This is a genomic window from Micromonospora sp. NPDC048871 (assembly GCF_043198155.1).
Lineage (GTDB): Bacteria > Actinomycetota > Actinomycetes > Mycobacteriales > Micromonosporaceae > Micromonospora.
This window is the reverse complement of sequence record NZ_JBICUM010000004.1, coordinates 345,927-403,597: the sequence shown is the minus strand read 5'-3', so window position 1 is coordinate 403,597 and position 57,671 is coordinate 345,927. Positions and strand designations below refer to the sequence as shown.

Sequence of the window (57,671 nt, the reverse complement as noted above, 5' to 3'; positions counted from 1 at the left end):
CGCCGTGCGGGGCGAAAACCCGGTGCCCGGGGGTGCCGGCGGGCACTAGGGTGGCGCCCCATGAGCCCTGCGGAGATTCGGCCCTTGACCGCCGCTGACCTGACGGCCTGCGGCGAACTGCTGGCCCAGCGACACCGTCGGCACCGCGCCGCACAGCCGTTGCTCTCCGCGCGCTTTGAGACGCCCGAGGCCGCCGTCGCCGAGGTGCGGGCCGCCTTTGAGACCCCGGAAGCCTCCGGCGCGGTGGCGATCCGGGCCGGGGCACCGGTCGGCTTCGTGCTCGGTGCCCCGAAGACCTCGCCGCTGTGGGGGCCGAACATCTGGGTCGAAGCGGCCGGGCAGGCGAGCACCGACCCCGAGGTGATGCGCGACCTGTACGCCGCCGCCGCGACCCGCTGGGTCGACGAGGGCCGCACCGCCCACTATGTCGTCGTACCGGCCCATGACGAGGATCTGGTCCGGGCCTGGTTCCGGCTGGGCTTCGGCCAGCAGCACGCCCACGCCGTCCGACCGGCCACCAGGCCGGCGGCGGCACCCTGGCCGGAAGGGCTGTCGGTGCGCCGGGCCACCCGGGCCGACATCCCGGACCTGGCCCGGCTCGACCTGGAACTACCGGTGCACCAGGGACTGTCCCCGACCTTCTCGGCCGGGCAGGTCGGCACCGTCGAGGAGAGCCTGGAGGACTGGGCCGAGGAGATCGACGACCCGGAGTACGTCACCTTCGTCGCCGTCCGCGACGGCAAGGTGGTCGGCTCCGCGATCGGCTGCGCCTTGGAGAAGTCGAGCGCTCACCTGGGCCCGGCCCGCCCGGACAACGCCGGGTTCCTCGGCTTCGCCGCGGTGTTCCCCGCCGCCCGGGGGGCCGGTGCCGGTCGGGCCCTCGGCACCGCCGTCCTCAACTGGGCGGTCGACAGCGGTTTCGACTGCGTGGTCACCGACTGGCGGGTGACCAACCTGCTGTCGTCGCGCACCTGGCCCCGGCTCGGCTTCACGGAGACCTTCCTGCGCCTGCACCGCACGATCGGCTACTGACCGGGGGCCCCGGGCCGGTCCGGGTGGGCTCCGAAGATCCGGCGCAGGGGGTTGGGGGCCGGTCCTCGCTTGCTCCACTCCCGGGGATAGCCGAGCGAGACCTCCTCGAACCGTACCCCGTCGTAGTGGGTCGTGCGGGGGATGTGCAGGTGACCGTAGACCACCGCGGCGGCCCGGAACCGGACATGCCAGTCCGCGGTGAGCACGGTCCCGCACCACTGGGCGAACTCCGGGTACCACAGCACCTCGGTGGGCTGACGCACCAGCGGCCAGTGGTTGACCAGCAGGGTCGGCAGGGCCGGGTCGGTGGCGGCCAGGCGACGTTCGGACTCGGCCACCCGGGCGTGACACCAGGACTCCCGGTCCGGATAGGGGTCCGGATGCAGCAGCATCTCGTCGGTGCAGACCACCCCGGTGGCGTACGCCTGCCGTAGCGCCTCCTCCTTGGTGGCCGCCCCCGGCGGCCGGAAGGTGTAGTCGTAGAGCAGGAACAGCGGCGCGATCGTCACCGGCCCGCCCGGCCCGTGCCAGACGGCGTAGTCGTCCTCCGGGGTGAGGACCCCGATGTCCCGACACATCCGGACCAGCTCCCGGTACCGGTGCTCGCCGCGCAGGCGTACCGGATCGGCGGTGTGGGTCCACAGCTCGTGGTTGCCGGGGGCCCAGATGACCTGGGCGAACCGGCTGCGCAGCAGGCGCAGGGTGGCCTCGATGTCCGCGAAGCGTTCGCCGACGTCACCGGCGACGATCAGCCAGTCGTCCGCCGACTCCGGCTCGATCCGGTCGACGATCCGTCGGTTGTCCGGGTACGCGACATGCAGGTCGCTGGTAGCGAAGAGTGATCCGGTCATCCCCCCGATCATGCCAGCCCGCCGGCCGTCCGACAGCCCTCGAAAGTGCCGTCGTGCCGCGCACTTGACCCTCGACCGTCAGGTGGCGTGCCTGAGCAGGTGATGCAGGAGGCTGACGACCTCCTCGGGCGTGAACTCCATGGCGTTCTCCCCGACGGTCACCTCGAACGAGCACCGGTCGGGGTCCGGCGCCGACCGGGTACGGCCGAACAGCTCCACCCCGGTGTCGGCGAGCAGGGTCTCGGCCGCCCGCTCGGCGGCGGCCGGGCCGACCGGCAGGTGCACATGGAACAGCGGCGTCTGCGGTGGGTTCGGCACCACCCGGGCCACCCCGTCGGCCGTGATGGCCGCCGCGATCGCCACCGCATGGTCGCGGTATGCCGCCAGCCGGGGCAGGTGGGTGTCCAGGCCGTGCAGGGCGGCGAGCGCGATGGGCCAGGCGTCGTAGACGTCGCCACCGAGCCGACGCCGCCAGAGCCGGGCCTCCGCTAGGAGGTCACGCGGCCCGGCGAGCACCGCCCCGCCGGTGCCCTGAAGCCCCTTGTAGAGCGAGACGTACGCGGTGTCGAACAATCCGGCGATCTCCGCGAACGGCCGGGCGTAGTACGTCTGGGCCTCCCACAGGCGCGCACCGTCGAGGTGGATCGCCGCACCCCGTTCGCGCATCGCCGAGGTCTGGGCGACCAGGTCCTCCCACTCCGGCAGCAGCCCGCCGATGTCGCGCTGCGGGAGTTCCCAGAGCACCGCCGCCAGCGGTTCGCCGAGGGCGGCCAGGTCGGTAAGGCGCATCAGCCGGTGCCGGTCGCCGACCGGGTGACACCGCAGACCGTGCACGACGGCGTACCCCTGATGCTCCCAGACCTCCAGGTGGCTCTGCGGATGGGCGGCGAACGCCCGACGCCCCCGGCGGTCGGCGTGAATGCGCAGGGTGACCTGCTGCGCCATCGTCCCGGACGGGAAGAACAGCGCCTCCTCCTTGCCGAGCAGCGAGGCGATCCGCCGTTCCAGGACGGCCACCGGACCGTCCGGGCCGTTGGGCGGTGTGTCGGCGTCGACCTGCGACAGCATCGCGCGCAGCAGCTCCTGCGGGCGGCGACGCAGGGCGGAGTGCAGGAACAGGGACCGTCGTACGGCCCGGGCCGGCGCGGGCTCCTGGGGCTGGCCGGCGTCCTGCGACGGAGAGGGCTCGGGGCTCATGCCGAGCAGCCTAGCTTGTTGCAAACTATTTGCAATAGCCAAGATCATGTGATCGGGCGGGGCTCCCGACGAGAACGAGCGGGTCCGCCACCGCAGTACCGGTGGCGGACCCGTGGGTCGTACGTGGTGGGCTACCGGCTCAGAAGACGAGGGCCTTCTTGCCGCCGACCACCGGCAGGCGCAGCTCACTGTGCTTGGGTGCGACCCGCAACTCGGTGCCGCCCAGCGGCAGCAGGGTGTACGCCTGGTCGGTGGAGAAGACCACCACACCGATGCGGTGACCCGCCGGGAAGACGTAGTCCTTCGGCTCCAGGGTCCACGTGAAGTCGTACAGCTTGCCCTGCTTCAGCGGCTCGCTGCGCGAGGCGCTCTTGCGGTTCTGCGGGTCCATCCATCCCCGGGTCACCACGGTCGGTGCAGCGGTCGAGCCCTCCGGGCCGTAGTTGACCAGGTACGCGGTCAGGTTGGCGTTCGGCTTGTTCTCGATCGCCATCCGCAGCCGCATCTCGGCCCGCCCGGAGATCCGTACCTCCTCGGTCAGCGCCGGGGTGCGGTAGACCAGCCGGTTGGGGTTGGCCACGTCCGGGGCGGCGACCAGCGAGTTCGGCGTCAGGGTGCGGCCGTTGTCGACGAAGCTCTGCTCGGTGGTGGCGTCCTTGGGCCGCTTGCCGGCGGTCAGGGTGCCCGGGCCGGTCGGGTCGGTGGCGCCGAGCTGGAGCTTCACCTCCCGGGTGGCCGGGTCCGGCCAGTTGGCGTACGTGGCGTTGACCCGGTTCTCACGCTGCACCACCGCGGTGGGCTCGTTCATGATGCCGTTGGGCACGTTCCACAGCCAGAAGTCGAACCAGCGGTTCTCGGTCTGCTTGTAGGTCCAGGTCTGACCGTCCGGCAGGGTAACCGCGGCGGTGTTGCCGGGGGAGCTGTGCCCACCCTGGTGCAGCCAGATCTTGCGCGGCACCTTGTGCTCGGCCAGCTCGTCCCACCAGCCGGCGAACTGCTCGGTGCGCACGTTCCAGTCGTTGAGGCCGTGCACCACGAAGACGCTGGCCTTGACCTTCTTGGCGTCGAGGTAGTCCCGGTCGGCCCAGAACTTCGAGTAGTCGCCGGTGACCCGGTCCTGCTCCTCGGTCAGCTGCGCCATCTCGTCGGCGCAGTGGCCCTCGGAGCGGGCCCGGCCGGCGGTGTACTTGGCCAGGATGTCGGCGTCCTCGCCCTGGTAGCCGCCGGGGGCGACGACCAGGCCGTTGGCCCGGTAGTAGTCGTACCAGCTGCTGATCGCCGCGACCGGGACGATGGTCTTGAGACCCTTGACTCCGGTGGTGGCGACCTGGTTGGGCAGGGTGCCGTTGTAGGAGGCGCCGGTCATGCCGACCGCACCGGTGCTCCAGTCGGCCTTGGCCGGCGCGCCGGCGGCGTCGTAGCCCTCGGCCCGGCCGTTGAGCCAGTCGATGACCGCCTTGGTGCCGAGGGTCTCGGCCTGGTCACCGCTGGTCGGGCAGCCGTCCGAGTCGCCGGTGCCGACGCTCTGGCCCAGCACCACCGCGTACCCGCGCGGCACGTAGTAGTCGTCCAGCTGGCCGGGCAGGTTGGGCTTGGTCACCGCGCCCTGGTCCTCGACGTCGGCGGACAGCGAGGCGGACCGACGGGTCAGGCCGTTCTGCGGCAGGTCGTCGACCAGCACGCTGTGGTAGGGCACGCTGCCCCAGGTGCCCTTGCGGTACGGGCTGTGCTCGAAGATGACCGGCACCTTGAAGCCTTCGGTGGCGGTCTCCCGGGGACGGGAGATGTCGATCGCCACCCGGTCACGACGGCCGTCGCTGTCGGTGTCCAGCGGGGTCTCGACGTACACCCGCTCGACGACCGCGTCGGCGAAGGAGAAGACCGGCTGGGTCATGCCGTCGGCTACCACGATGCCGGGGGTGGCGGCGGGCGCGGGTTTCGCGGAGACCGGGCTGGCGCTGAGCACCAGGGCACCGGTCACACCCACGCCCACCAGGGCTAGATGGGGGGTTCGACGCACGTAAGTTCCCTTCACTCGGCTGTTGGCCGAAGTCAACAAGGGGGTTGGGGGTTGATGATCCACATGCTAGACCTGGTCACCGGGCCGGCGGCACCCCCACTCACTCCCCTGACGTGCGAAAGTCTGAATGGGAGGCCGATGCCGTCTGTTCGGTCCACCCTGGGGGGTCAGGCGGCCGCCGCCTGACCCACCGACCTGGACCCTCGCAGGGTCCCCGCCAGGGCGCCCAGCACCTCCACGGTGGAGCCGAGGGCGAAGACGAAACGGTCCGGTCGCAGCAGCACCGCCTCGCAGCGGTGCCGCCGTAGCCAGGGGATGATCACGTTGTCGAGGTCGATGACATGTACCCGCTCATCGGCGGGCTCGGCCCCGGGTGACGCCGGGCCGGCGGCGTCGCCGGGGTGCACCACGATCGCGCGGACCGGCGGACGAGCCGGTCCGCCGGCCGGTACAGAGGTGCCCAGCACCGCGAAACCGGCACCCAGCACCTCGTCCAGCAGGACCGGGACCCCCGACCCGAGCAGGGCCACCCGCGGCTGCGGGAACATCGTGCCCACCGCCCCGTAACGCCGCCCACCGGCGAACAACCCCTGGTCGTACGCCGGAAGGGGCTTGAACTCGAAACGTCGCACGAACCGGCGGACCCGGGGCAGGGTCTGCGCGGCCCGTAGCGCGGTGTCCCGCAGCCAGGCCGCGCGACGGTCGCGGGCCAGGAACACCCGCCCCAGCCGGACACTGGTGGCGGCCATCGCGGCGGTGTGTGGACGCCGCTCGGTCTCGTAGCTGTCCAACAGGGCCGGGTCCGCCTCCCCGTCCAGCACCAGGGCGAGTTTCCAGGTCAGGTTCGCCGCGTCACGCAGCCCGCTGCACAGCCCCTGACCGAGGAAGGGGGGCATCTGATGAGCGGCGTCGCCCAGCAGGAACACCCGACGCTCCCGCCACCGCCGGGCGATGAGCTGGTGGAAGGTGTAGATCACCGCCCGGGTGACGGTGAACCGGGCCGGATCGACATACGGCTCGATCAGGGCGGCGATCCGATCCGGTCGGGTCATCTCGGCCTCGGTCTCGCCCGGCCGGAGCATGAACTCGGCCCGGTAGCTACCCCGGGCACCGGGGGAGACGAAGGCCGGGCGCCGCCAGTCGCAGACGAAGGTGGTGTGCGCCCGGCGGATCCCCTCCGGCGGCACCTCACCGGAGACGGCCAGCCACGGTTCGGCGTAACTGGCCCCGGCCAGGGGGATGTGCACGGCCGCCCGGGTGGTGCTGCGGGCACCGTCGCAGCCCAGCACGTACCGGGCCCGCACCGGGTACGACTGGTCGGTGTGCAGGTCGCGCAGCACCAGGTGCACCCGCTGGTCGTCCTGGTACAGGCTGACCAGTTCGGTGCCCAGCCGCAGTTCCACCTGGTCGTAGCGGTCCAGCCCGGCACGCAGTACCCCCTCCAGCCGAGGCTGGTCGAAGAAGTTCAGCGGGGCGTGGCCGAAGCCGAAGTCGACCTGGGAGAAGTCGATGGTGGCGAAGGTACGGCCGGCGGCGTTGAGATAGTCGGCCCGGGTCGGCTGGTGCAGGTCGGCACCGATGGAGTCCAGCAGGCCGACCTGCTGGTAGATCCGCAGCGCCTCGTCGTCGCAGGAGAAGGCCCGGGGCTGACCGTGCGGTGTCGTGCTGCGCTCCACCACCAGGGTGCTGACCCCGCGCAGACCGAGCAGGTTGGCGGTCAACGCCCCGACCGGGCCGCATCCGACCACCACGACGTCGACCTCTGCGGCTGCTGGCTGAGCGGGCTTCATGACTGTTCCTCCCACGGGACCGCCCGACGCTCCGGGCGTGGATCTGACCGGGTCAGCACAGCAACCGGGGGTGGAAGGCCCGTGGAGATGATGTGGAGGTGGTCAGGGACCGGCCGTGGAGAAACCGTTGAGCGGCGGTGGGAAGCGGGCGAGCAGCAGGCCGGCGCCCTGCTCTGCGGCGAGCCGGGCGCCGGTGGCCAGCGCGGCCGGATCCTCGCGGGCCAGACCGCGTACCCGGTGCAGTTCGGCGGCGAACACGGTCTCACCGAGCCGGTCGGCCACGGTCAGGCCCTCCCGCGCCAGCTCCGCCGCGGTGTCGCGGTCACCGGCGGCCAGGTACGCCTCCGCCATCCCGCCGTAGGTGACCGTGCGGGTGGCGCGCAGCCCGGGACGGTAGATGCCCTCCGCGGCGGCCCGCATCGCGGCCAGCCGCTCGGGGGCGCCGTCGCGGGCGGCGGCCCACTCCAGGAAGAACTCACCGGTGGCCACGAAGTGCGGCATACCGTGGGCCGCGCCGATCTCCCGGCATCGGTCGGCGGCGGCCCGCACGGTCGGCACCTCCCGCTCCTGAAGCCCCATCCAGGCGGCGAACAAGGCGGCGTTGGCCCGGCCGTACAGGTCGTCCGTCTGCTCGGCTAGCAGCTCGGCGTCGCGGATGTCCCGGCGGGCGGCCACCGGGTCACCGCGCAGGGACCGGACCAGGGCCCGGAAGTTGTGGGCGGCCAGCACCGGCAGCCGACCCACCTGCCGGCCGAGCTGCCGGGTGTCGACCCCCCGAAGCCGGTCGATAGCGGCGGTGAGCCGATCCTCGGCCACCTCCAGCCGCCCGGTGAAGTAGCCGACCACACCGAGCAGGTACTCACCGGCCGCGACCGTCAGCTCCGTACCGTCGCCCTCGGCCAGCCGCTCGGCCAGCTCGGCGGCACCGGCGTAGTCGGCCTGGTTGGCGGCCAGCTCACCCAGCGCCCACAGGGCCGGCCGCACATCGGTCTGCGGGTCGACCAGGGCCAGCAGGTCACGAGCCCGGGCACAGACCTGGTCGACGGCGTCGGCACCCACACCCACCGTCATCTGGAGCAGGGCGGCCCGGTGCAGTTGCACCTCGAGTTCGGTGCGGGCCGCCGCCGGGGAGGCGGCGACCCGGGCCAGCCGCTGCGCCGCCCGGTCCAGATGACCCAGGGCGTCCTCGTAGGCGAACCGGCGGGTGGCGTCGTCGGCCGCGGCCAGGGTCCACCGCAGATGCTCCTCCTCGTGACCGAGACCGACCGCCCGCCCGTAGTGGTGTGCCAGCTCGGCCGGGCCGACGACCCCGCAGCGCTCGTACGCCTGCGCCAACCGGGCGTGCAGGGTGGCCCGCCGGGGCGGGGGCAACTGCCCGTAGGCGACCTCGGCGAACAGGGGGTGCCGGAACCACACCGCGCCGGGCTCGGCCTCGGTCACCAACTCGGCGGTGTAGGCCGCGCTCAGCGCCTCGGTGATCTCCTCGGCCGGCCTCCCGAGGACCTCGGCCATCGTGGTGGCATCCAGATCGCGCCCGGCCACCCCCAGCAGGGCCAGGCAGTCGCGGGCCGGGGCGGGCAGCCGGCCCAGGCGCAGCCGGACGGTGTCCCGGATGCTCGGTGGCAGGTCCGTGCCGGCCGGGTCGGCCCGCAGCAGTTCGGTGATGAAGAAGGGGTTGCCGCCGGTCCGGTTGACCAGCCGCGCCAGCACCGGCTCGGCCGGTGCGGCCCCGGTGCGCTGCCGCACCAGGTCGGCCACCGCCTCCGCCGCCAGCCCGGTCAGCCGCAGTTGGTCGAATCCCGGTCCGCGGGCCAGTTCCGCCACCGTGGCCACCAGCGCCGGGTCATGGTCGTACGGCCGCAGGGTGGCCAGGACCAGCGCGCGGGCACCGGCCAGGGCCGGGACGAGGAACCGCAGCAGCAGCAGGGAATCCGGGTCGGCGGCGTGCAGGTCGTCCAGCACCACGAGCAGCCCGGCCGGCTCGGCCGCCGCGCGGACCAGTTCCGCCACCGCCTCGTACGCCTGGAACCGGGCCGCCGGATCGGGGGACACCTGGCGGGTCGGATCGTGGGCCGGCCCGACGGCGAACCCCTCCAGGCCGGGTACCGATCCGCTGGTCCCGACCTGCGGCATGGCCACCAGGGCCCGCACCACCTGCCGCCACAGCCAGAACGGCGGCGCCTGCCCGAGATCGGGACAGCGCCCCCACACCACCGCCACCCCCTCGGCCTGGGCCAGGGCGGTGACCCTGGTGGCCAGGCTGGTCTTGCCGATGCCCGGCTCGCCGACCAGCACGGCGGTGCGGCCATGCTCGCGGGTAGCCGCGGTCAGCGCCGCCACCAACCGGGTCAGCTCCGCGCCCCGACCCACCAGCGGCCCCACAGGGTCACCGGGGGCCCTCGGCCCGAGGTGGGTGTCGGGGGTCCTGGGCGCGAGGTGGGCCCCGGGGGTCTCCGGCAGGTGGTGTGCGCCGGAGGTCCTCGGCAGGTGGTGGGCGTCGGGGGTGTCCGAGGCGGACAGCGCGGCAGTCTGATCGCCGGTGCCGGTGCCGGTGCCGGTGCCGGTGCGGGGGAGGACCGGTCGGCCGGCGGCCGGCTCGACCGCCTGGTCCAGGATCGCGGCGTGCAGCTCACGTAGCTGCACCCCCGGATCGATGCCGTACTCCTCGGCCAGGATCCGACGCCCCTCGTCGTAGGCGGCCAGCGCCTCGGTCTGCCGCCCGGCCCGGTACAGCGCCAGCATCAACTGGGCGCGGGCGGCTTCGCGTACCGGGTGGTCGGCCACGAACTGGCGCAGCTCGGCGAGGACGGCGCCGTGCCGACCGGCGGCGACGGCCGCGGTGAACCGGCCCTCCTCGGCGATGAGCCGCAGCTCGGTCAGCCGCGCCGCCTCGGGACGCACCACGGTCAACTCGGCGACCCCGGTCATCGGCTCGCCCCGCCACAGCCGCAGGGCGTCGAGGTAGTCGCGTTCGGCGACCGCGGGTGCCCCGGCGCTCAGCCGGTCGGCCGCCCGGTCCACCAGTCGTCGGAACCGGACGGCGTCGATGTCGTCCGGTTCCACCCGCAGCTGGTAGCCCTTCGGCTGGCTACACAGGACCCGGGCCGCCTCGCCGGGGGAGCGGTGCGGCTCCACCGCCCGCCGCAGTCCGGCTACGTGGGTGCGTAGGGTGATCTCGGCACTGGGCGGGGGCCGGCCGTCCCACAGGGCGTCGACCAGCCAGTCGGTGGCGACGAACCGGTTCGGCCGAAGCAGCAGCAGCACCAGCAACGCCCGCTGTTTCGGCCCACCGAGCGGCACCACCTGCCCGTCCCGGACCACCTCCGGCGGCCCCAGCACCCGGAACTGCACCCCACCACCATCTTCGGCCCGACCTGGCCCGGCCGAGTATGCCAGGCGATGATCCGCCGGACCTGTCATCGCTCAACCGGTGTCCTGATCGGAATCCGACAGTCGTCGCGCTGGCAGAGGATCAGCCCATGGTCTTGGCGCCGTCGATGGCCTCGCGGATGATGTCGGCGTGACCGGCGTGCTGGGCGGTCTCGGCGATGAGGTGCAGCAGCACCCGACGGGCGGACCAGCGGGCCCCGGGGGTGAACCACGGCGCATCGGGCAGCGGCTGGCTGAAATCCAGATCCGGCAGGGTGCGGATCAGGTCGTCGGTCTGCTTGGCGGCCTCGTCGTAGGTCGCGAGCACGCCGGCCAGGGTCTCGCCCGGCGACATCTGGAACATCTTCGCGTACTGCTCGAGACTGGCCGGGTCACCGGCGTCAGGCAACGCGGTCGGCCCGGCCTGGATGAAGTTCACCCAGTTCCGCTCGGTGCCGGCGACATGCTTGATCAGCCCGCCCAGGCACAACTCGCTGACGGTGCTGCGCAGGCCGATCTGCTCGTCGGTCAGGTCACGCGTGGTGTTCCGCAGGAAGAACCGGTGCAGTTGCAGGGTCTCCAGCAGGTCGGCGCGCTCGGCGGACAGGGTGGGCTCGGCCATCACAGGCCCCTCTCGTCGGTGTCAGCCGCACGCTATCGGCCACCCCCGACACCTTCACCGATCCCGACGAGCGCGACCGGTGCGGCACGGAGGGTCAGCTGCCCGCCAGTGCCTCGCGCATCCGGTTGATCTCGACGTTCTGCTCCACGATCACGCTGCTGGCCAGCTCGTTGACGAGGCGATCGGAGCCGAGCACGAGCACCTCCTCGGCCATCTTGATCGCGCCCTCGTGATGCTCGGTCATCATGGTCACGAACATCCGGTCGAACTCCGCCCCGCGAGCGGCGGTCAGACGGTTCAGCGCCTCCGCCGTCTGCATGCCGGACATGGTGTGGCGGTGGTCGCCGCCGGAGTTGCGGTTCAGACCGCGTTCGGCCAGCCAGGTCTCCATGTACTTGATCTCGGGTTCCTGGGCCGCCAGCATCCGTTCCGCCATGCGCTCGAGCTTCTCGTTCTCGGCCCGTTCGGCGACCAGTCGGGCCATCACCAGGGCCTGCTCGTGGTGCGGGATCATCATCGTCATGAATCGGACGTCGGCGTTGTTGTGCGGGTCCCGGGGCAGGGCCGACACCTCGTTCGCCGGCGCCGTCCGGGCCGCCTCACCGGGACGGCCGGGCATCAACACCGGTGCGGTGGAGTCCGGCAGGCCGGGGGACTCGGTCGACTGCGAGGGGCTGGCGGTCGCCGCCGGCTCCGACCTGTCGTCCGGCAGCAGGAACAGCACCGCCGCCCCGACGACGGCCACCGCCAGTACCGCCAGTTCGATGAGGACGACCGCCCGCGACTGGCGGAGAACCTTGCCTATCCGTACGCCTTGCACGACTTGCCTCCCGCGGTGGACCTAGCCTGGCCGGGATCGTAACGCGACCTGCGGATATGACAGCAGGGGTTGGTGGCGAGAAAAAGGCGTCATTAGTCGTTCCTGCGGTTGTTCGTGCTCCCGGTGTTGCCTAATCGTGATCATGGTGTCCGGTCTACTGTGGCCCAAATCACAAAAATTCTCGGTGCCGCAGGTTATCGTCCCGCTACCCCCAATTTCACCCACGACGAAGGGTGTAACTACATGTCACAACCGACTGCGCGAGGGAAGCGGAGGGCCGTCCTCGGCCTCGCCGCCACTGGCGCCCTCCTCCTCAGCACGGTCGCGGCGGCGCCGGCAAGCGCCGCCGCGAACGTGATCCCGGGCGTTGACGAGATCGTCAGCAGCGCCAACCTCACCCAGATCGCCAACGTGCCGAAGTTCGGCGGCCTCGCCGCCGAGTCCTCGTACAACAGCGACCTGGCCTTCCAGGGCGACCACGTGTTCGCCGGCAACTACAACGGGTTCAACGTCTACGACGTCAGCAACCCGGCTTCGCCGCAGGTGGTCAGCCAGGTCATCTGCCCCGGCGGCCAGGGTGACCCGTCGGTCTTCGGTAACCTGCTGTTCTTCGCGGTCGACTCGGCCCGCAGCGACGACTCGTGCAACAGCGGTGCCGGCTCGGTGGCCAACCCGGACCACTGGGAAGGTGTGCGGATCTTCGACGTCAGCGACAAGGCGAACCCGCGGTACATCAAGTCGGTCCGCACCGACTGCGGTTCGCACACGCTGACGCTGGTCCCCGGCAAGGACAAGGTCGTCGGCAAGGGCAAGAAGGCCAAGACGGTCAAGGCGACGGACCTCTACGTCTACGTCCAGTCGTACAGCCCGTCGGCGACGGCGGCGTACTGCAAGACGCCGCACGACAAGATCTCGATCATCAAGGTTCCGCTGGCGAACCCGACCAGCGCCTCCGTGGTGTCCACTCCGGTGCTCTTCCCGGACGGCGGCGGCGCCCGCACCAGCGGTTGCCACGACATCACCGCCTACCCGGAGCTGGACCTCGCGGCCGGCGCCTGCATGGGTGACGGTGTGCTGATGGACATCTCCGACCGGGAGAACCCGGTGGTGCTGAGCCAGGTCCAGGACACGAACTTCGCGTTCTGGCACTCGGCCACCTTCAACAACGCCGGCACCAAGGTGATGTTCACCGACGAGCTCGGCGGCGGCAGCGGCGCGATCTGCACCTCGGCCTACCGGACCAACCAGGGCGCGAACGCGTTCTACGACATCGTCGGCTCCGGCGCCGACCGTCGCCTGGTCTTCGCGAGCTACTTCAAGATCCCGCGGGAGAACAGCAACACCGAGAACTGCGTGGCCCACAACGGCTCGCTGATCCCGGTGATGGGCCGCGACGTCATGGTCCAGGCCTGGTACCAGGGCGGCATCTCGGTGATCGACTTCACCGACTCCGCCAACCCGGTCGAGCTCGCCTACTGGGAGCGGGGCCCGCTGTCGGACACCACTCGCATCCTGGGTGGCTCCTGGTCGGCGTACTGGCACAACGGCTACATCTACTCGAACGACATCCAGAAGGGCTTCGACGTCCTCAAGTTGGACGACCCGCGTACCAACAACGCGCGGGCGATCGCCTTCGAGGAGCTCAACGTCCAGACCCAGCCCAGCTACCCGGCCTGCACCAAGGTGCTGACCGGTAAGCAGAAGAAGGGCAAGCTGGAGGTCAAGTCCGGCATCACCTGCATGGACGGGGCGAGCGTGAACGGCTCGATCAAGGTCAAGGAAGGCGCTGGCCTGATCATCTTCAACTCGACGGTGAACGGTTCCATCGACGCGAAGAAGGCCTCGGTGGTGTCGATCGTGGAGAGCACCGTCAAGGGCAAGGTCAAGACCGAGGACATGGACCACAAGCACTGCCACGTCCACAAGAGCAAGGTCACCGGCGGCGTGCACAAGCGCTGACCCGGTACCTGTCAACAGCACCACAAGCTCCGGCCCGGCGGTCTCCCCGCCGGGCCGGAGCCCTTGGTGGTCCGGGTCAGTCCCGACACAGGGGTACGTCCGGCTCCACGACTGTGCGGTTGATGATGTCCTTGCTGATCAGGGTCGCCTCCTTCGGGATCGGCACCCCCAGCACGATCTCGATCGCCTTGGCCAGGGGTTGGGAGACGTTCAGGCCCTCACCGGCCCGGGCGGTCACCACCAGGGTGGTACCCCGACACTTCACCGCCGGCCCGGCCAGGGGCAGACCCACCCGCCCGGCCGCCGAACCGTTGGTCAACCCCAGGGAGGCCACCACGCCGACGAAGGGGCCCGCGCCGGCCACCGGCAGGCCGAGCATCAGACCGAAGCGGAACTCCGCGGCCACCACGATCGCCTCGACACCCACCGACACCCCGCGCAGGGACTGCATGATGCTCTCCTGCACGGAGAAGGTCGGGGTCAGCACCGAGCCCCCCTCGTACCCGATCGGGCCGGTCAGTCCCCACCGGCCGGTACCCGAGATGTTGCCGTTCTTGGCGGTGAAGGCCGTCTGGACCAGGAACTTGAAGGTCTGCTTGAGGGTGGCCGGGAAGCCACCGATGATGATCGGCTGGCTCAGCTCGATCGGCAGCTCGATCCGCGCCTTCTTGTTGTCGCTCAACCCGCCCTGGGCCCCGGCCGCGATCGTGATGGCCAGGCCCTGCACCCCGTCGATGCGGAACCGGGGGTGGGGGATCACCCCGTTGGTCACCTTCACCTTGCCGGACAGCCGCAGGTTGTCGAGCAGCAACTGGATGTCGAAGTCGACCTTGAGGCCGGAGGCCGCCGTACTGTGCTGAGCGGTCAGGCCCACCTTGGTCCGGCCCGCGTACGCGGTGACCCCCCACCCGCCGATCTTCCGTTCCATGCTGTGGGCCGCACCCGCCCCGCCCGGGGCCCGCGCCGGCCCGAGGACGATCGGGGGTACGGCCAGGTGCAGGTCGGACAGTCCGGCGGGGTCCGCGCCCAGGCCGCTAGCGCCGCTCCCTGAGCCGAGTGCGCTCCCGCCTGGGCCGATGGTGTTCCCGCCCAGGCCGATGGCGTTCCCGCCCAGGCCGATGGCGTTCCCGCCCAGGCCGATGGCGTTGCCGCCCAGGCCGATGGCGTTGCCGCCCAGGCCGGTGGCCTGCGCCGGGTCGGGCAGCACGGGGGTGGCCGGTGCCTCCTGCTCGACCACCTCACCGAGCAGGTCGGGTAGCGCACTGAACTGCTGCGTGGTCAGATCCAGCGGTTGGTCGATGGTGAGGTCCGCGTCCCGGATCACCTCGGTCAACTGCACCGGAGCCAGGGTGACCGCCCGGTCCCCGCCGGACTTCTGGACCCGTACCACCCGGCCGACCGCCTGACTGGTGGCAAACATGATCTTGCCGGGCTCCAGGTCCTCCGCTCCCGGCGCGTCCCCGTCGATGACATAGGTGAACCCGTCGTCGCTGACCGAGCGGATGACCTTGCCACCGCCCTCGACGAGCACCACGTCCGGCTGGTAGACCACGGAGTCGTCCGGCTTCGGGGCGTACCCGTACCGGTCGTCGGCCGCCCCGCCGCCACCCGGCAGCTTGACCCCGCTGCATCCGGCGGTCAGCACGACGGCACAGATCAGGGCCAGTGCACCGGCTGATCCACGACGGATGACGGCCGCGTCGACCCGGCCGGCGAACGGATTGCTCAGCATCTTGTGACGCTATGCCGGAGCAGGCCCGCGCCGAATCCGGTGTTTCCCTACGAATCACAGCTGACGCTTGTGTGGCCCTCTCCCGGTCGAGGCGTCGACTGTCGATATGTTTGGCCCCGCCGGGCCGGGGCATGTCTGCCCCGAGAGGACAACGTCCCAGGTCGCGGGAGGAAGCGATGCCAGCAGGATCGAGTCCCAAGCGGGAACGGCAGTACGAACACATCAAGGCCAGCGCCAAGAAGCGCGGGGTGGGGGAGCGCCGCGCCGAGGAGATCGCCGCGCGTACGGTCAACAAGGAACGGGCCCGCGCCGGCGAGTCGCGTACCGTCAGCCGATCGTCGCTCGACGACGTCTCCTCCGGCCACCGGGGCGGCAAGCGGTCGCACCGCGGGGCGCAGGGGCGCACCAGGGAACAGCTCTACAACGAGGCCCGCCAACGCGGCATCCGAGGCCGCTCCCAGATGTCGAAGGCCCAGCTGGAGAAGGCCCTGTCGGCTCGGTGAGGCCCGCCGCCATGACGCCGAAACGGCGGGGTGGGCAGCGGCGGGAAACCGCCGTTTCGGCGTAACGGAGTCGATCAGCCCGCGACCGGCGTCGGGATGTCCGACCCGCCCACTAGCCTGGGCGGTATGCAGCAGGCAGTGTCCGGTGGCGGCCCCCATGGCTGACGCCGAGGACGTACGGCGACTGGCGCTGGCGTTGCCCCAGGTGGTGGAGATCGAGAGCAAGGGCTTCGACTTCCGGGTGGCCGACAAGGGCTTCGTCTGGTCGTATCCCGAGCGTCGACCCGGCAAGCCCCGCGTCATCCGCACCGACATCGCCGTGCTGTACGTCGGCGACGAGGCCGAGAAGCAGGCGCTGCTGCTGGGGGAACCGGACAAGTTCTTCACCACCGGCGGCTACGAGGGGTTACCCCTGGTCATGCTGCGACTGGCGCGGGTGGACGCCGACCGCCTCGCCGAACTGGTCACGGACGCCTGGCGGATGCGCGCCCCGGAATCCCTCCTAGCCGAGATCGAGGAGCGCACCGGCTGACCCACGCCTCCGTCCAGACCAGGCCACCGCCTGCCCCGTTGAGGCTGCCGCCTGCGCCCTGACGTTGCTCCCGCTCAGTCGCGGTGCCCGCGCCGTTGAACCTGGCCTCGGGGGTGTCCGGGCAGCCACCCACCGGACCCGCATTTTGGATCTTGGTGGTTCGGCTGTGGCATGGTGACGGAATGGAACCGCAGGTGGCAGCCGGACAGGCCCGACCCGAGACCGTTCGGCTCGGCCTGCGGTTGCTGCGGGACTACCACCGGCCGACCCTCGCCCGGATGCGGGCGCTGCTGCGCAGCATGACGACCTCGTTCGTGGTGCTCAGCGCGACATTCTGGCTGTTGCCCGGGGTGAACACCACCGGCCTGGTGGGCCTGCTGTGGCTGGTCGGTCTGGTCACCGCGGTCGGCGCGGTGCTACGACCCCTGCTGCTGGCGCTGGCCACCGCCCTCGGTGGACTGGGTGCCCTGGGCATCGGGGTGGGGGTGCAGGCCGTCGTGATGTACGTGGCGCTGCGGCTGGCCCCGGAGGCCCAGGTGGCCGGGTTCCCGGTGGCCTTCGCCGCCGCCTGGCTGGCGGTGGCGCTCGCCGCGCTGGTGAACTGGCTGGCCGACGCCGGCACGGACGACTCGTTCGTCAGTGAGATGCTGCGGTTGATGGGTCGGGTCCGCCGAAGCGCGGACGGCCGCCCGCACTGGCGACGGTGGCGCCGGCGTACGGTCGCGACCACCGGAACCACCGAGGTGGCCGAACCGGCCGAGGGGTTGTTGATCATCCAGCTCGACGGGGTGGCCACCCCGGTGGTGCAGTGGGCGGTGCGCGCGGGCAACCTGCCCACCATCGGCCGCTGGCTGCGTTCGGGCAGTCACCGGATGACCCGCTGGCACACCGGGCTGCCGGCCACCACCCCGGCCGCCCAGGCCGGCCTGCTGTACGGCGAGGTCAACCAGGTGCCGGCCTACCGCTGGTACGAGAAGGCCGGCGCCGACGGCGCACCGGGTCGGCTCGTGGTCACCAGCCGTCCCCGGGACGCGGCCGAGGTCGAGCGGCGGGTCTCCACCGGTCGGGGTCTGCTGCGCGACGGCGGGGTCAGCATCAGCACCGCCTTCTCCGGTGACGCTCCCACCAGCCTGTTCACCATCAGCCGCGCCGGGCTGCCGGGGCGCTCCACCCCGGGCTATGCGGCCTTCATGACCAGCCCGTACGGCTTCGCCCGGGCCTTGGTGCTCGGTGCCGGTCAGGTGTTGCGGGATGTGCACGGGGCCCGACGGCGGCGGGTGCGGGGGGTGCAGCCCAGGGCCGACCGGCGGGGGGCCTATCTGGCCCTGCGGCCCCTGGCCAATCTGCTCAACGACCTCAACGTGGCGCTCATCGCCGAGCAGATGGCCCGCGGTGCCCCCGTGGTCTTCTGCGACTTCGTCGACTACGACGAGGTGGCCCACCATGCCGGGCCGGCCCGGCCGGAGGCGATGGCGGCCCTGGAGGCGCTGGATCACACCCTGGGCATCCTGCAACGACTGGCCGCCGACGGGTCCCGGCGCTACCACGTCGTGGTGCTCAGTGACCACGGGCAGAGTCAGGGTGCCACCTTCCGCCAGCGCTACGGCGAGTCGCTGACCCAGTTGGTCCGGCGACTGACCGCCACCCAGGCGGTCCTGCCGGAGCCCACCGACGAGGAGCAGGCGGGACGCCCCGAGACGTGGGAGCGGGTAGACCGGCTGCTGACCGAGGTGACCGGCCGCAGCGGGATGACCGCCACGGCGACCCGGGTGGCGGTCTGGTCGGCGGCCGAACGCACCGAGCCGATGCGGGCGGCAGGGCGCACCGAGCCGATGCGGGCGGCCGAACGCACCGAGCCGGTGCCGGCGGCAGGGCGCACCGAACCCGTGCCGGCGGTGGAGGATTCCGAGCCGGAGACCGTGGTGGTGGCCTCCGGCAACCTGGCGATGATCTACCTGGCCCGTCATCCGGGGCGGCTGACCCGCGACCGGGTCGACACCCTGGCCCCCGGGCTGATCGACGGCCTGGCCGCACACCCCGGCATCGGGCTGGTCGTGGTCGACTCGGCCGCCGGTCCGTTGGCCATCGGGGCGCGGGGGGTGCACCGGCTGCGCGACGGCCAGGTCGAGGGGGAGGACCCGCTGGCACCGTACGGGCCGCGAGCCCGCCAGGACCTGCTGCGCCACCAGCGGATGGCGCACGTCGGTGACCTGGTGGTGATCAGCGCCGTGGAGCCCGGTCTGGAGGAGGTGCCGGCCTTCGAGGAACTGGTCGGCAGCCATGGCGGGCTGGGCGGATGGCAGAACGAGGCGCTGCTCATCCATCCCGCCGACTGGCCGCAGGAGGGTGACCTGGCCGGGCCGGAGGCGGTGCACCACCAACTGCTGCGGTGGCTGCACCGCCTGGACCTGCGTGCTCCGGACCCGGCCGAGCCGTCGGAGGAACTGGCCACCCCGGGTTCCGCCGACCGGGTGCACCGGCCGAGGCGGGTGCCGGCTACGGCGTCGCCGGTGGCTGCACCGGCATCGGCCGACGCCGTCCCCACCAGCCCAGTACCTGGCTGACCAGCAGCACGAGCACGATCGCGGCGATCACGCTCTGCCAGGGTTCCGGGAAGACGGCCCGGCCCAGCACCCCGATGGCGGCGTACAGGGCCGACCACAGCAGACTGGCCGGCAGGTTGAGCACGGCGAAACGACGCCAGGTCACTCCGGAGACCGCCGCGGCCAGCAGCACCGGCAACCGGCCGCCGGGGATCAGCCGGGACACCAGGAACAGTGATACCCCGGCCTCGCGTACCCGGGCGGAGACCCGGTCCAGTCGCTGCGGGCCGCGCAGCCAGCGCAGCCGCCGGGCGATGCGCTCCCCGCCCCAGCACAGGGCCAGGTAGACCGCCAGGTCACCGAGGTAGGCCCCGATCGCCCCGGCCAGCACCACGAGCAGCACGATCAGCGGATCCTGGTACGCGGCCAGGGCGGCGGCACCGCTGACCGCCGCGCCGGTCGGCACCACCGGGACGACGGCCCCGAACAGCACCACCACCGCCAGCCAGGCCAGCGCGCCGAGGGTGGCGGTCATCGCTGCGGCACGGTGACGGACTGACCCGGGTGCAGCACCCGCACCCGGGTGCCGGGGGCGATGGTCGAGGTGTGCCGGGCGAAGTCCTCCCCGGGATCGAAGAACCGGTCCGGACGGATCCGTTCACACCCGACGGGCCAGAAGGTGCCGTAGTGGATGGGCACCGCCCAGGCCGCGGCGGCCCGGCGTACCGCCTCGGCCGCGCCCTGCGGGTCCAGGTGGCCGGGCCCGAGGGTGGGACCCCAGCCGCCGACCGGAATCAACGCCAGGTCGACCGGCCCCAGGTCGGCCATCTGGTCGTGCAGGCCGGTGTCCCCGGCGAACCAGGTGCGGGTCCCGCCCTCGACCAGGTAGCCGATGGCGGGTGCCTGCTGCCGGGACCAGGGGCCCCGACCGGCGGGGTGGACCGCCGGTACGGCGTGGACGGTGACCGGGCCGATGGTGGTCTGCCGGCCGGGGGCCAGTTCGATGCAGTCGCCCGCGGCCGGGCCCAGCCTGCGGCGGACCAGGGGTGCGGCGCCGGCCGGCACCACCAGCGGGGTCCGGGTGGGCAGCCGGCGTAGCGAGGCGAAGTCCAGGTGGTCGGCGTGCAGGTGCGACACGAGTACGGCGTCCGGGGTCCCGGACAGTCGGGGGGTGGGGCCGCGTCTGCGCCGCAGGTGGGCCAGCCGGTCCCGCAGCAGGGGGTCGGTGAGCAGCCGCACGCCGGAATCCTCCAGCCACACCGTGCTGTGCCCGTGCCAGGTCAGATGGGCCACACCGACACCCGTACCGCCGCCATGCCTGCCACCGTATCCGCCCGGGTGACCGGCGCCCTCACCCGCCACCCACCGGGGACCGCGGGCCAGCCTTGCAGGAATCGATGAACTTCTTGTTGTGTGATCGCTCACATGTTAGCGTCACAAGCGGCTAGTGGGAGCCGAGAAGCACTTGATGTTGGCGCTAACATCTACCAATCCCGATGGCCTTAGCGGTTCCCGGCCACCGCGGTCCCGTCCCGGACCGGCCAGGTGAACCCGAAGCCCACCACCACCCTCAGGAGCCCATGGTGAAACCCGTACCCTCGCTGCTGCCCGGCGCAAGAGGTCGGCGTCGGCTCGCCTGGCTGGCCGTACCCCTGATGCTCGTGACCTTCTTCGCCGCCCCGGCGAAGGCGGACAACCCCATCGTCCAGCACGTCTACACCGCCGACCCGGCACCCCTGGTGCACAACGGTCGGCTCTACGTCTACACCGGCCGCGACGAGGACGCCTCGACCTACTTCACCATGCGGGAGTGGCGGGTCTTCTCCACCACGGACATGTCGAACTGGACCGACCACGGGGTGCCGATGAGCCTGAGCACCTTCGCCTGGGCGGACGCAAACGCCTGGGCCGGGCACGTCATCGAACGCAACGGCCAGTTCTACTGGTACGTGCCGGTGCGGCAACGGTCGAACGGGCAGATGGTCATCGGGGTGGGGGTGTCGAACTCACCCACCGGGCCGTTCCGGGACGCCCTGGGCCGTCCGCTCACCGGCAACGGGGAGATCGACCCGCACGCCTTCATCGACGACAACGGGCAGGCCTACCTCTACTGGGGCAACCCGAACCTGTGGTACGTCCGGCTCAACCAGGACATGATCTCCTTCTCCGGCAGCCCGACCCAGATCCCCCTGACCACGGCCGGGTTCGGCACCCGCACCGGCAACTCCAGCCGCCCCACCCTGTACGAGGAGGGTCCCTGGGTCTACAAGCGCAACGGGGTCTACTACAACATCTTCGCGGCCGAGTGTTGCAGCGAGTTCATCGCCTACTCCACCGCACCCGGCCCCACCGGACCCTGGACCTACCGGGGGACGGTCATGCCCCGGCAGGGGGCCAGCTTCACCAACCACCCGGGGATCATCGACTACGCCGGAAATTCGTACTTCTTCTACCACAACGGTGCCCTGCCCGGCGGCAGCGGCTACACCCGCTCGGTGGCGGTGGAACGCTTCACCTACAACGCCGACGGGTCGATCCCGCTGATGAACATGACCACCGGTGGTGCGCCGCAGATCGGCACCCTGAACCCGTACGTCACCCAGGAGGCCGAGACCATCAACTGGGGCAACGGCATCGAGACCGAGGCCTCCAGCGAGGGCGGGGTGAACGTCGGCTGGATCGAGAACGGCGACTGGATCCGGGTCCGGGGTGTCGCCTTCGGCACCGGGGCCTCCTCCTTCACCGCCCGGGTGGCCTCCGGGTCCAGCGGCGGCAACATCGAACTGCGCCTGGACAGCGCCACCGGCCCCCTGGTCGGCACCTGCGCGGTCCCCGGCACCGGCGGCTGGCAGACCTGGACCAACACCTCGTGCGCCGTCAGCGGTGCCACCGGCACCCGTGACCTGTACCTGCGGTTCACCGGCGGCAGCGGCTACCTGTTGAACATCAACAACTGGCGGTTCACCGGCGGCTCGGCCACCGGTGGAAACCTGCTGACCAACGGCACCATGGAGAACGGCACGACCGGCTGGTCGGTGTTCGGCAGCGGCACCCTGTCGTCGGCCACCAACGTCGTCCGGAGTGGGTCGCGGTCCCTGCTGCACAGCGGGCGCACCGGCTCCTGGAACGGCCCCAGCCAGGAGGTGACCTCGGCGCTGACCAACGGGCGGACGTACACCACGACCGTCTGGGTGCGTTCGCAGAGCGGCACCCCCTCGGTCCGGCCCACCCTGGCGTTGACCGCCAACGGCACCACGAACTACGTGCAGCTGACCCCGGCGGCGACAGTCAACGCCAACGGCTGGACCCAGCTCACCGGTACGGCCACCGTGTCGTGGAGCGGCACCCTGACCCAGGCCCGCTTCTATGTCGAGACGGCCTCCGGCACCGAGGGCTTCTACCTGGACGACGTCTCCCTGCAATGACCCGCACCACCCCGACGGGCCCGGCCACCGGTCGGGCCCGTCGGTCGGTCACCGCCGCACGGCAGGGACCCCGATCAGCTCGGCCGATGCATGCGGGCCGCCTCTCGGATGCCCGCCCACAACTCCTCGTCGGTCACCACCAGGTAGACCAGCGGGCAGTCCTGTGGGCCGGTGACCTCCAACTGGCACAAAGTGCACGGCTGATCGGGGCGAAGCGGACACCTGGCGTCCGGTCTGCGGCCCGTCATGCCCTCATGGTCTCCGCCCCGCACCCCCGCTGACCAGGCCGTTCGGCCCTTGTCCCCAGGCCGGGCTACGACCCGGGCCCCGGCGGGATCGCCGGGGCCCGGATCGCTCAACTCACGGTTGGGCGGCCCACAGCAGAGCCCGACCCAGCTGCGGGTGCAGCCCCTTAGGGTGCAGCCGGAAGGTCGGGTTGGTGCCGAAGAGCACCACCCCGTTGCCGCCGGCGCTGACGCTGCGCACGATGCTGGCCTGGTCAGCGGCGGCGGCCTGCCCGTTGGCCCCGGTCCTCGCCCACCAGCCGGCCAGCAGGGGGTCCGCCGCGTACGACTGCTCCACGCTGACCCCCGGGCCCAGGTTGGTGAACCAGACCGGCTGACTGATGAAGCTGTACGCGCTGGCCTCGGCGGTGACCGGGCCACCCCGGTTCACCACGTTGACCACCCCGCTGGCCAGCGACGGCCCGGCGGTGGCGGTGACGCTGAGCAGCGCGGTCGCGTTGCCGAAGCTCGCCCCGGCGGTACCGAGGCCGACCACCCCGCCGCCGCGGGCCAGGAAGGCGTCCAACGCCGCCCGGTTGACCGGGGTCAGGCCGGCCACGTTGAGGTTGCTCGCCACCAGCAGCACGTCGACCTCCCCGGTGAGGGTGTCGGCGAGGGTCGCGGCGGTGACCGCCCGGGTGGCGAAGCCCAGGGCGGCCAGGGTGTCGCGGGCCTCCACGCCACCCAGGTAGCCGACGACGATCTCCTTGACCGGGGTGCCCCGCCAGCGGGCCGGAGCCCGCTCGAAGGTGACCCCGTGGGTGCGGACCGCCTCCTGAAGCAGCCTGCGGCTGCCCGGGCTGGTCTGCACCACCACGGACCCGTCGGCCAGCCGGTGCACCCGCAGGCCCTTGCGGATCAGCGAGTTGACCACCAGCAGGTCGGCGGCGTCCTGGATGTCGAGCCGCACGTCGGTGTTGGCCGGCGGCAGGGTGCCGCTGGCCACCCCGTCGTACACCCGGGTCAGCTGCACCTTGGGCAGCTTGGCGTCCCACAGGGTGTCGACGGTGGCACCCCAGGTCAGCCCGTGGCTCCAGGCCGCCGGACCGGCGTAGAGGTCGTCCACCCGGTCGGTCAGATCGATGCCCGGTTCCAGCAGGGAGTTGACCAGGCCCCGCTTGGGTTGGTGCAGGTCGATGACGTACGAGCCGGCCGGGTAGCTCTTGCCGGCGGCCCGGAAGGGGTGCTTGGCCCGCCACACCCGGCCACCGCTGCCGATCAGCAGGTCCACCAGGCGTGCGGCGGCCGGCTCGGAGCGCTGCCCGGCGCCGGTCGGGATCACGTACCCCCGGGGGAAGACCGTCTGGTAGTTGTCCTCCGGGCCCCAGCCCGGCACGAAGCCGTCCGGGATGTCCCGCAACGGCTCACCGGCCCAGCCGCGCCGGTAGACCTCCGCCTGGTCGAAGATCAGTTGGTTGCGGTGGTCCTGGATGTAGCGCAGCGAGGACTTGATCGCCACCTCGTGCACGTCGGTGTTGATGCCGGAGCGCCGCACCCGCTCCTGCGGGGTCAGGTTGGCCCCGCGCGGGTTCAGCGGCGCCTCGATGGTGTACGGGATGCTGCTCTGCAACAACGCGAAGGACGGCACGTAGATCGGCGGGAAGTCGTCCCAGACCCCCGGCGCGTCGTCCCGGAACGGGATGCGGGCCCGCTGCGTCTCGGGGTGGCCGAGCGCTCGCAGGTCCTCCTCGATGCCGAGGGCGTTCGGCAGGGCGTGCTTGATGAACAGGTCGTACTCGTTGTTGACGTTGTGCGGCGGGGTGCTCGGGTGCAGCAGGGTCGGGTTGACGTAGCCGTGCAGATCCAGGGTGATGATCGGCTTGGTGTCGATGATCAGCTCGCGGATCAGGTTCGTCTCCGGCTGGGAGACGATGGTCAGATCCCGGTTGAGGTCGTACCCGTTGCCGTTGGGCCGGGTGCCGGCGATCCGGCCGTCCGGGTTGGCGGTCACGTTGAAGATCAGGCGGTTGCGCTCCAGCAACCGGACCACCTCGGGGTCGCGGCTGGTGGCGTACTCCTCGATGACCCGCAGCGCCGCGTCGGTGCCCTCCCACTCGTTGCCGTGGATGTTGGCGTTGATGAACAGCGGGGTCTTGTACCCGGCCAGCAGCTTGCGGTCGGTGCGGGCCCGGACCGGGTCCTCCTCGATGAGGCGCTTCCACTCCTCCTGCTGGCGGGCCTGCTGCCGGGTCTCCGGGGCGGTGACGACGACCGCGTACAGGTCATGGCCGCCGCTGGAGGTGCCGGCCACCCGGGCGGAGACCCGGTTGCTGGCGGCCTGCAACGCGTTCAGCTTCGGGGCGATGTCGTGGTAGGGGATGACGCCGATCGGGATGGAGGCGTCGGCGGGGTTGGCCGGCCAGACCGGGAGCACGTTCTGCCGGGGGTAACCGGTGATCTGGTGAATGCTCGGTGAGGACGGTGGCACGGCCGGCAACGCCGAGGCGTTGGCCGGCGCGGCCCAGGCTGTCGTGCCGAGCAGGGCTAGGGAGAGCCCGGCGGTGGCCAGGCGTACGGACATGGTGTGCACGATGGACAGCTCTCCTGTCGGATGAAGCGATTGCCGTACACGGGCGTGCGGATAGGGCCGGAGACCTACGGCAGGAAGTCGCCCGCTGCGGGCGGGAAGGGGGGATGACCCGGCGTCAGCGGCAGGGTCGACAGGCAGCGCTGGCGACGCGCAGGAGGTCGATGTGACCTCGCTTCGTCAGGTAGGCGCTTCGCACGACAATGATCTTTATGGAGACACGTCAGAGTGTCAAGGGCCATGCGCTGACCGTCATCCCGAGGTGGGTCGCTCCAGGGTGGACCTGAGGGCGGCCAGCCGGTCCACCGCCGCACTGGCGTACGCCCCGATCCACCGGTCGTGGATGCGCTTGATCGGCAGAGGATCCAGGTGGTTCCACCGTTCGCGCCCCTTGCGTTGGGCGATGACCAGCCCGGCGGCCTCCAGCACCCGCAGGTGTTGCAGCACCGTGGTCCGGTCCAGGGGGGCCAGCCGTTCGCACAGGTCGCCGGTGGTGCGGGCCTGGTCCTTGAGCAGGTCGAGGAGGCGCCGTCGGGTCGGTGAGGCGAGCGCCTTGAACACCTCGTCCAGATCCTGGTCCGGGTTGTCGGGCTCGGCGCGACCGTCTGACATGTTATAAAAATACAACATGTCAGCGTGAGGAGATCAGCATGGACCTGCGGTTCAAGATCGCCGGCCGGATCAGCCGTCCGGTGCATGAGGTTTTCGAGGCCGTCGTCGACCCGGAGCAGCTCTCCCACTACTTCACCACCGGGGGAGCCAAGGGACGGCTGGCCACCGGGGCCACCGTCAGCTGGGACTTCGCCGACTTCCCCGGCGCCTTCCCGGTCGAGGTGGTCGAGGTGCAGCAGGACCGACGGATCGTGCTGCGCTGGGCGGCCGACGACGGCGAGGAGTCGACCGGGGTCTACCAGACGACCGTCACCATGGAGTTCGAGCCGCTGGGCGCCGACCGCACCCTGGTCACCATCGCCGAGGAGGGCTGGCGACCCACCCCGCAGGGACAGCGTGCCTCGTACGGCAACTGTGAGGGGTGGACGAACATGCTCTGCTGCCTCAAGGCGTGGCTGGAGCACGGCATCGAGCTACGGACCGGCTTCTACGCCTGACCGATGCCGACCGGGGAGCGTTCCGCGGCTCGGAACGCTCCCCGGCTCTCGGCCAACGGTCAGCCGACGAACTTGAAGTAGGTGCGGTACTGGAATCCGTTGTCGAGGGTCAGCACGAACTCCCGGCAGGTGCCGGCCCAGGCGGGGTCGGTCTTCCACACGTAGTTGTAGCGACCGTTGGCGTTGGCGGACATCTTCGAGTTACCCGGGTTGACCGCCTTGACCGGGGTCGGTCGCGGGGTGATCGACCCGTCCGGGTGCACGGTCTGCAGGGTGTCGCAGTCCACCAGACGCGAGTAGGGAGAGTTGCTGGCCAGGATGTCCAGGCCCCGGTTGCCGGCCAGCTGGAACTGCATCGGCACGGCCGATCCGGCGCTGACGGTGTTCATCCCCGAACGGTTGATGAAGTCACCCCGGCAGGACGGGTGGGTGTCGAACGCCTCGCTGTTGTCGTCCCGGTTGGTGGTGCCCTGCACGGCGCTGTAGCCCAGCCCACGGCGGGCGAAGGAGGCCCACAGGGTGCAGGAGTTCTCCCCGCCCGTCAGGGCAGCGTCCGCGGCGATGATGGCGTTGCGGCCGGTGACGAAGCCGGGGCCGCAGCCCTGCATCTTCAACCCGTCCATCACCAGCTGCAGGGCCAGGTTGTTGCCCCCGGTGTTCCACGGGTCGTAGACGTTCGGGTTGAACCCGTGCCGGTCGATCAGGTCCCAGGTCATGTCCCAGAGCACGGCGGCCCAGCCGTGACCGATGCCGTGCGGGGCAGCCAGGGAGGTGCCGTTGAGCCAGCCACCGGTCTTGATGCTGTCGTAGGTGAAGGGCTGGATCTCCATGTTGCGGGAGTACGGGCGCGGCCGGAAACCGTCACCGGTGCGGCTGTCCTGGAACAGGGCGTACTGCCCGTAGCCACGCGGGCCCTCGGGGTTGTCGAGGGAGGGGTTGATCAGGGAGACGATCGCCAGGAAGTCGCTCCAGCCCTCGCCCATCTGCTCGTTACCGGTCAGGCAGTTGACCGTCGGGCCACCGGTCAGCCGCAGGGAGACCCCGTGGCCGTACTCGTGGAAGATGGTCTCCGCGCGGAAGGAGGCGTCCCGCATGGCCGGGCGGTCCAGGTTGCGGTGCACCCGACCGGCGGAGGGCAGGGCGGCCTTGATGGCGTTGCCGTCGGCCTGGCTCACCATCACCGCGGGGATGCCGACCGCCGGGTTCATCGACCCGTTCATCACCACCGGGGCGCTGGCCACGTTGTTGACCACCACCACGGCGGCCGCCCCGGCCTGCTCGGCGTTGCTGACCTGGGTGTGGTAGTTGCAGCTGCTGCTGCGGTCGAGCACGGCGATCGCCCCGGCCGGCAGGCTGTACGCGGTGCAGCCGTCACCGGTGTTGCCGACACCGTCGTCGACAAGCGCCATGGCACCGGCGAAGCCGGCGCGGGTGGGCGCGGGGGTGAACCGGGCGTACTCCGCCTGGTAGGTCGCGGCGCCGGCACCCGAGCCGACCGTCACCGCGTTGGGCAGGCCGAACTGGTTGCCCGGCCAGAGGAACATCTGCATCCGGGGCCGGCCGCCGTCCATCGCCGGGGTGGAGAAGTTGGCGTTGTTCTGGCCGGAGCCGTCGTGCGCCTCGCACATCACGTCGTCGCCGCCGACCCCGCCACGGCCGTAGTTGTTGACCTGGAAGTTGCCGGCCGGCTCGTCGAATCCGTAGCCGTAGGTGAGGTCGTGGACGACGTTGCACCAGTAGAACTGGTTGACCACCGCGGCGTCCCGGTAGGTCTGCGGGTGCTCGTCCAGGTCGGCCGGAAAGTCGAAGTTCAGACCCGGTCCGCCGTCCGGGGAGCTGCCCGGGTCGACCTGGTTGTTGGCGTCCCGGTCGGTGTAGGCGTGGGCGTTGTTGCCCCGGGTGATGGTGTACTCGGGACCCGGGACCCCGTCGGTGTCGTGCCAACCGTACGGCGAGGCGGTCCCCTCGGCCGGGTTGGTCACCAGGTTGCGCGGCCCCTCGTTGGCGTCGTTCTTCGGGAACTCGAAGACCCGGTAGCTGGACCCGTCGAGGACCTGGTTGCGCGGGAGGACGGTCGGGATCTCGATGTCCGCGGCGGCGGTGGCCGCCTGCTGCTCCGGCCGACCCAGGGTGGCGGCCAGGTCCTCAGGACTGTCGTGGGTGGTCCAGTCGTCGCTGTCCAGCAGCTCACCGGTCTGCGCGTCGACGGCCACGTTCCACAGGTGCGGGTCCGAGGAGTCGTCGATGACCAGCTGCCAGGCCAGCCGCAGCCCCTCCTCGGTCGGCTGCCAACCCAGCTTCGCCGGAATCGGCTGCTCGGAGATGCCGCTGCCGGAGACCACGGTCCGCTGGGCCGCACCACCGGCCCGGCTCATCACCCGTGGGCTCTTGGGATCGGCCAGGTCCAGGGCCTCGGCCGCGGCCTCGACCGCCTCGACCGCGTCCAGCGAGGCCGCGCCGGAGGCCTTCTCGGCCAGGTCGGCCACCAGGCTGTCACCGACGAAGACGACACTGCCGTCCCGGGCCAGGTTCACCGTGGCGGTGGCCCCGAACACCTCCAGGTTCTGGTGCCGCTGGGCCAGGTTCACATGGGTGACCCCGTTGTGTCGGCTGGTGTACATCGAGGCCACCGCGAGGTCGCTGAGGTCGGCGGCGCCGACCCCGTGCTGGACCGGGTTGGCCCGCAGGTAGTTGACGGCGAGGGCCTCCGGGGCACCCTCGTTCGGGCCGGTGAGGAAGATCGGATTAGGGGTTCCGGTCCCTTCCTCCGGCGCCGCGGCGGCGGGTGTGGAAACCGATGTCAGGGACACGACGAGGGTGGTGGACAACACCAGCGCGGCGTTGCGTCGACCACGAGATCTCCGGGGGGATGAGGGCACCAGAGGCTCCTTCGCTGTACGGGAAACGGCGGCTTGTCGCCGCGCTGCCCCGCGGCCCTGGTAAGCCGCGATGGCAGGGGCCGAACGCACCGGAGGGAGCGTTCCGACGTGCGGGACGCTCCCTCCGGCTCTACCTCAGATCGTTGCCGTGGATCAGCCGATGAACTTGAAGTAGGTGCGGTACTGGAATCCGTTGTCGAGGGTCAGCACGAACTCCCGGCAGGTACCGGCCCAGGCGGGGTCGGTCTTCCACACGTAGTTGTACCGACCGTGGGCATTGACGGACATCTTCGACTTTCCGGGGTTGACCGCCTTGACGGGGGTCGGCCGCGGGGTGATCGAGTCGTCGGGGTGGACGGTCTGCAGGGTGTCGCAGTCCACCAGCCGCGAGTACGGCGAGTTGCTGGCCAGGATGTCCAGGCCCCGGTTGCTGGCGAGCTGGAACTGCATCGGGGCAGCGGAGCCGGCCTTCACGGTGTTCATCCCGGAACGGTTGAGGAAGTCACCGCGGCAGGACGGGTGGGTGTCGAACGCCTCGGTGTTGTCGTTGCGGTTGGTGGTGCCCTGCACGGCGCTGTAACCCAGGCCCCGGCGGGCGAAGGACGCCCACAGGGTGCAGGAGTTCTCGCCACCGGTGAGGGCGGCGTCCGCGGCGATGATGCCGTTGCGGCCGGCGACGAGGCCGGGGCCGCAGCCCTGCATCTTGAGCCCGTCCATGACCAGCTGCAGCGACAGGTTGTTACCGCCGGTGTTCCACGAGTCGTAGACGTTCGGGTTGAACCCGTACCGGTCGATCAGGTCCCAGGTCATGTCCCAGAGCACGGCGGCCCAGCCGTGACCGATGCCGTGCGGCGCGGCCAGGGAGGTGCCGTTGAGCCAGCCACCGGTCTTGATGCTGTCGTAGGTGAACGGCTGGATGTCCATGTTCCGCGAGTACGGACGCGGCCGGATGCCGGCACCGCTGCGGTCGTCCTGGAACAGGGCGTACGGACCCATGCCGCGCACCCCGTCGGCGGTGTCCACGCTCGGGTCGAGCAGCATGGTGACCGCGAAGTAGTCGCTCCAGCCCTCACCCATCTGCTCGTTGCCGCTGAGGCAGTTGATGTTCGGGCCACCGGTCAGCCGGTTGGAGATGCCGTGACCGTACTCGTGGATGATGATGCCGGCGTCGAAGTCACCGTCCCGGATGCCCGGGTGGCTCGGGTGCTTGCGCACCGAACCGGTGACGTCACCGGCGGCGATGGCGGCCTTGATGGCGTTGCCGTCGGCCTGGGTGACCGCGACCGCCGGGATGGCGACCGGCGTGCCGGTCATGGCCCCGGTCAGCACCGGAGCGGCCCCGGCGGCGTTGTGCGCCACCACGACGGCCTTGGCACCGAGGGACTGGGCGACCTGGGTACGCAGCAGGTAGGTGCAGGCCGCGGTGCCGCCGTCGACGACCGCGATCCAGTTGCCGCCCGGCAGGGTCGCCGGGTAGGTCGCCGTGGTGCAGCCGGTGCCGCCGTAGACGTAACGGTGCCCCGGCAGGCCGGCCACCGAGGGGGCCGGGCTGAACCGCGACCAGCCCGCGTCGAACGAGCCCACGCCGTCCACGACGACCTGGTTCTGGGCACCGAACTGGTTGCCCGGCCACAGGTACATCTGCATCCGCGGGGCGGCGCCGTCGGCGGCCGGGGTGGAGAAGTTGGCGTTGTTCGTGCCGTTGCCGTCGGCGGCCTCGGCCCGGACGTAGTCGCCGCCCACGCCGCCACGGCCGTAGTTGTTCATCTGGAAGTTGCCCGACGCCTCGTCGAACCCGTACCGGTGGGTGACGTCGTGGATGATGTTGTTCCAGTAGAACAGGTTCGCCGTCGCCGCGTCCCGGTAGCTCTGCGCGTGCTCGTTCAGGTCGACCGGGTTGTCGAAGGTCAGGCTCGGCCCACCGTCCGGGCTGCTGCCGAAGTCGGGGGCGTTGTTGCTGTCGGTGTCCTGGTACGCGTGGACGTTGTTGCCCTGGGTGGTGGTGTACTCCGCGCCCGGGGCCCCGTCGGTGTCGTGCCAGCCGTACGGCGAGGCGACCCGGTCGGCCGGGTTGGTCACCACCGTGCGGGGGCCGTCGTTCGGGCTCTCCGCCGGTCCGGCGTACACCCGGTAGGACGAGCCGTCCTGCACCGGCTCATGGGTGTGGAACCCGGCGCTGTTCAGCGTCGTGGCCCGCCCCGGAGCCAGGGCGTCCAGGTTGTCGGCGACCTCGTGGGCCTCGTGCTGGGTCGTCCAGTCGTCGACGTCGAGCAGCTCGCCGCTCTCCGCGTCGATGGTGGCGTTCCACAGGTGCGAGTCCGAGGAGTCGTCGATGACCAGCTGCCAGGCCAGGCGCAGCCCGTCCTCGGTCGGCTGCCAACCCAGCTTCGCCGGGATCGGCTCGTCGGAGATGCCGCTCTCCGACACCACGGTCTTCTGCGCCGCGCCACCGGCCCGGCTGAGGACCTTGGGGCTCTTCGGCGCAGCCAGGTCCAGGGCGTCGGCGGCGGCCTCGACCGCGTCGACGGCGTTGAGGTCCGCCGTGCCGGAGGTGCCCTTCGCCAGGTCCGAGACCAGGGTGCCGCCGACCAGGATGACGCTGCCGTCCTTGGCGATGTTCACCGTGGCGGCCGCACCGAACACTTCCAGGTTCTGGTAGCGCTGGGCCAGGTTGACGTGGGTGACACCGTTGTGCCGGCTGGTGTAGCTGGACAGGATGCTCAGGTCGCTGAGATCCGCGGCGTTCACCCCCTGCGCGGCGGGGTTGCCGCGCAGATAGCGAATGGCGATGTCCTCGGCGGCACCGTCGTTCGGGCCGGTGAGGAAGATCGGGTTGGACCCGGCCGGCGCCTCCTCGGGTGCGGCCGAGGCGGGATTGGCGGCGAGTGTGGTCAGCGACGCGACGAGGGTGGTGGTGAGCACCACTCCTGCGGCACGTCGGCCACGAGATCGATGGGGCTGTAGGGGCACCTTTGCTCCTTTTGGGGGTTGAAAGGACAGCGCGGGCTCCGATTCACCACCGCCGGGGCGGTCCGTCACGACTGTCCGCGACACTCGCCCGGTGGTCACTGTGCGTGACCGGGTCCGTGCGAGGTGAATCGCGTTGACGCTACGGTGCAGCTCACGACCGGTCATCCGACGGGTGACCAAACATTTCGATGATTCGCTTATACATATGTCGATTGCATCGGCCGTGACAGGATGGCAGGGTGCCCGACCGGTCGGCTCCCGCCATCGCTTTCGCGACAACCTTTCTGGTGTCCTCCTCTGTGGAGGAGGTCTTCGACCATCTCAGTGATCCGCACAGCTACCTCGGACTGTCGCCGTTGATCGTGGCGGTGGACGAGGTACGCATCAGCCGGGACCCCGAGGGCCGCACGGTGGCCGACTACGTCGCGGTCGAGCGGTTCCGGTTCCTCCGCCTGCTGCGCTGGGACAACCGGATCCGGGTACGCATGGTCACCACCCGGCCGGGCGCCCAACTGGTCAGCGAGGTGGCCAGCCCCGGAGGGGTGCGACTGCGGGCGGTGGTGGACCTGACCGCCGAGGCGACCGGGACCCGGGTGCACGAGCAGGTCACCGCTACCGCCCCGGCCCTGCTGCGGCGCTTCGTGGCCGACCAGGCCCGTCAGGTGGCGGCCTACCGGGCGGCCGAGTTGACCCGCCGCATGAAGGGTCAGGCCGAATCCGCCTGATGCAGCAGCCGGAGTTGACCGATCTCGGCGACGTTCTTCATCAACTCCGCGTTGACCCAGGCGAGCAGATGCGCCACGGTGTGCTCCGGGTCGTGTGGCCAGGGGAACGGCGCCACCCGGTCGAGGTCGGCCTCGGTGAGCCGGTCCAGCACCTCCTGCCACTCGGTCCGTAGCCCACCCAACCAGGCGATGGTGGGTGCGCCGTCCCCGGGCCAGTGAATCTCCGTGCGCTCGCGGGGTGGTCGGCCCTGCAGGTGGTCTAGGGCGACCCCCCACCACCAGCCGATGTGCCAGGTGAGCCAGGCGATGGTGGGCACCGGCACCGGATCGGGCTCGGTGTCCGCCCAGTCCGGCACCCACCGGCCCGCCGGGTCCCGGCGAACCGTCCAGCAGTGCGCCGCCGGCTCCCAGCGGAACTGCTCCGGCGTCAACCGCTGAAGGTGGTAGTCGAACAACGACCAGGTCAGGTCGAACTGCCAGCGCAACAGGTCACGACGCGAGGAGGACATCGCTGGATCATCGCATCCGACGCCGTACCCGCCGAGGGGTTTTCGGCCGGTGTGCGCCTCACCCGGCGGCGGTGTGCGGCAACCCGGCGGCGGTGTCGGGTGTCCACGGCCAGGGCACCTCCCGGCAGGCCGCCTCGACCAGCAGCGCCTCGATGCCGCGCAGGAAGGGCTCGACCCGCTGGGCCGGGAAGTACCGGGTGTCGGCGGTGACGACCAACTCCACCCCCTCGGGTGCGTCGAGCACCTGGAGGCGGCACCGCCAGGGGAACTGCTCCAGCTCGGCCAGCCAGCGGAAGCGACTGTCCGACAGCATCGTCCGCAGGCCGGCCGCGTCCGGGCCCGACCGCCCCGGGTCGACCTCGCGCAGCAGCCGGGCATCGTTGAGATAGCAGTAGGGCGCCAGGAAGGTCCGGTGATCGTGACCCAGGTCGGTGAAGGTGCGCTCCCACACCGCCGGGTCGTAGTAGGCGTGCCGGTAGGCGTCCAACGCCGCCCGCCCGGCCCGGGACAGCAACTCGGTGAAGCCGGGTCGGCCGGACAGGTCCAGTCGACACAACCCGATCTGGTTGAGGGTACCGATGGCCTCGGCGTGCCCGGGTTGGAAGCGGTTGTTGGCCATCACCACGATCCCGCAGGTCTGCTGGCCGTCGCCGGTCAGCCCGGCGGCGGTGGCCGCCAGGATCACGTTGGCGGTGCTGGTCCGGTTCCGCGCCGCCACCAGCCGCACCGCGTGGTGCGCCGCCGTGGACACCAGCGAGCCACGTCGGTAGCGGGGCTCCGGCGCCGGCCCGACCGGGTCGGACAGGCTGGGGGTGAGGTCCGCCAACTGCCGCACCCAGTACTCCACCGCCCGCTGTGAGCGCCGCTGCTCGACCTCGCGCTCCCGACCGGCCAGACCCAGCGACTGAAGGCCGGCAGCGGCGGGTGTGGAGCCGGCCAGCAACACCCGCAGATCGCGCAGCACCAGGTCGGCGGCGTGCACGTCGACGGTGGCGTGACTGAAGACCACCACCACCTGCCGTACCCGGCCGTCCACCGTGACCAGGGCGGCCCGCAGCGGCCACTCGGCCACATGGTCGAACCGGGGTGTCGCCAGCCGGGTGGTCAACCCGGTCGCGGCCGCCCGGCCGTCGGGGTCCTCGGCGGGCCGCGGCACCGGGTGTACGAGCACGGGCAGCCGACCCGAGGCAGCCGCCTCCTGATGCAGTTCGTCGTCACGGCGACGGAACCGGGTACGCAGGGACTCGTGCCGCTCCAGCAGGGCACCGATCGCCGTGACCGCCCGCGCGACCGTCAGCTCCGTGCGGGCGGGGACCGGCAGCTGACGGGGCAGGCACAGCGCCCGGTACCCGGCGGGGGAGTCGAACTCCTCCAGGCTGCGCCACATCGCCCGCTGCCCCCAGGTCAGCGGCGCGTTGGCGGCCCGTCCACCGGCGAAGGAGGCGGAGACGACCTCCTCGCCCTCGGCCAGGACCGCCACGCCCCCCGACTCGCCGCCGACCGGGGCGATGACGGGCGACGCACCGGTGGTGGCCCCCGGTGACCAGGGCCAGGGCACCTCGTCGTGGGCCGCGGCCACCACCAGTTCCTCCATCTCGCGCAGGTGGGTGTGCACGGCGTCCATCCCGATGTACCGGGTGTCGGCGGACAGGGTGATGCCCACCCCGCCGGGTTCGTCCACGACATGGGTCAACATGTGCCAGGCCGTCTGATCCAGCCCCTCCGTCCAGGACAGGGTGCTGGCGGCCATGGCGGCCCGAAGATCGGCGGGGGTAGCCGCCGGTGGCCGCCCGCCACCACCCACCGACAGCCGTACGTCGTTGAAGTAGTACTGCGGCCCGAACATCGCGTCGAAGTCGATGCCCTGCTCCTCGAAGGTCCCGCGTAGCGAGGCCGAGTGGTAGTAGGCGTGCCGCAGGCCGTTGAGCGAGGCGGTCCAGACCCGGGAGAGCACCTCGGTGAAGTCGGGCCGGCCGGACAGGTCCATCACGCAGAAGCCGACCTGACCCAGGTTCGCCACGGCCTCGGCGTAGTCGGTGCGGAATCGGTTGTGCGCCATCGGAAACAGGCCCACCAGGGTACGCCCGCTGTGCCGGGCGGCGACCGCGTGATAGGCCGCCAGCAGCACCGCGGAGGCGCTGACCCGGTGCCGGGCGGCGACCATCCGGGCGGCGGTGCCGATGGCGGACGAGACCAGCACCCCCCGACGTACCGGCGGGTCCAGCCCCGGGCCGGTCTCCTCCCATGGTTCCTGCGGCAGCCGCCGGTACTCCCGCAGCCAGTAGGCCGCCGACCGCTCGGAGCGTCGGAGGTCCGGGCCGTGCTGGAGCAGGGCCACCTCGGTCGACTGGGGACCGGGTGGGGTGGGCAGACTTCCGCGCAGCAACAGCAGCCGGAGATCACGCAGCACCACCTCGGCGGCGTGCGCGTCCACCGTGGTGTGACTGAACACCAGCACCACCTGGCGTACCCGGTCGTCCACCGTCACCAGCGCCACCCGCAGGGGCCACTCGGCGCTGTGGTCGAAGGCGACGTCGCCGAGCCGGGTGGCGGCCGCCCGGGCCGCCTCGGCACCGTCGTCCACCCCGGGGCAGACCAGCACCGGTAGCACCCCGCTGGCCACCGCCTCCTGTCGCGGCTCGCCGTCGATCACCGGAAGCCGGGTGCGCAGCGCGGCGTGCCGACTGACCAGCGCACCCACCGCCCGCAGGGCCGTCGGCAGGTCCTTCGCGGCCCGCGCCGAGATCACGATGGTACGCCGCAGATTGAGGAAGCGGTGGTTGGAGCCGAACCGGCTGATCGAGCGCCAGAGCACCTGCTGGGCCCAGGTCAGCGGCGCTGTGGCGGCGCCGGTACCGCTGAACTCGACCGGGGCCAGGGGCTCCGAGGCCCACTCGACCGGGATGACGACGTCCGCGAATGGCATTCCCGACCGTAGAACGGACCGTACGGGTGCCGGATCGATCGATCGAGTCTTGCACAGTGGACCGATCAGCCGATTCGCGCTTTCCGATGCACGATGCAGACTACGGACTCCCATCCGTCATCGGAGTGAGGCGCTGCGTGACAAACGTTGACGCGCCGGCGTGGAGTCCTGCCCGCTCGCCGGAACTACCCCGATCCACCGACCGCCCGCGTCTGTCGTTCGGCCAGGAGAGAATCTGGTTCACCGAGCAGCTGACCCCGGGCACCGCCGCCTACGTCATCTACTCGACGCTGCGACTGCACGGCCCGCTGGAGATCGATCTGCTCCGGGCCGCCCTGGACGCCACCGCCGCCCGACACGACAGCCTGCGGATGCGGTTCACCGAGAACGCCGACGGGGAACCCGTAGTGCAGGTGGCGCCCGAGGTGCGGGTACCGGTCACGGTCACCACCGCCGAATCCGACCAGGCCGCCCGGGAACTGGTCGCCGCCGCCGTCGACACCCCCTTCGACCTGACCGCCGCGCCGCTGCTGCGGGCCCTGGTGGTCCGGATCGACGACGAACAGCACCTGCTGCATCTGGCGATGCACCACATCGTCAGCGACGGCTGGTCGCTGGACATCGTGATCGGCGAGGTCGCCGCCACCTACGGCGCGCTGCGCGACGGCGGCACCGCCCCCGCCGCCCCGACCACCGGGTACCTGGACTACGCCGCCTGGCAGCGGGCCCGACTGGACGGCCCGGCCAGCGGCGACGGGTTCGCCTACTGGCGTACGGCGCTGACCGAGGTGCCGCCGCTGGAACTGCCCACCGACCGGCCCCGCCCGGCCGTGCTGTCGTACGCCGGGGGCACCCACCGCTTCGCCTTCGACGCCGAGCTGACCGACGGGCTGCGCCGACTCAGCCGTACCCACCGCAGCACCCTGTACATGACGCTGCTCACCGGCCTGCAGGCCGTCCTGTTCCGCTACAGCGGCCAGCGGGACTTCGCCATCGGCTCCCCGGTCGCCGGCCGGGTGGTGCCGGAGCTGGAACGACTGGTCGGCCTGTTCGTCAACACCCTGGCCCTGCGCGCCGACCTGTCGCCGACCACCACCGGCCCGGACACCCCCGCCGAGCCCAGCTTCGCGGCCCTGCTCAAGCGCACCCGGGGCACGGTGATGCGGGCGCTGGCCCACCAGGAGGTCCCGTTCGAGCGGCTGGTCGCCGACCTCAATGTGGCGCGTGACGTCAGCCGTACCCCGGTCTTCCAGGTGTTGTTCACCCTGCAGAACTACGACCAGGGCGGCACCGGTTGGCCGGCCGGGCTGCGGGCCGAGGGGGTGGGTACGGACGCCGCGACCGCCCGGTTCGACCTGTCGCTGTACGTCGGGGAGAGCGCCGACGGCCTGCGCGGCATGTTCGTCTACAACAGCGACCTGTTCGACGCCGCGACCGTACGGCGACTGGCGGCCGGCTTCGAGACCCTGCTGCGCGGCGCGATCGCGGCACCGGACCGCCCGGTGGTCGACCTGGACCTGCTGGACCCGGCCGAACGGGACCGCACCCTGGCCCTGGGGCGACCCGACACCGACGACACCACCGGGGTCACCGGCGGCGCCACCACCCTGGCCGACCTGATCGACCGGCATGTCGCCGCCACCCCGGACGCCCCGGCAGTGGTCGGTGAACAGTCGCAGACCCTGACCTACCGGGAGCTGGACCGCCGGGCCAACCGACTGGCCGCCTGGCTGCGCGGGCGGGGGGTCGGCCCGGACAGCCTGGTCGGGGTGCTGCTGGAACAGTCCGTGGAGTTGGCCGCCACCCTGCTAGGGGTGCTCCGCGCCGGCGGGGCCTACCTGCCGCTGGATCCGGAGCAGCCGGCCGCCCGGCTGGGCCTGATGCTCGCGGACGCCCGCCCCAGCATCGTGCTGACCAGCGCCGACCTGCGAGACCTGCTGCCGGCCGAGCTGCACACGGCCTGCCTGGAGGAGGTGGCAGCCGACATCGCAGCCGGCCCGGACACCCCACCCGAGGCCACCGCGACCGGTGACAACCTGGCCTACGTCATCTACACCTCCGGCTCCACCGGCGTCCCCAAGGGGGTGGCGGTGGCCCACCGGCAGGTGCTGCGCTACCTCGACGGGGTAGCCGACCGGTTCGCCGTCGTCCCGGCCGCCCGGTACGGGCTGCTTCAGTCGATGTCCTTCGACTTCAGTGTCACCGTCTTCTATCTGGCCCTGGCCACCGGCGGTGCGGTGCACCTGCTGCCCCGCCGGTGCACCGGCGCGGAACTCGCCGAGCGGCTGCGGGCCCGGCACATCGACTACCTGAAGATCACCCCCTCGCACCTGATGGCGCTCACCGCCGACGCCGAACCGGACGAACTGCTGCCGGCCCGGGCGCTGATCCTCGGCGGGGAGGCCTCCGAACTGGAGCGGATCGCCCCCCTGGCCGCCGGCGGGGCCCGGGTGTTCAACCACTACGGCCCCACCGAGGCCACCGTCGGCGTGACCACCTACGAGGTACCCCCCACCGAGACCGGCGCCGGCCCGGTGCCGATCGGTCGGCCCCTGCCACACGCCCGGGTCTATGTCCTCGACGAGCGGATGCGCCCGGTGCCGGTCGGGGTGCCCGGCGAGCTGTACCTCGGCGGCGACCGGCTGGCCCGTGGCTACCTGAACCAGCCCGAGCTGACCGAGCAACGGTTCCTGCCCGACCCGTACGGCCCACCCGGCGCCCGCCTCTACCGCACCGGCGACCTGGCCCGCTGGCGCAACGACGGGCAGCTGATGTTCCTCGGCCGACGCGACCACCAGGTGAAGATCCGCGGCTACCGGGTCGAACTGGGGGAGATCGAAGCCGCCCTGCGGGACTGCCCCGAGATCCGGCAGGCGGCGGTGCTGCTGCGCGAGGACCGGCTGGTGGCCTACCTGGAACCGGCCACCGAGGTGGACCCGCCCCAACCGGCGCAGCTACGCCGCCGACTCGCCGAACGGCTGCCCGAGCACATGCTGCCCAGCCGCTGGGTGCTGCTGGACCGGCTGCCGTTGCAGGACCACGGCAAGGTGGACCGGCGGGCCCTGCCCGCCCCGACCGACGAGCCGACCACCGATGCCGAACAGGTGGCGCCGGAGGGGCCGGTGGAGATCCTGATCGCCGGGATCTGGCAGGCGGTGCTCGGGGTCGCCCAGGTCGGCGCCGGGGATGACTTCTTCGACCTGGGCGGGCACTCCCTGCTGGCCACCCAGGTGGTGGCCCGGCTGCGGCGGGAACTGCCCGAGGTGCTTGGCGCCGCCGCACCGACGGTCAGCGTGATGGACCTGTTCCGCCACCGCACCGTACGCGAACTGGCCCAACTGGTCGGCGGTGGCGCCACCGCCGACAGCGGGCTGCTGTACGAGCTGACCCCGCCGGTGCCCGCCGGAGCGCGCATCGCCACCATGGTCTGCGTCCCGTACGGCGGCGGCAGCGCGGTGGTGTACCAGCCGCTGGCCGACGCGCTGCCCCCCGGATACCGGCTGCTGTCCGTGGCCGTACCCGGACATGACATCGGGGTGGCCGACGACCCCGCGCCCATCGAGGAGGTCGCGGCCGAGGTCGTCGCGGAGATCCTGGACCGGGTCAGCGGCCCGCTGATCCTCTACGGACACTGCGGTCCCGGCGGGGCCCTGGTGGTGGAGGTGGCCCGGCGGCTGGAGGCGACCGGCCGGGAGTTGGCGGCGGTGTATCTCGGCGCGGTCTTCCCCTTCGGCCGACCCGCCGGTGGCCTGCTCGGCCCGCTGCTGCGGCTGCGGCTGGCCGAACGGCTGCGCAGCGACCGGATCTACCGCACCTGGCTCCAGGCCCAGGGCACCAACATCGGGCAACTCGCACCCGAGGAGGTGCGGTTCCTGATCCGGGCGATGCGCCACGACGCCGAGGTGTCCGAGGAGTACTTCACCGAGCTGATGCGCCAGCGGGTGACCCCACTGCGGGCGCCGATCATCTCCGTGGTGGGGGAGCGGGACCGGGGCACCGAGTTCCACGAGGAGCGCTACCGCGAGTGGCACTTCCTCAGCGACCGCACCGCCCTGGCCGTGATCGACGAAGGGGGCCATTACTTCCTCAAGTACCGGGCCCCCGAACTGGCCGAGATCGTCACCGAGGTGCACCGGCGCCTCGACACCCCCACCCCGGTGGTCGAGACCGGGGTCGACCCCGAGCCGGCCTGGCAGTTGGCCGCCGTCTCCGACCGGGGCGCCGAACCGCCGCCGACCGGCCGGAGCCGGACGGACACCGCGCCCCCACCGAGCATGCGGCGCTTCGGCATGGTCGCCGCCGGACAGATCACCTCCGGCCTGGGCACCGCGCTGACCACCTTCGCCGTACCACTGTGGATCTACACCCAGACCGGCTCACTGGCCCGGTTCGCGCTGTTCGCCGTACTGGCGCTGCTGCCCGGCCTGCTCATCGCGCCGTTGGCCGGCGCGCTGATCGACCGGTTCAGCAGGCGGGCCGTCCTGCTGACGGCCTGCGCCGCCGCCGGTGGCGGCAACGCCGCGCTGGCCGTACTGGTGCTCCTGGACCGGGTCGAGATCTGGCACTTCTACCCCTTCACCGCCTGGCTGTCGGTGGCGCTGGCCTTCCAACGCCTGGCCTTCGTCTCGGCGGTGCCGCAACTGGTGCCCAAACGGTTCCTCGGTCACGCCAACGGCCTGGCCCAGACCGCCGTCGGCCTCACCCAGTTCGTGGTGCCGCTGGCCGCGGTGGCCCTGCTCCAGGCCGTCGGCCTACGCGGCATCCTCCTGGTCGACGTGGCCTGCTACCTCTTCGCCATCACGGTGCTGGCGGTGGTGAAGTTCCCCCGCACCCTGGCCCTGCAACGCCGCGAGAGCATCGGCGCGGAGATCCTCGCCGGACTGCGGTACGCGCTGCGCCGCCGGGAGTTCCGGGCCATGCTGGCCTTCTTCGCCGCCCTGAACCTCTTCCTCTTCCCGGTGCTGTTCCTGCTCTCCCCACTGGTGCTCGGCTTCGCCGGCCTCGACGAGGTGGCCCAGGTGGCCCTCACCGGCGGGATCGGGGCGGCCACCGGCGGCCTGGTGATGCTGGTCTGGGGTGGTCCCCGGCACCACCGGATGCGCGCGGTGCTGCTAGGCACCCTCGGCATCGCCGTGGCCGCCATGCTGACCGGGCTGCGCCCCAACCTGGCCCTGATCGCCGCCGGCGCCTTCGGGATGTACGCCTGTCTGGCCATCGTCAACGGGGTCTACGCCACGATCATCCAGACCAAGGTGCCGCCGCGCGTACACGGCCGGGTCTTCGCACTCAACCAGATGGTCGCGCAGTCCACCCTGCCCCTGGGCTGGGGTCTGATCGCCCCGGCCGCCGCCCGGATCGCCGAACCGATGCTGCTGCCCGGCGGCGCCCTGGCCGACACGGTCGGCGTCGTCCTCGGGGTCGGCCCGGGACGCGGCCACGGCCTGCTCTACGTGCTGTTCGGGCTCTGCATCGCGGTCACCGCACTGGTCTCGCTGGTGATCCCGGTGCTGGCTCGCTTCGACGACCAGGTGCCGGACGCCCCGCCGGACGACCTGGTCGGCATCGAGGAACGCCAGGCCCGGGCCGCCGCCGTGACGACCAGCCCGGCACCGGCCCTCCGGAAGGCGGCCTGAGGTGGCCACGACGACCCCCGCCCCCCGTACGGTGCCGGACCTGCTGGACTGGCGCGCCGGCCTGCACCCGGAACAGGTGGCCGTCGAGGTGCACGGCGTGGCCACCCTGACCTTCGCCGACTGGGCCGCCGAGTCGAACCGGCTGGCCGCCGCCCTGCTGGCTGGGGGACTGTGTCGGGGGGACCGGGTGGGCCTGCTGTTCGGTGCCCACGACTGGACCCGCTTCGCGGTCGCGTACTGCGGGGTGCTGCGGGCCGGCGGGGTGGCCGTGCCCCTGTCCGACCGGCTGGCCGCCGGACAACTCGAGTACGCCCTGACCCACTGCGCGGCCACCGCCGTGCTGCACGGCGACGGGACCCCCGCCCCGACCGTACCGGCCGGGCTGCCGGTCTGGACCTGCGCGGACCTGCTCACCGAGGCCTCCCCTGTCGAGGCCACGGCGGCCCGCCCCGGTGACCTGGCCCAGATCCTCTACACCTCCGGCACCACCGGGCGGCCCAAGGGGGTGGCGGCCAGCCACGCCAACCTGACCGTCGGGGCACCCCAGCATCCCCGCCGGCTGGCCCTGGCCCACTCCCGGCGGTTCCTGCACGCCTTCGCCATCGGCACCAACGCCGGGCAGACCATGCTGCTCAACGCGCTCACCGCCAAGGCCGGTGCGCTGACCCTGCCCCGCTTCACCCCGGTCCGGTTCGCCCGGCTGGTCGAGGCACCCGGCACCGGCACCGTCTTCGTGGTCCCGTCGATCGCCGTCGAACTGCTCGACTCCGGCGCCCTGCGCGGGCGGGACACCAGCGGGGTACAGCTGATCGGGTCCACCGCCGCGCCACTGGCACCGGCGGTCGCCGCCCGGCTGGCCGAGGTCTTCCCGGCGGCCACCATCGTCAACTACTACACCTCCACCGAGGCGGCCCCCGCGCAGACCACGATGATCTACGACCCGGCGCGGCGGGAGGCGGTCGGCCGACCGGTCGGCGGGCAGCTGATGGTCGCCGACGCCGACGGCAACCCCCTGCCGGTCGGCACCACCGGCGACGTGTGGCTGCGGGCCCCCTTCACTCGCGCCTACTACCGGGACGAGGCCGCCAACCGGGCCACCTTCCGCGACGGGTGGGTGCGGATGGGCGACATCGGCCGGCTGGACGCCGACGGCTACCTGTACCTCACCGACCGACACCAGGATGTGATCAAGACCGGGGCGTTCAAGGTCTCCACTCTGGAGGTGGAAGCGGCACTGTACGAACACCCCCTGGTCGCGGAGGCCGCCGTGGTGGGGGTGCCGCACCCGGTGCTCGGCTCGGCGGTCGCCGCCGCCCTGGTACCCCGCCCACCGGCCGGCCCGGACGACCTGACCCTGCCGGTGGTCCGCGGCTTCCTCGCCGACCGGCTGGCCGACTACCAGTTGCCCGCCCGGGTCCTGGTGCTCGACCGGCTGCCGCACAACGAGGGCGGCAAGGTGCTCAAACGGCAGCTCACCGACCTGTTCGAGAAATGACAGACACCAGCACAACCAGGGGAGCAGATGTGGGCACCGCCGAGGCGACCTACGCACAGCACGCGGTCTGGTTCACCGAGCAGGCCGGGACCGCCGGCACGGCGTATCACATGGCGTTGGGGGTACGGTTCGGCGCCGAACTGGACACCCAGTCCCTCGTAGCGGCGTGCACGAGTGTGATCGAGCGGCATCCCATCCTGTCCGCCCGGCTCACCGGCGACCACGACGGCACCCCCCGCCTGGCCCCGGCCGACACCCGCCCCTCGGTCGGCTGCGGTGACCTGACCGACGCCCGGATCGCCGAGGAGATCGCCCGCCCCTTCGACCTGCACACCGGGCCCCTGGCCCGGTTCACCCTGCTCACCGGCGCCGAGGGTGACCATCTGCTGCTGGTAGCCGCACACCATGTGGCCTTCGACGGCACCTCCAAGGACGTCCTGGCCCGGGACCTGGCCGTCGCGTACGCCGCCGCCCGGGCGCAGGAGCCCACCGAACCGTTGACCCGCGCGGACGACCACACCGACCTGGCCGCGGCCGAACAGCAGCGGGTCGCCGCCGACCTGCCCGCCGCCCGCGAGTACTGGGCCCGGCACTGGTCCGGCCCCGGTGACGTCGTCCTGCCCGGTCTGCGTCGGCTGCCCACCGGTGCCGAACCCGGTGTCGCCGTGGCCGCGGACCTGCCGGCCGACCTGGTCGAGGGGGTCGACCGGCTGGCCGCAACGCTGGGCCTGACCCGCTTCGAGGTGCTCTTCGCGGCCCTGCACGCCCTGCTGGCCCGCTACGGCAACCAGCACACCCCGGTGGGGGTGGCGCTGTCCACCCGTACCCCCGAACAGGCCGACCTGATCGGACTCTTCGTCAACGAACTGCCGGTCACCGCCGAGACCGGCCCGGCGACCTTCCGCGACCACGCCCAGGCGCTGCGGACCCGGCTGCGGGAGGTGTACCGGCACCGGGCCGTGCCGCTGGCCCATGCCGTGACCGGCCTGCGGCCGGCACCGGCGCTCACCCCGGTCAGCGTCGGCTACCGGCGCCGTGGTGCCGATCCGGTCTTTCCCGGGGTACCCAGCCGGGTGGAGTGGACCCTGTTCAGCGGTGCCGCCCGCAACGCCCTGCACGTGCAGATCGTCGACGCACCCACCGGCATCACGGTCAGCCTTCAGCACAGCCCCACCGCCATCGACACCGAGGCGGTACGCCGCATCGGCGGACACCTGCACACCCTGCTGGCCGCCGTGGTCGCCGACCCGGACCGGCCGGTGGCGCGGCTGCCGCTGCTGTCCGACGAGGAACTCGACCAGGTAAACCGGGCCGGCACCGACACCGCCCGCAGCTATCCGGTCGCGACCGTACCGGACCTGTTCGCCGCCCAGGTCGCCGCGGCCCCGGAGGCCCCGGCCGTGCTCGACGGTGACCTGACGTTGAGCTATGGCCGACTGGACGAGGCCGCCCGGCGGCTGGCCGGGGCGTTGCGGCAGCGCGGGGTCGGCCCCGCATCGCTGGTGGCGATGCCACTGGAGCGGTCCTGGCAGGCGGTGGTGACAATGCTGGCGGTGCTCCGCTGCGGCGCCGCCTACCTGCCGATCGACCCGGCTCACCCGGCCGCCCGGCAGGAGATGGTGCTGGCCGACGCCGCCCCGACCCTGGTGGTGACCGCCACCGGGACCACCTCGGACCGGCCCACCCTGGCCCTGGACGAGGTCGCCCTGCTCGACGGCCCGGTGCCGCCGGACCCGGCCGAACGCCCCGGCGCCGATGCGTTGGCCTATGTGCTCTACACCTCCGGATCCACCGGCCGTCCCAAGGGGGTGGCGGTGAGCCACGGGCCCCTGGCGAACATGCTGTTCGGGTTCCGGGACCTGCTGGACAGCGGGCCGGCCCACCGGTGGCTGCACCTGACCTCGCTGTCGTTCGACATCTTCGCGGTGGAGGTCCTGCTGCCCCTGGTCACCGGCGGGCAGGTGGTGGTGGCTTCGAAGGTCAGCGCCCTGGAAGGCGCGGCCGTGTCGGCGTTGATCCGCGCGGCCGGCGTCACCCACGCCCAGGCCACCCCGTCCGGCTGGCGGGTGCTGCTGGAGGCCGGCCTCGGCTCCCCGGACGAATCCACGCCGCCGCTGGTCGCCCTCGCCGGTGGCGAGGCCCTGCCGGTCACCCTGGCCCGGGAGCTGCGGGCCCGCACCGCCCGGTTGATCAACGCGTACGGGCCGACCGAAGCCACCGTGTACGCCACCGTGGCCGACATTCCCGCCGACCCCGCTGAGGTCACCATCGGCACCCCGCTGCCGAACGTGCGGGCGTACATCCTGGACGCCGCCGGTCTGCCCGCGCCCATCGGCCTGCCCGGTGAGCTGTACCTGGCCGGTGCCGGGCTGGCCCTCGGCTACCTGGGGCGCGACGACCTGACCGGGCAACGGTTCGTACCCGACCCCTACGGTCCGGTCGGTGCCCGGATGTACCGCACCGGTGACCGGTGCCGGTGGCGGCCGGACGGGCAGATCGAGTTCCTCGGCCGCACCGATCACCAGGTCAAGATCCGGGGCCACCGGATCGAGTTGGGGGAGATCGACGCTCGGCTGCTGGACCACCCCGGGGTGGTCGAGGCGGTCACCGTGCTCCGGCAGGACACCGACGAGCCGCGCCTGGTCGCCTACCTGGTGCCCCGACCCGGCGCTCTGCCGGAGTCGGCCGACCTGCGGCACCACCTTGCGGCGAGCCTGCCGCAGGCGGCCCTGCCCAGCGACTACGTCACCCTGGACCGGCTGCCGCTGAGCGCCAACGGCAAGGTGGACCGGGCCGCCCTGCCCGCCCCGGCCGAGCGGCCGACCGAGCCCGAGGCCACCGCCCCGGTCGACGACGATCCCCTGGTGGCGGAGTTGCGGCTGATCTGGCAGGAGGTGCTGCGGATCCCGGACATCGGGGTGCACGAGGACCTGTTCGACCTGGGTGGACACTCGCTGACCATCACCCGGATCAGCGGACGCATCCAGCAGCGACTAGGGGTGGAGGTACCGCTGGACGCCTTCTTCGACACCCCGACCATCGCCGAGATCGCCGACATCGTCCGACAGTTGACGAAGGAGTCCTGAGAGTGGCTGACACTGAACTGCGCGAGCGGGTCGCGGCCCTGGTGGGCGAGGCCACGGCCGGCGAGGTGGCGGCGGCCGACGTACTGACCGGCGACTCCCTGGTCGCCCTCGGCGTCGACTCCCTGGCGCTGCTGCGCCTGGTCGACGCGATCGAGCTGGAGTACGGCGTGGAGATCGACCTGGCCGCCGCGCCCGCCCTGGACACCCTCGACGACCTGGTGGCCCTACTGGCCACCACCCACCCGGCGCCCACCCCCGACCAGGCCTGACCGGTCGACGGGTCGGCGTCCGTCGTCGGCCCGGGGTCGGCCCGGGGTTGGCCCCGCCGTATCGGCGATATGGCGGTGTCACCTGCGGTGGGACACCGCCATTCCGGCGTAACGGCGGCCTCCCACCGGGAGGCCGCCGCCTGCCGGAGGTTGGTGATCGCATTGGTCGGCGCCGCTGTGCGCTAATCTCCCAGCCAGATGGTCGTCGATGCGAGGAGCGTGATGTCCCCCAAGACCGGAAGGCCCTCCTACCTGCTCGATCCGCCCGCCCGCAAGGCCTCTGCCCGGACCCGTCTACTGGCCGGCCTCGCCGCGGCGGCCCTGGTTGCCGGCCTGCTCGGTGGTCTGATCGGCTACTCCGTGGGACGGCCGGGCGAGACCGAGGCGAGCATCGCGCGGCTCCAGAAGGCCGAGGCCGAGCGCGACGTGCAGCAGATCATCGAGCTCACCGAGCTGGCCCACCGCACCGGAGACGAGCTGTCGCCCATCCTCACCACCATCCGGCAGGCCTCGGAGGCCGGTCGCCCGCCGGAGGCGGCGCAGGTCGGCCAGTGGCAGCAGACCATGCGCCGGCTGGCCGAACAGTTCGCCGATCCGCCGTCGGGTACCACCGCCACCAACGTCGCCCGTGGCGGGCTGCGCAGCTCCGTGGAGCAGGCCGCCATCGCGGTCGACTCGCTGGCCCTGCCCGCTGCCGCGAACACAGCCGAGGAGCGGCTGAGGCTGGCCGCACGGCAGGCGGCCGTCGCCGTGACCACCTGGTCGGTGGCCGCCACCCAGCTGGATCAGATCAACATCGACGCCGGACAGGGCCACCAGCACGTACACCTGGACACCGGTGGCGCGGACGGCGCCCTGACCCCCGACGGCGCGGCCGAGGGACACGGCGGCTGACCCGCCGCCAGCCCACACCCCGGGCGGTGGCGACGGGTGCCGGGTCCGCAGTCCACATCCGGGTGGTGGGACGGCGGCGGGTGCCGGTTTGCAGCCCCGCCGCAGCCCACACCCGGGTGGTCCCTGCCGGTATCGGCCCAGTGGGGATCCGGATGCCGTAGTCGGTCATCCTTCGCAGCAGCCGCCACCGGGGGAGAGGCTGACCAGCGGCAGGTCCCCGCTCGGGGTGACGGAGCAGACGCCGGTCTCGGGCAGGTCCAGCTGCACGTCACGGGCGGCGGTCCAGTCCCCGGCCAGGGCTGCGGCGATGGAGCGGACCTGCTCGTACCCGGTGGCCATCAGGAAGGTCGGGGCCCGACCGTAGGACTTCATGCCGACCGCGAAGTAGCCGGGTTCGGGTTGGGTCAGTTCGTCGACGCCGTGCGGGCGGACGGTGCCGCAGGAGTGGTCGTTCGGGTCGATCAGGGGGGCGAGGGCCCGGGTGCAGCCCAGCACGGGATCGAGGTCGAGGCGCAGTTCGGCGGCGATGCGGTGGTCGGGCCGGAAGCCGGTGGCGGCGATGATCCGGTCGGCGGTCAACGCCCGCCCGTCGGCGGCGGTCAACTGGAGGTGCCCGTCGACGGCGGCGACGGCGTGCACGGCGAAGCCGGTGACCAACCGGACCCGACCGGAGTCGACGAGCAGCTTGACTCCGGTGCCCAACGCCCCCCGGCCGGGTAGCGCGTCGGCGTCCCCGCCGCCGATCGCCCGGTCGATGGAGCCGCCCCGGGTGACCCAGGTGATGGTGGTGTCCGGCTCCTGCTCGGCCAGTTCGGCGAGCGCGAGCAGGGTGTTCGCGGCAGAGTGTCCCGCGCCGACGACGATGGTGTGCCGGCCGGCGTACCGCTCGCGGTCGGTGCCGAGCACGTCCGGCAGCGCCGGGTCGATCAGGGTCCTGGTCCGCGGGTCGGTCTCGCCGTGCGCGGGGAGTCCGTTGGCGCCGAGCACGTTCGGGGTGTGCCAGGTGCCGGAGGCGTCGATGACGGCGGCGGCGTGAAGGTCCTCGCCGGTGGCCAGCCGTACGACGAACGGCGCCTGTTCACGGCCGGCGGTCCGGACCCGGTCGACACCGACGCGGCCGATCGCCGCGACCGGGGCCTCGTAGCGGAGGTGCGGGGCGATCTGCGGCAGGGCCGCCAGCGGTCGCAGGTACGCCTCGACCAGCTCCGCGCCGGTGGGCATGAGTTCGAGGTCGGGGGTGGTCCATCCGGCGGCGGCCAGCAGCCGCTGGGCGGCCTGGTCGAGGTTGTACCGCCAGGGGGAGAACAGTCGCACATGTCCCCACTCGGCCACGGCCGCTCCGGCCGAGGGGCCGGCCTCCAGCACGGTGAAGGGCAGCCCCCGCTCGTACAGGTGGGCCGCCGCGGCCAGACCCACCGGCCCCGCGCCGATCACCACGACCGGGTACGGTCCCTCGACCCGTCCAGCCAGTGGAGCCGTCGCGCTGACATCAGGCGCGACTGATGTGTCGACCGGGTCGCAGCAGCCCGCCTCCGCCGTCACGTTCTCGCTCGGGCCGCAACCGGTGTCGGTCTGCCCAGTGGCCGCAACGGTGCCGCAGCATGCCGCGGCGGTCTGCTCCTCGCTCATGTTCACGACTCTCTCTGCTTGTTGACGTGGGCGGACGCGCGTCGCCGCGACCCGTCCGTCGATCAGGTGATCCGGCCCGCGACCGCGCCCCGGGCGCAACGCGTCAGCCTTCGATCGGTGGCTCGATTCCTGTCGAACCGGTGCCCACTACCTTGCATCCTGGCTAGACAACTGTCAAGCTAGACGCATGTCTGTCCTTCCCGTGCTGGACGCCGCGCCGGGCTGCTGCCCGCCCCTGGCGGTGCAGCCTCTCGCGCCCCCGGTGGCCGGCGAGCTGGCGCCGCTGTTCAAGGCCCTGGGTGATCCGGTCAGGCTGCGGCTGCTGTCCCTGATCGCCTCCAGCACGGAGGTCTGCGTCTGTGAACTGACCGAGGCCTTCGAGGTCACCGGGGCCACCATCTCGCACCACCTGCGGGTGCTGCGCGAGTCCGGCCTGGTCGACAGTGAACGCCGGGGCACCTGGGTCTACTACTGGGTCCGCCGGGAGGTCCTGGACCTGCTCGGCAACCTGCTGTCCGGCGACACCGGCACCCCGAGTCGTGGGGCGCCCGCGCCACCGCCTGCGCGACCCGAAACGCATCAGAATCCGCTGATATCAGCCAATCCTGATGTGGTGCGGTTGTTGGCGGATCCGTTGCGGGCGCGGATCGTGCAGATCCTCGCCGAGGGCCCGGCGACCACCTCGCACCTGGTCGCGGAGACCGCGGCGAAGCAGCCCAACGTGTCCGGACACCTCAAGCTGCTGCGCGAGGCCGGTGTGGTGACCGCCGAGCCACGGGGACGCTTCACCTACTACCGGCTGGTCCCGGACCTCCTCCAGGGTGCCGCGCTGCACCTGGCCGACCTGGCCGCGCAGGCCCGGGCCAACTCCGAGAACTTCCGGGCCTGCTGACATGAGGGCCACCCCGGCCGGCGGAGCACCGTCGGCGGTCGTCGCGCGGCTGTCGCGTCTCGACCGGTACCTCCCGCTGTGGATCGGTCTGGCCATGGCCGCAGGCCTGCTGCTCGGCCGGCTCGTCCCCGGTCTGGACACCGCCCTGGACGCGGTCACGGTCGGCGGGATCTCCCTGCCGATCGCCCTCGGTCTGCTCATCATGATGTACCCGGTGCTGGCCAGGGTCCGCTACGACCGGCTCGACTCGGTCACCGGCGATCGCCGGCTGCTGCTGTCCTCGCTGCTGCTCAACTGGATCCTCGGCCCGGCCCTCATGTTCGCCCTGGCCTGGATCTTCCTGGCCGAGCACGCCGAGTACCGCACCGGCCTGATCATCGTCGGCCTGGCCCGCTGCATCGCCATGGTCATCATCTGGAACGACCTGGCCTGCGGCGACCGGGAGGCCGCCGCCGTCCTCGTCGCCCTCAACTCGGTGTTCCAGGTCCTGGCCTTCGGCCTGCTCGGCTGGTTCTACCTGTCCGTGCTGCCGAGCTGGCTCAACCTCAGCGGTGCCGAGTTGCAGATCTCCGGGTGGGACATCGCGGTCAACGTGCTGATCTTCCTCGGCATCCCGCTGCTGGCCGGCTACCTCACCCGCCGGTTCGGCGAACGCATGAAGGGCCGCACCTGGTACGAGCGCCGCTTCCTGCCGAGGATCGGCCCGATCGCCCTCCACGGGCTGCTGTTCACCATCGTCATCCTGTTCGCACTACAGGGCGACGCCATCACCTCGCAACCCTGGGACGTCGTGCTGATCGCGGTGCCGCTGCTGGTGTATTTCGCGGTCATGTGGGCCGGCGCCTACGCCCTGGGCCGGGCCATCGGCCTGACCTACGCCCGCACCACCACCCTCGCGTTCACCGCCGCCGGGAACAACTTCGAGCTGGCCATCGCGGTGGCCATCGGCACCTTCGGCGTCACCAGCGGCCAGGCCCTGGCCGGCGTCGTCGGCCCGCTCATCGAGGTCCCGGTGCTGGTCGCCCTGGTCTACGTCAGCCTGGCCCTGCGCCGACGCCTGTTCCCCGCCGAGACAACGACCACGACGCGGCGCGGTCCTGCACCGGATGTTGTCGGATCCGGCAGGCCCCGCGGGCGATGACCTCGCCATCGCCCGCGAGGAGATCAACACCCCGAACCGATCCCACCCGAGCGACAAGGAACAGCTTCGTGTCCGATGGCGACAAGCCCAGTGTCCTGTTCGTCTGCGTGCACAACGCCGGCCGCTCCCAGATGGCCGCCGGCTGGCTGCGCCACCTCGCCGGCGACACCGTCGAGGTCCGCTCCGCCGGCTCCGCCCCCGCGGAGAGCATCAACCCCGCCGCCGTCGAGGTCATGCACGAGGTCGGTATCGACATCACCGACCAGACCCCCAAACTCCTTGAGTACGACACCGTCGAAGCCTCCGACGTCGTCATCACCATGGGCTGCGGCGATGTCTGTCCCGTCTTCCCCGGCAAGCGCTACGAGGACTGGCAGCTTGAAGACCCGGCCGGCAAGGGTGTCGAGGCCGTGCGCCCGATCCGCGACGAGATCAAGACCCGCATCGAGCAACTGCTCGCCGACCTCGTCCCGACGACCTGACCAGAGGCTGCCGCAGCACGGCGAGAGTGATCCACCCCGGTCGAGCTGATCAAGGATGGAGCGGAGGTTCCTGGCACCGAAGCGGGCTGCCCCGGTGCCAGGAACGGATCGGCCGGTCAGCTCGCCGTGCAGCTCGGGGTCGGGGCGGTGTTCGTGCCACCGAACGTGCCGAGGAAGCCGAACGTGGTGCTGGCGCCCGGGGCCAGGGTGCCGTTGTAGCTGACGTTGCGGGCGGTGACCGCCGATCCCTGGCTGGTGACGGTCGCGTTCCACGCCTGGCTGATCGTCTGCCCGTTGGCGAAGGTCCAGGTCACCGTCCAGTTGCTGATCGCGGCCGAGCCGGCGGTGACGCGTACCTCGGCCTGGAAGCCGCCGGTCCACTGGTTGGTCACCGCGTACGTCGCCGTGCAGGCGTCACCGCCCGGCGGCGGGGTGGTCGGGCCCGGCGGTGGGGTGGTGGGTCCCGGCGGTGGGGTGGTCGGCGGGGGAGTGGTGGTGGGGCCGCCCCAACCGGCGGTCGAGTCCAGCCAGGCGGCGCGGCGCAGCATCCAGTCCCGCAGGTACTGCACCTGTCCCTGCCAGGTGGGTGCGGTCGGGGTGATGAACGGGCCGATCATCCGCGTGCTCAGGTTGGGCCAGCGTTGGAAGTTGCGCTGTGCCGCGTTGGTCAGCGGCGTGCTGAGCGCGTTGAGGCGGGACTGCAGCGCCGCGTCGGACAGCGGGCCGCGGCGCAGCGTCTGCCAGCGCAGCCGGACCTGGTTGACGAAGGCGGGGTCGCGCAGCAGTTGCGTGAACCAGTCGTTGGCCAGTGGCTGTCGTCCCTGCTGGTGCTGCCAGCCGGAGGTCTGGTCGTTGGCGAAGTAGCCACCCACCCCGAAGCTGAGGTCGTAGTCCCACAGCGGCCCGGCGAAGATCTTGGTGTCCCGGTCCTTGTAGAAGTACGCGCTGCGCACGTACGAGTCCATCTCCCGGCTCAGCTCGTTGACGATGAGCTGATCGATGAAGGAGTCCACGTCGATGTACGCGCGATAGCCGGTCGTGGGGTCGGCGAAGTTCGGTGCCCGCAGCACGTTGTGGAACTCCTGGATGTGGTTGCGTAGCCAGTCGCGCTGTTCCGGCTGCAACGGCGACGGGTCGGCGACCTCCAGGTAGTTCCAGCAGGTGGCGGCGGGGCCGGTGCACGGCAGGGTCGGTTCCTCGGCGGCCATCCACTCGAATTTGAAGATGTAGCCGCCGGTGATCCTCGGCAGCGTCCGGTCGTCGGCGCGCAACTGCTTGAGGTCGAGGCGGTTCTTCGAGTTCTTGATCGTCTCGACGATCATGTAGACGCCCATGTAGTCGTCGGCGCCGACCGGTCCGGCGTCGGTGTTCAGATAAAACTCGGCGAAGGCGTACCGGGGGGCGGGCAGGCCCATCTCCCGACCCAGGTCGTAGACGAACGCCTCCCGGATCAGCGCCTTGTCGGTGAACGGGCCGCGCAGCACCCAGTCCGAGTCGGCCGGCATGCCCAGCACCGGGTAGTCGGCGTCATCGTCGTCGTTGTCCCAGAACTCGATCCGGTACGGCGTCTTGTCGAAGCTCGACGACGACTGCCCGCGCAGCCGGAACCCGGCGCGGGTCGCCACGGTGGGCGCGGCGGCCAGCGAGGTGCTGCCCCCACCAGGTTCGAAGATCATGGTGGCGGCGTCGAAGTAGTCCCGCTGGGGACGCCCGGCGCCGTACGAGTCGATCAGGATCACCGGCAGGTCGTGGGCGGTGGTGGTGTTACGGGCGACGTACATGGCGGTGCCGGGCGCGCCGGTGGCGGTCTGCCCGACGAAGGCCTGGGCGCGCAGTTGGGTGGTCCGGACCAGCCGCAGCGGTGCGCCGGAGTACAGCGTCGACGCGGCGGTGGGCAGCCGGCCATCGGTGGTGTAGCGGATCTGGGCGCCGCTGACGGTGGTGCCCAGCGAAACCGTGACCTCGCCGGCGAAGGTGCCGCTGGGAACGGAGAAGGTGATGTCACCGACCAGGTCGTCGGCGGCGGCAGCCGCGACGGCATCGGCCGTGGCGCTGGCGGGGTGGTCGCCGATGCCGGCGGTGGCTGGTTCGGCGCCGGCCGGGGGCGGTGCCGGGACGAGCAGTCCGGCGACCAGCACGGCGGCGACGACGCCGCCGATAGCGCGTGCCGGGGCGGCTGCGATGCGTGTTCTGCGGGCGGTCAGACGCACGATGCCTCCTGGACGGATCGGGGGATGGTGGATGGGGCGGTGCCTGCCGACGGTCTGCTGTCGCGGAAGTGCCGGCGTAGCGTCCGTCGCCACGGCGAGTCCGGCAGTTCCGGGCGCAGGGCGGCCAGCCCGGTGGCGTACTTGGAGATGCGGACGGGCCGCGTTCCCCGCTGCCACAGCATTCGATCGGCCGGTGAGGCGGCCCGGCTGGTCTTGGTCTCGACCACGGCGAGGTCGGGCAGCCGCAGCGTGCGGTCGCCGTCCTGCCAGGTCAGTTCGGTGTCGATGGTGACCCGGCTGGCCGTGGCGGGCAGCAGCAGGGTCATCCGCTGATAGGTGGTGACGAGCACCGGATCCAGCGTGCTGCCCGAGGGCGGACAGATCGCCTCGCGTGCCAACGCCTCCTGCACGAAATCACGTCCGGGATGCACGGTGGCGCGGTCCTGCGGCCGGTACGGCAACCGGTGCTTGGTGATGCTGCCCCGCGCTCCACTGATCTTGACTTCCAGCCAGCACTGCGCGGAATCCAGGTAGCTGCGGGTGCGCACCTTGAAGCGCCTGCGTCGTCGGTACGCCGCGCAGTGGTAGCTGGCCAGCACCGGGGTGTCGAAGTACACCGACTCGTAGCGGAAGGCGCGGACACCATCGATCTCCAACACCCGGGCGTACGGGGACAACTGGGCCAGCAGGTGCGGGACCTCGTCGAGGGGTACGACGTACTTGCGGTCGATGCGGGTCTGTAGCGCGGCCTGGTCGACGAGTTCGGTCAGCCCGACCGGCGCGAGTTCCGCCAGCGGAGCGGTGATCGGGGTCATCGACCCGCTCCCGCCTGGGCCGGCCTGCCGGCCGCCACCGGGGCGCCACCTCGACCCCGCACCGAGTACCGCACGTCGACCAGGGTGGTCTCGTTGACCAGGTCGAGTCGTTGCACGGTGGCGGTGTGCACCCGGGCGCCGAGCAGCTGTTCCAGTTGGGCGACGAGCGTGACCTGATCGGTGACGGCGGAGTCGAGCACGATGATCTGGTGCCGGTAGTGGCGGAGCAGCCGGGGATGGTCGCCGAGGAACATCACCACGAGGATGAGACCCATCAGGCCGCCGCTGAGCCAGACCGAGGTGGTGCTCAGCGCACCGAGGATGCCCAGGGCCAGGGCGGAGAAGTAGTAGGCCACCTCGTGCTGGTCGAGCTCCGTCGACCGCAGCCGGATGATCGACAGTACGCCGAACAGCGCCAGCCCCAACCCGAGCCCTGCACCGACGTTGCTGGCGCTCAGCGCGCTGGCCACGGCGAGGACGCCGACGTTGACGCCCAGATAGGCGACGACGAGATCGCGGCGACGGTGGCGTGGGAAATAGAGCCCGAAGACGAGCAGTACCACCGCGCAGATGTCGATGGCGAACAGGACGAGCTGCGGCATCTTCTCCGTCCTCCTGGGTCGCTGCCGCGCCGGCCTGGCATCGTCCACGCGATGTGCCGTGCGCGAGTGACGAGCGGCCGAACACGGCCGGAACTTCCGGTGAACTTGCGGGAACGATTGCGGAATCGTAAGCCTATGCATCGAAATAGGTCAATGCTGATCACATGGTCGCCATTGCGACGGCGCTGCCTCCGGCGGTGGTCGGCCGGGTTGATCGGTAGCCCCCGCCTGTCGGAACGGCTAGTTGGTCGGCGGCCTGGCCGGCTGTGCCGCGGGCGCGAGGGCCTCGGTTCCGAAAGCCTTCAGAGCCTTATTGGTATTTGCACTTCCACTGCCGGAGTTCGCCGAACCACCATTGATAGACGTCGATCATCTGAGGCGTCCTGCTAGGGGGGTTCAGGTGATCACGGGTCGTGGGGTGCTCGTCGGAGACGAGTGCGGCACCTTCCGGAGCTCCGGCCGTACGGCACCCGGTTCTCCGGGTGTCGTCAACCGTGGGGTAGGCGACGTCGAAACTTCCGAAAAACTTCCGGAAGTCATTGACGTACGTGAAACCGCGCTGTAATACTTCCGGCCAGTAAGGCCGATGCGATCCCTTTGTCAGGGAATCGCGGGCATCGTCCCTAACCCGCGAGTCCGGATTCACGCTGCCCACTCGGGCCACCGGACCCGGAAGGAGCACCAGATGAGCAAGGATTCCCGAGCACCCGGCCGGCCGAGACGGCTGCGGGCGGCCCTGGCGCTGTCTGCTGTCGGTCTGATGGCCGCGGCGGGTGCGGTGGTGTTGCCGAGCAACGCCAGCGCCGCCGAGACCACCCTCGGTGCCGCAGCAGCGCAGAGCGGCCGGTACTTCGGTACCGCCGTGGCGGTGAACCGACTCAACGACGCGGCCTACACGAACATCCTGAACCGCGAGTTCAACCAGGTCACCGCCGAGAACGAGATGAAGATCGACGCCCTCCAGCCGCAGCAGGGGCAGTTCAACTGGGGCAACGGCGACCGACTCGTCCAGCACGCGCGCAGCCGCAACATGCAGGTCCGGGGCCACACCCTGGCCTGGCACTCGCAGCAGCCCGAGTGGATGCGCAACATGTCCGGTCAGCAGCTGCGCAACGCCATGCTCAACCACGTGACCCAGGTCGCCACCCACTACCGGGGCCAGATCGCGTGGTGGGACGTGGTGAACGAGGCCTTCGAGGACGGCTCCAGCGGCGCCCGCCGTAACTCCAACCTGGAGCGCACCGGTAGCGACTGGATCGAGGCGGCCTTCCGGGCGGCCCGGGCGGCCGACCCGAACGCCCAGCTCTGCTACAACGACTACAACATCGACAACTGGAACGACGCGAAGACCCAGGCCGTCTACCGGATGGTGCGGGACTTCAAGCAGCGGGGCGTGCCGATCGACTGCGTCGGTCTCCAGTCGCACTTCACCGGTGGCTCGAACTACCCGAGCAACTATCGCACCACCCTGTCCAGCTTCGCCGCCCTCGGCGTCGACGTGCACATCACCGAGCTGGACATCCGCAACGCGCCGAGCGACGCCTACCGCAACACGGTGAACGACTGCCTGGCCGTGCCGCGCTGCAAGGGCATCACCGTCTGGGGCATCCGGGACTCCGACTCGTGGCGTTCCAACGAGAGCCCGCTGCTGTTCGACGGTGGCGGCAACAAGAAGGCCGCCTACACCGCGGTGCTCAACGCCCTGAACAGCGCCGCCCCCGGTGGCGGCGACCCGACCACCCCGCCGCCCGGCACCACTCCGCCGCCCGGCACCACCCCGCCGCCCACCAACCCGGGTGGCTGCACCGCGACGATGACCCCCGGCCAGGTCTGGGGTGACCGCTACAACACCTCGGTCACGGTCAGCGGAGCCAACAACTGGTCCGTGGTCGTCAACATCACCCCGCCGCAGCGGATCTCCGCCACCTGGAGTGGCAGCCCCACCTGGGACGGCAGCGGCAACGTGATGACGATGCGCTCCAACGGCAGCGGCAACACCTTCGGTTTCACCACCATGATGAACGGCAACTCCGGGGCTCGACCCCAGATCGTGTCCTGCACCGCAAGCTGATCACACCACCACCGGTCGTGGGGGGGGGGGGGGGGGGGGCCCCCCGCCGCCCCCCCCCGGGGGGGGGGGGGGGGGCCCCCCCCCCCCGCCCCCCCGCGGCGGGCCCCCCCCCCCCCGAGCACCCGCGG

The 57,671-nt window shown here is 71.6% G+C and carries 38 protein-coding genes and 2 pseudogenes; 18 read left to right on the top strand and 22 right to left on the bottom strand.

What is annotated here, in order from left to right; genetic code table 11:
- Positions 1-60: 60 nt before the first annotated feature.
- Positions 61-1,032, top strand: a complete 972-nt coding sequence (locus ACGFIK_RS13265; protein WP_393339367.1) for a GNAT family N-acetyltransferase — start codon at positions 61-63, stop codon at positions 1,030-1,032.
- On the opposite strand, the gene ACGFIK_RS13260 is transcribed toward ACGFIK_RS13265, so the two are convergent.
- The 7 genes from ACGFIK_RS13260 to ACGFIK_RS13230 form a co-directional block, all read right to left on the bottom strand.
- Positions 1,026-1,883 (bottom strand): metallophosphoesterase family protein, encoded by an 858-nt coding sequence (locus ACGFIK_RS13260; protein WP_393339365.1) that lies wholly within the window; start codon positions 1,881-1,883, stop codon positions 1,026-1,028. The two genes, ACGFIK_RS13265 and ACGFIK_RS13260, sit on opposite strands and share 7 nt — an antisense overlap.
- Positions 1,884-1,961: 78 nt before the next feature.
- Positions 1,962-3,080 (bottom strand): beta-eliminating lyase-related protein, encoded by a 1,119-nt coding sequence (locus ACGFIK_RS13255; protein WP_327026270.1) that lies wholly within the window; start codon positions 3,078-3,080, stop codon positions 1,962-1,964.
- Positions 3,081-3,219: 139 nt separating this feature from the next.
- The gene (locus ACGFIK_RS13250; RefSeq protein WP_327026269.1) at positions 3,220-5,100 is read right to left on the bottom strand and encodes a Xaa-Pro dipeptidyl-peptidase; all 1,881 of its coding nucleotides are present in this window, start codon (positions 5,098-5,100) and stop codon (positions 3,220-3,222) included.
- Positions 5,101-5,267: 167 nt separating this feature from the next.
- Positions 5,268-6,890 (bottom strand): bifunctional 3-(3-hydroxy-phenyl)propionate/3-hydroxycinnamic acid hydroxylase, encoded by a 1,623-nt coding sequence (locus ACGFIK_RS13245; protein ID WP_327026268.1) that lies wholly within the window; start codon positions 6,888-6,890, stop codon positions 5,268-5,270.
- Between the two features lie 102 nt (positions 6,891-6,992).
- Positions 6,993-10,241, bottom strand: a complete 3,249-nt coding sequence (locus tag ACGFIK_RS13240) for a BTAD domain-containing putative transcriptional regulator (protein ID WP_393339360.1) — start codon at positions 10,239-10,241, stop codon at positions 6,993-6,995.
- A 121-nt stretch (positions 10,242-10,362) separates the two neighbouring features.
- Complete coding sequence (locus ACGFIK_RS13235) at positions 10,363-10,881, bottom strand: DinB family protein (protein WP_327026266.1); 519 nt, start codon at positions 10,879-10,881, stop codon at positions 10,363-10,365.
- A 94-nt stretch (positions 10,882-10,975) separates the two neighbouring features.
- Positions 10,976-11,701 carry a DUF305 domain-containing protein gene (locus tag ACGFIK_RS13230; protein ID WP_327026265.1) on the bottom strand — a complete coding sequence of 242 codons (726 nt, stop codon included), beginning with the start codon at positions 11,699-11,701 and terminating at the stop codon, positions 10,976-10,978.
- A gap of 243 nt (positions 11,702-11,944) precedes the next feature.
- Here ACGFIK_RS13230 and ACGFIK_RS13225 point away from each other — a divergent pair.
- A pseudogene (locus tag ACGFIK_RS13225) lies at positions 11,945-13,360 on the top strand (LVIVD repeat-containing protein); the annotation flags it as partial.
- 376 nt (positions 13,361-13,736) lie between these two features.
- Here ACGFIK_RS13225 and ACGFIK_RS13220 read toward each other — a convergent pair.
- Positions 13,737-15,392, bottom strand: coding sequence for a hypothetical protein (locus ACGFIK_RS13220; RefSeq protein WP_327026264.1), 1,656 nt, complete (start codon positions 15,390-15,392; stop codon positions 13,737-13,739).
- A gap of 176 nt (positions 15,393-15,568) precedes the next feature.
- Here ACGFIK_RS13220 and ACGFIK_RS13215 point away from each other — a divergent pair, with 176 nt between their 5' ends.
- From ACGFIK_RS13215 to ACGFIK_RS13205, 3 genes are all read left to right on the top strand, one after another.
- Positions 15,569-15,895, top strand: coding sequence for a plasmid stabilization protein (locus ACGFIK_RS13215; RefSeq protein WP_327026263.1), 327 nt, complete (start codon positions 15,569-15,571; stop codon positions 15,893-15,895).
- A gap of 157 nt (positions 15,896-16,052) precedes the next feature.
- On the top strand, positions 16,053-16,427 hold the full coding sequence (locus ACGFIK_RS13210) for an MmcQ/YjbR family DNA-binding protein (RefSeq protein WP_327026262.1): 375 nt from the start codon (positions 16,053-16,055) through the stop codon (positions 16,425-16,427).
- A gap of 182 nt (positions 16,428-16,609) precedes the next feature.
- On the top strand, positions 16,610-18,991 hold the full coding sequence (locus ACGFIK_RS13205; RefSeq protein WP_327026261.1) for an alkaline phosphatase family protein: 2,382 nt from the start codon (positions 16,610-16,612) through the stop codon (positions 18,989-18,991).
- Here ACGFIK_RS13205 and ACGFIK_RS13200 read toward each other — a convergent pair.
- Both ACGFIK_RS13200 and ACGFIK_RS13195 read right to left on the bottom strand, forming a co-directional pair.
- On the bottom strand, positions 18,924-19,505 hold the full coding sequence (locus ACGFIK_RS13200) for a VTT domain-containing protein (RefSeq protein ID WP_327026260.1): 582 nt from the start codon (positions 19,503-19,505) through the stop codon (positions 18,924-18,926). The two genes, ACGFIK_RS13205 and ACGFIK_RS13200, sit on opposite strands and share 68 nt — an antisense overlap.
- Positions 19,502-20,263, bottom strand: coding sequence for an MBL fold metallo-hydrolase (locus ACGFIK_RS13195; protein ID WP_327026259.1), 762 nt, complete (start codon positions 20,261-20,263; stop codon positions 19,502-19,504). The genes ACGFIK_RS13200 and ACGFIK_RS13195 overlap by 4 nt, the downstream gene beginning before the upstream one ends.
- A 362-nt stretch (positions 20,264-20,625) precedes the next feature.
- Here ACGFIK_RS13195 and ACGFIK_RS13190 point away from each other — a divergent pair, with 362 nt between their 5' ends.
- Positions 20,626-22,395 carry a family 43 glycosylhydrolase gene (locus ACGFIK_RS13190; protein WP_327027137.1) on the top strand — a complete coding sequence of 590 codons (1,770 nt, stop codon included), beginning with the start codon at positions 20,626-20,628 and terminating at the stop codon, positions 22,393-22,395.
- Positions 22,396-22,469: 74 nt separating this feature from the next.
- Here ACGFIK_RS13190 and ACGFIK_RS13185 read toward each other — a convergent pair whose 3' ends face one another.
- The 4 genes from ACGFIK_RS13185 to ACGFIK_RS13170 all read right to left on the bottom strand — a co-directional run bounded on the left by ACGFIK_RS13185 (position 22,470) and on the right by ACGFIK_RS13170 (position 25,818).
- The gene (locus tag ACGFIK_RS13185) at positions 22,470-22,643 is read right to left on the bottom strand and encodes a DUF6767 domain-containing protein (protein WP_327026258.1); all 174 of its coding nucleotides are present in this window, start codon (positions 22,641-22,643) and stop codon (positions 22,470-22,472) included.
- A gap of 112 nt (positions 22,644-22,755) precedes the next feature.
- Positions 22,756-25,200 carry a M14 family zinc carboxypeptidase gene (locus ACGFIK_RS13180; RefSeq protein ID WP_327026257.1) on the bottom strand — a complete coding sequence of 815 codons (2,445 nt, stop codon included), beginning with the start codon at positions 25,198-25,200 and terminating at the stop codon, positions 22,756-22,758.
- A gap of 124 nt (positions 25,201-25,324) precedes the next feature.
- Entirely contained in the window at positions 25,325-25,405 is an 81-nt protein-coding gene (locus tag ACGFIK_RS13175; RefSeq protein ID WP_350697899.1) for a putative leader peptide, read from the bottom strand.
- A gap of 53 nt (positions 25,406-25,458) precedes the next feature.
- Positions 25,459-25,818 carry a metalloregulator ArsR/SmtB family transcription factor gene (locus ACGFIK_RS13170; RefSeq protein WP_327026256.1) on the bottom strand — a complete coding sequence of 120 codons (360 nt, stop codon included), beginning with the start codon at positions 25,816-25,818 and terminating at the stop codon, positions 25,459-25,461.
- 38 nt (positions 25,819-25,856) lie between these two features.
- Between ACGFIK_RS13170 and ACGFIK_RS13165 the strand changes: the two genes are divergently transcribed.
- Entirely contained in the window at positions 25,857-26,315 is a 459-nt protein-coding gene (locus ACGFIK_RS13165; protein WP_327026255.1) for an SRPBCC family protein, read from the top strand.
- A 59-nt stretch (positions 26,316-26,374) separates the two neighbouring features.
- Here ACGFIK_RS13165 and ACGFIK_RS13160 read toward each other — a convergent pair whose 3' ends face one another.
- Positions 26,375-29,194, bottom strand: coding sequence for a M36 family metallopeptidase (locus ACGFIK_RS13160; RefSeq protein WP_327026254.1), 2,820 nt, complete (start codon positions 29,192-29,194; stop codon positions 26,375-26,377).
- Between the two features lie 153 nt (positions 29,195-29,347).
- Positions 29,348-32,164, bottom strand: coding sequence for a M36 family metallopeptidase (locus tag ACGFIK_RS13155; protein ID WP_327026253.1), 2,817 nt, complete (start codon positions 32,162-32,164; stop codon positions 29,348-29,350).
- 239 nt (positions 32,165-32,403) lie between these two features.
- Between ACGFIK_RS13155 and ACGFIK_RS13150 the strand changes: the two genes are divergently transcribed.
- Positions 32,404-32,889 carry an SRPBCC family protein gene (locus ACGFIK_RS13150; RefSeq protein ID WP_327026252.1) on the top strand — a complete coding sequence of 162 codons (486 nt, stop codon included), beginning with the start codon at positions 32,404-32,406 and terminating at the stop codon, positions 32,887-32,889.
- On the opposite strand, the gene ACGFIK_RS13145 is transcribed toward ACGFIK_RS13150, so the two are convergent.
- Together ACGFIK_RS13145 and ACGFIK_RS13140 are read right to left on the bottom strand one after the other, a co-directional pair.
- Complete coding sequence (locus tag ACGFIK_RS13145) at positions 32,871-33,398, bottom strand: DinB family protein (RefSeq protein WP_327026251.1); 528 nt, start codon at positions 33,396-33,398, stop codon at positions 32,871-32,873. The genes ACGFIK_RS13150 and ACGFIK_RS13145 overlap by 19 nt on opposite strands.
- Positions 33,399-33,456: 58 nt before the next feature.
- Entirely contained in the window at positions 33,457-36,324 is a 2,868-nt protein-coding gene (locus tag ACGFIK_RS13140; protein WP_327026250.1) for a condensation domain-containing protein, read from the bottom strand.
- A 137-nt stretch (positions 36,325-36,461) separates the two neighbouring features.
- Here ACGFIK_RS13140 and ACGFIK_RS13135 point away from each other — a divergent pair, with 137 nt between their 5' ends.
- From ACGFIK_RS13135 to ACGFIK_RS13115, 5 genes are all read left to right on the top strand, one after another.
- On the top strand, positions 36,462-41,957 hold the full coding sequence (locus ACGFIK_RS13135; protein ID WP_327026249.1) for a non-ribosomal peptide synthetase: 5,496 nt from the start codon (positions 36,462-36,464) through the stop codon (positions 41,955-41,957).
- A 1-nt stretch (position 41,958) separates the two neighbouring features.
- On the top strand, positions 41,959-43,452 hold the full coding sequence (locus ACGFIK_RS13130; RefSeq protein ID WP_393339349.1) for an AMP-binding protein: 1,494 nt from the start codon (positions 41,959-41,961) through the stop codon (positions 43,450-43,452).
- 29 nt (positions 43,453-43,481) lie between these two features.
- Entirely contained in the window at positions 43,482-46,538 is a 3,057-nt protein-coding gene (locus ACGFIK_RS13125) for an amino acid adenylation domain-containing protein (RefSeq protein WP_393339347.1), read from the top strand.
- 2 nt (positions 46,539-46,540) lie between these two features.
- Positions 46,541-46,807: an acyl carrier protein gene (locus ACGFIK_RS13120; protein WP_327026246.1), complete on the top strand. Its 267-nt coding sequence runs from the start codon at positions 46,541-46,543 to the stop codon at positions 46,805-46,807.
- A 222-nt stretch (positions 46,808-47,029) separates the two neighbouring features.
- The gene (locus ACGFIK_RS13115; protein ID WP_327026245.1) at positions 47,030-47,701 is read left to right on the top strand and encodes a hypothetical protein; all 672 of its coding nucleotides are present in this window, start codon (positions 47,030-47,032) and stop codon (positions 47,699-47,701) included.
- A 165-nt stretch (positions 47,702-47,866) separates the two neighbouring features.
- Here ACGFIK_RS13115 and ACGFIK_RS13110 read toward each other — a convergent pair whose 3' ends face one another.
- Positions 47,867-49,330, bottom strand: coding sequence for an FAD-dependent oxidoreductase (locus ACGFIK_RS13110; protein ID WP_393339343.1), 1,464 nt, complete (start codon positions 49,328-49,330; stop codon positions 47,867-47,869).
- A gap of 187 nt (positions 49,331-49,517) precedes the next feature.
- Between ACGFIK_RS13110 and ACGFIK_RS13105 the strand changes: the two are divergent.
- The 4 genes and pseudogenes from ACGFIK_RS13105 to ACGFIK_RS13090 form a co-directional block, all read left to right on the top strand.
- Positions 49,518-49,862 (top strand): annotated as a pseudogene (locus ACGFIK_RS13105) (ArsR/SmtB family transcription factor); the annotation flags it as partial.
- A 78-nt stretch (positions 49,863-49,940) separates the two neighbouring features.
- The gene (locus ACGFIK_RS13100) at positions 49,941-50,222 is read left to right on the top strand and encodes a metalloregulator ArsR/SmtB family transcription factor (RefSeq protein WP_327027134.1); all 282 of its coding nucleotides are present in this window, start codon (positions 49,941-49,943) and stop codon (positions 50,220-50,222) included.
- A 1-nt stretch (position 50,223) separates the two neighbouring features.
- The gene (gene arsB, locus ACGFIK_RS13095; protein WP_393339340.1) at positions 50,224-51,363 is read left to right on the top strand and encodes an ACR3 family arsenite efflux transporter; all 1,140 of its coding nucleotides are present in this window, start codon (positions 50,224-50,226) and stop codon (positions 51,361-51,363) included.
- A 68-nt stretch (positions 51,364-51,431) separates the two neighbouring features.
- Positions 51,432-51,845, top strand: coding sequence for an arsenate reductase ArsC (locus ACGFIK_RS13090; protein WP_327026243.1), 414 nt, complete (start codon positions 51,432-51,434; stop codon positions 51,843-51,845).
- 116 nt (positions 51,846-51,961) lie between these two features.
- On the opposite strand, the gene ACGFIK_RS13085 is transcribed toward ACGFIK_RS13090, so the two are convergent.
- Genes ACGFIK_RS13085 through ACGFIK_RS13075 form a run of 3 tightly spaced genes read right to left on the bottom strand, consistent with a single transcriptional unit; the run spans position 51,962 to position 55,472 of the window.
- Positions 51,962-54,055, bottom strand: a complete 2,094-nt coding sequence (locus tag ACGFIK_RS13085; RefSeq protein WP_393339336.1) for a CotH kinase family protein — start codon at positions 54,053-54,055, stop codon at positions 51,962-51,964.
- On the bottom strand, positions 54,046-54,870 hold the full coding sequence (locus tag ACGFIK_RS13080; protein ID WP_327026242.1) for a polyphosphate polymerase domain-containing protein: 825 nt from the start codon (positions 54,868-54,870) through the stop codon (positions 54,046-54,048). The genes ACGFIK_RS13085 and ACGFIK_RS13080 overlap by 10 nt, the downstream gene beginning before the upstream one ends.
- Positions 54,867-55,472, bottom strand: a complete 606-nt coding sequence (locus ACGFIK_RS13075; RefSeq protein ID WP_203221366.1) for a DUF4956 domain-containing protein — start codon at positions 55,470-55,472, stop codon at positions 54,867-54,869. The genes ACGFIK_RS13080 and ACGFIK_RS13075 overlap by 4 nt, the downstream gene beginning before the upstream one ends.
- Before the next feature lie 685 nt (positions 55,473-56,157).
- Here ACGFIK_RS13075 and ACGFIK_RS13070 point away from each other — a divergent pair.
- A complete protein-coding gene (locus ACGFIK_RS13070) occupies positions 56,158-57,543 on the top strand; it encodes an endo-1,4-beta-xylanase (protein ID WP_327026241.1) in 1,386 nt (461 codons plus the stop codon).
- Positions 57,544-57,671 lie beyond the last annotated feature (128 nt).

Excerpts from the sequence above, each read along its gene's own strand:
- ACGFIK_RS13235 (WP_327026266.1), bottom strand. The coding sequence starts at position 10,881 with ATGGCCGAGCCCACCCTGTCCGCCGAGCGCGCCGACCTGCTGGAGACC.
- ACGFIK_RS13110 (WP_393339343.1), bottom strand. The coding sequence starts at position 49,330 with ATGAGCGAGGAGCAGACCGCCGCGGCATGCTGCGGCACCGTTGCGGCC.
- ACGFIK_RS13190 (WP_327027137.1), top strand. The coding sequence starts at position 20,626 with ATGCTCGTGACCTTCTTCGCCGCCCCGGCGAAGGCGGACAACCCCATC.
- ACGFIK_RS13200 (WP_327026260.1), bottom strand. The coding sequence starts at position 19,505 with ATGACCGCCACCCTCGGCGCGCTGGCCTGGCTGGCGGTGGTGGTGCTG.
- ACGFIK_RS13180 (WP_327026257.1), bottom strand. The coding sequence starts at position 25,200 with ATGTCCGTACGCCTGGCCACCGCCGGGCTCTCCCTAGCCCTGCTCGGC.
- ACGFIK_RS13080 (WP_327026242.1), bottom strand. The coding sequence starts at position 54,870 with ATGACCCCGATCACCGCTCCGCTGGCGGAACTCGCGCCGGTCGGGCTG.
- ACGFIK_RS13070 (WP_327026241.1), top strand. The coding sequence starts at position 56,158 with ATGAGCAAGGATTCCCGAGCACCCGGCCGGCCGAGACGGCTGCGGGCG.
- ACGFIK_RS13220 (WP_327026264.1), bottom strand. The coding sequence starts at position 15,392 with ATGCTGAGCAATCCGTTCGCCGGCCGGGTCGACGCGGCCGTCATCCGT.
- ACGFIK_RS13260 (WP_393339365.1), bottom strand. The coding sequence starts at position 1,883 with ATGACCGGATCACTCTTCGCTACCAGCGACCTGCATGTCGCGTACCCG.
- ACGFIK_RS13075 (WP_203221366.1), bottom strand. The coding sequence starts at position 55,472 with ATGCCGCAGCTCGTCCTGTTCGCCATCGACATCTGCGCGGTGGTACTG.
- ACGFIK_RS13165 (WP_327026255.1), top strand. The coding sequence starts at position 25,857 with ATGGACCTGCGGTTCAAGATCGCCGGCCGGATCAGCCGTCCGGTGCAT.
- ACGFIK_RS13145 (WP_327026251.1), bottom strand. The coding sequence starts at position 33,398 with ATGTCCTCCTCGCGTCGTGACCTGTTGCGCTGGCAGTTCGACCTGACC.
- ACGFIK_RS13170 (WP_327026256.1), bottom strand. The coding sequence starts at position 25,818 with ATGTCAGACGGTCGCGCCGAGCCCGACAACCCGGACCAGGATCTGGAC.
- ACGFIK_RS13210 (WP_327026262.1), top strand. The coding sequence starts at position 16,053 with ATGGCTGACGCCGAGGACGTACGGCGACTGGCGCTGGCGTTGCCCCAG.
- ACGFIK_RS13245 (WP_327026268.1), bottom strand. The coding sequence starts at position 6,890 with ATGAAGCCCGCTCAGCCAGCAGCCGCAGAGGTCGACGTCGTGGTGGTC.
- ACGFIK_RS13185 (WP_327026258.1), bottom strand. The coding sequence starts at position 22,643 with ATGACGGGCCGCAGACCGGACGCCAGGTGTCCGCTTCGCCCCGATCAG.
- ACGFIK_RS13255 (WP_327026270.1), bottom strand. The coding sequence starts at position 3,080 with ATGAGCCCCGAGCCCTCTCCGTCGCAGGACGCCGGCCAGCCCCAGGAG.
- ACGFIK_RS13140 (WP_327026250.1), bottom strand. The coding sequence starts at position 36,324 with ATGCCATTCGCGGACGTCGTCATCCCGGTCGAGTGGGCCTCGGAGCCC.
- ACGFIK_RS13215 (WP_327026263.1), top strand. The coding sequence starts at position 15,569 with ATGCCAGCAGGATCGAGTCCCAAGCGGGAACGGCAGTACGAACACATC.
- ACGFIK_RS13115 (WP_327026245.1), top strand. The coding sequence starts at position 47,030 with ATGTCCCCCAAGACCGGAAGGCCCTCCTACCTGCTCGATCCGCCCGCC.
- ACGFIK_RS13265 (WP_393339367.1), top strand. The coding sequence starts at position 61 with ATGAGCCCTGCGGAGATTCGGCCCTTGACCGCCGCTGACCTGACGGCC.
- arsB (WP_393339340.1), top strand. The coding sequence starts at position 50,224 with ATGAGGGCCACCCCGGCCGGCGGAGCACCGTCGGCGGTCGTCGCGCGG.
- ACGFIK_RS13205 (WP_327026261.1), top strand. The coding sequence starts at position 16,610 with ATGGAACCGCAGGTGGCAGCCGGACAGGCCCGACCCGAGACCGTTCGG.